The 57,671-nt window shown below is 43.9% G+C and carries 52 protein-coding genes and 4 pseudogenes (2 of these 56 cut by a window edge); 39 read left to right on the forward strand and 17 right to left on the reverse strand.

The features are described 5' to 3' along the window. The 4 genes in view from coxB to Q5H80_RS16115 are tightly spaced (at most 38 nt apart) and all read left to right on the forward strand, a layout consistent with a single transcriptional unit that may run on beyond the window. Positions 1-1,094: the 3' portion of a cytochrome c oxidase subunit II gene (coxB, locus tag Q5H80_RS16100; RefSeq protein ID WP_304570428.1), read on the forward strand. The gene continues 145 nt to the left of window position 1, outside the view; 1,094 of the gene's 1,239 nt are visible here — the last part of the coding sequence; the start codon falls outside the window, past its left edge; its stop codon occupies positions 1,092-1,094. Beyond that, the gene (ctaD, locus tag Q5H80_RS16105) at positions 1,091-2,752 is read left to right on the forward strand and encodes a cytochrome c oxidase subunit I (RefSeq protein WP_304570429.1); all 1,662 of its coding nucleotides are present in this window, start codon (positions 1,091-1,093) and stop codon (positions 2,750-2,752) included. The genes coxB and ctaD overlap by 4 nt, the downstream gene beginning before the upstream one ends. Before the next feature lie 11 nt (positions 2,753-2,763). Next, on the forward strand, positions 2,764-3,393 hold the full coding sequence (locus Q5H80_RS16110) for a cytochrome c oxidase assembly protein (RefSeq protein ID WP_304570430.1): 630 nt from the start codon (positions 2,764-2,766) through the stop codon (positions 3,391-3,393). 38 nt (positions 3,394-3,431) lie between these two features. Then, the gene (locus tag Q5H80_RS16115) at positions 3,432-4,316 is read left to right on the forward strand and encodes a cytochrome c oxidase subunit 3 (protein WP_304570431.1); all 885 of its coding nucleotides are present in this window, start codon (positions 3,432-3,434) and stop codon (positions 4,314-4,316) included. Between the two features lie 91 nt (positions 4,317-4,407). Here the strand turns inward: Q5H80_RS16115 and Q5H80_RS16120 are convergent, their stop codons facing one another. After that, the gene (locus Q5H80_RS16120; RefSeq protein WP_009845660.1) at positions 4,408-4,638 is read right to left on the reverse strand and encodes a DUF2909 family protein; all 231 of its coding nucleotides are present in this window, start codon (positions 4,636-4,638) and stop codon (positions 4,408-4,410) included. Here Q5H80_RS16120 and Q5H80_RS16125 point away from each other — a divergent pair. The 8 genes from Q5H80_RS16125 to Q5H80_RS16160 all read left to right on the forward strand — a co-directional run bounded on the left by Q5H80_RS16125 (position 4,577) and on the right by Q5H80_RS16160 (position 10,850). After that, positions 4,577-5,455 carry an SURF1 family protein gene (locus Q5H80_RS16125; RefSeq protein ID WP_304570433.1) on the forward strand — a complete coding sequence of 293 codons (879 nt, stop codon included), beginning with the start codon at positions 4,577-4,579 and terminating at the stop codon, positions 5,453-5,455. The genes Q5H80_RS16120 and Q5H80_RS16125 overlap by 62 nt on opposite strands. Further along, entirely contained in the window at positions 5,448-6,056 is a 609-nt protein-coding gene (locus Q5H80_RS16130) for a hypothetical protein (RefSeq protein ID WP_304570434.1), read from the forward strand. The genes Q5H80_RS16125 and Q5H80_RS16130 overlap by 8 nt, the downstream gene beginning before the upstream one ends. Before the next feature lie 116 nt (positions 6,057-6,172). Then, on the forward strand, positions 6,173-7,228 hold the full coding sequence (locus Q5H80_RS16135; protein WP_304570435.1) for a heme A synthase: 1,056 nt from the start codon (positions 6,173-6,175) through the stop codon (positions 7,226-7,228). Beyond that, complete coding sequence (cyoE, locus tag Q5H80_RS16140; RefSeq protein WP_304570436.1) at positions 7,218-8,192, forward strand: heme o synthase; 975 nt, start codon at positions 7,218-7,220, stop codon at positions 8,190-8,192. Before Q5H80_RS16135 ends, cyoE begins: the two co-directional genes overlap by 11 nt. Positions 8,193-8,352: 160 nt before the next feature. Continuing rightward, positions 8,353-8,706, forward strand: coding sequence for a hypothetical protein (locus Q5H80_RS16145; RefSeq protein ID WP_009845655.1), 354 nt, complete (start codon positions 8,353-8,355; stop codon positions 8,704-8,706). Positions 8,707-8,810: 104 nt separating this feature from the next. After that, the gene (locus tag Q5H80_RS16150; RefSeq protein WP_304570437.1) at positions 8,811-9,482 is read left to right on the forward strand and encodes a DUF3313 domain-containing protein; all 672 of its coding nucleotides are present in this window, start codon (positions 8,811-8,813) and stop codon (positions 9,480-9,482) included. A 12-nt stretch (positions 9,483-9,494) separates the two neighbouring features. Further along, a complete protein-coding gene (locus tag Q5H80_RS16155) occupies positions 9,495-9,713 on the forward strand; it encodes a DUF3820 family protein (protein WP_009845653.1) in 219 nt (72 codons plus the stop codon). 621 nt (positions 9,714-10,334) lie between these two features. Continuing rightward, positions 10,335-10,850 carry a hypothetical protein gene (locus Q5H80_RS16160; RefSeq protein WP_304570438.1) on the forward strand — a complete coding sequence of 172 codons (516 nt, stop codon included), beginning with the start codon at positions 10,335-10,337 and terminating at the stop codon, positions 10,848-10,850. A 297-nt stretch (positions 10,851-11,147) separates the two neighbouring features. On the opposite strand, the pseudogene Q5H80_RS16165 reads toward Q5H80_RS16160, so the two are convergent. Together Q5H80_RS16165 and Q5H80_RS16170 are read right to left on the reverse strand one after the other, a co-directional pair. Continuing rightward, positions 11,148-11,387: pseudogene (locus Q5H80_RS16165) on the reverse strand (IS110 family transposase); the annotation flags it as partial. A gap of 760 nt (positions 11,388-12,147) precedes the next feature. Continuing rightward, positions 12,148-12,447 (reverse strand): annotated as a pseudogene (locus Q5H80_RS16170) (transposase); the annotation flags it as partial. Between the two features lie 152 nt (positions 12,448-12,599). Here Q5H80_RS16170 and Q5H80_RS16175 point away from each other — a divergent pair. Next, entirely contained in the window at positions 12,600-12,869 is a 270-nt protein-coding gene (locus Q5H80_RS16175) for a DUF1778 domain-containing protein (RefSeq protein WP_304570439.1), read from the forward strand. Then, entirely contained in the window at positions 12,866-13,396 is a 531-nt protein-coding gene (locus Q5H80_RS16180) for a GNAT family N-acetyltransferase (RefSeq protein WP_304570440.1), read from the forward strand. Before Q5H80_RS16175 ends, Q5H80_RS16180 begins: the two co-directional genes overlap by 4 nt. A gap of 308 nt (positions 13,397-13,704) precedes the next feature. On the opposite strand, the pseudogene Q5H80_RS16185 reads toward Q5H80_RS16180, so the two are convergent. Together Q5H80_RS16185 and Q5H80_RS16190 are read right to left on the reverse strand one after the other, a co-directional pair. Further along, positions 13,705-14,007, reverse strand: a pseudogene (locus tag Q5H80_RS16185) (transposase); the annotation flags it as partial. Next, positions 14,005-14,269: pseudogene (locus Q5H80_RS16190) on the reverse strand (phage integrase N-terminal SAM-like domain-containing protein); the annotation flags it as partial. The pseudogenes Q5H80_RS16185 and Q5H80_RS16190, both read right to left, overlap by 3 nt. A gap of 364 nt (positions 14,270-14,633) precedes the next feature. On the opposite strand from Q5H80_RS16190, the gene Q5H80_RS16195 reads away from it, so the two are divergent. The 4 genes from Q5H80_RS16195 (at position 14,634) to aroG (ending at position 18,472) form a co-directional block, all read left to right on the forward strand. Next, positions 14,634-15,110 carry a hypothetical protein gene (locus tag Q5H80_RS16195; protein WP_304570441.1) on the forward strand — a complete coding sequence of 159 codons (477 nt, stop codon included), beginning with the start codon at positions 14,634-14,636 and terminating at the stop codon, positions 15,108-15,110. A 688-nt stretch (positions 15,111-15,798) separates the two neighbouring features. Continuing rightward, a complete protein-coding gene (locus Q5H80_RS16200; RefSeq protein ID WP_304570443.1) occupies positions 15,799-16,254 on the forward strand; it encodes a YhfG family protein in 456 nt (151 codons plus the stop codon). Then, positions 16,247-16,849, forward strand: a complete 603-nt coding sequence (locus tag Q5H80_RS16205) for a putative adenosine monophosphate-protein transferase Fic (RefSeq protein WP_304570444.1) — start codon at positions 16,247-16,249, stop codon at positions 16,847-16,849. Before Q5H80_RS16200 ends, Q5H80_RS16205 begins: the two co-directional genes overlap by 8 nt. A gap of 570 nt (positions 16,850-17,419) precedes the next feature. Continuing rightward, positions 17,420-18,472 carry a 3-deoxy-7-phosphoheptulonate synthase AroG gene (gene aroG, locus Q5H80_RS16210; protein ID WP_304570445.1) on the forward strand — a complete coding sequence of 351 codons (1,053 nt, stop codon included), beginning with the start codon at positions 17,420-17,422 and terminating at the stop codon, positions 18,470-18,472. A 125-nt stretch (positions 18,473-18,597) separates the two neighbouring features. Here the strand turns inward: aroG and Q5H80_RS16215 are convergent, their stop codons facing one another. Beyond that, positions 18,598-19,710 (reverse strand): mechanosensitive ion channel family protein, encoded by a 1,113-nt coding sequence (locus Q5H80_RS16215; RefSeq protein ID WP_304570446.1) that lies wholly within the window; start codon positions 19,708-19,710, stop codon positions 18,598-18,600. Between the two features lie 184 nt (positions 19,711-19,894). Between Q5H80_RS16215 and Q5H80_RS16220 the strand changes: the two genes are divergently transcribed. Together Q5H80_RS16220 and Q5H80_RS16225 are read left to right on the forward strand one after the other, a co-directional pair. Then, a complete protein-coding gene (locus Q5H80_RS16220) occupies positions 19,895-20,551 on the forward strand; it encodes a TrkA family potassium uptake protein (protein WP_304570447.1) in 657 nt (218 codons plus the stop codon). Between the two features lie 40 nt (positions 20,552-20,591). After that, complete coding sequence (locus tag Q5H80_RS16225) at positions 20,592-21,959, forward strand: TrkH family potassium uptake protein (RefSeq protein ID WP_304570448.1); 1,368 nt, start codon at positions 20,592-20,594, stop codon at positions 21,957-21,959. Positions 21,960-22,089: 130 nt separating this feature from the next. Here the strand turns inward: Q5H80_RS16225 and msrB are convergent, their stop codons facing one another. Then, positions 22,090-23,232, reverse strand: a complete 1,143-nt coding sequence (msrB, locus tag Q5H80_RS16230) for a peptide-methionine (R)-S-oxide reductase MsrB (RefSeq protein ID WP_304570449.1) — start codon at positions 23,230-23,232, stop codon at positions 22,090-22,092. 197 nt (positions 23,233-23,429) lie between these two features. Here msrB and Q5H80_RS16235 point away from each other — a divergent pair, with 197 nt between their 5' ends. Next, on the forward strand, positions 23,430-23,828 hold the full coding sequence (locus tag Q5H80_RS16235; protein ID WP_304570450.1) for an OsmC family protein: 399 nt from the start codon (positions 23,430-23,432) through the stop codon (positions 23,826-23,828). A 143-nt stretch (positions 23,829-23,971) separates the two neighbouring features. Here the strand turns inward: Q5H80_RS16235 and Q5H80_RS16240 are convergent, their stop codons facing one another. The 4 genes from Q5H80_RS16240 to phnW form a co-directional block, all read right to left on the reverse strand. Then, entirely contained in the window at positions 23,972-25,033 is a 1,062-nt protein-coding gene (locus tag Q5H80_RS16240) for an OmpA family protein (RefSeq protein ID WP_304570451.1), read from the reverse strand. Positions 25,034-25,384: 351 nt separating this feature from the next. Beyond that, a complete protein-coding gene (phnX, locus tag Q5H80_RS16245; RefSeq protein ID WP_304570452.1) occupies positions 25,385-26,203 on the reverse strand; it encodes a phosphonoacetaldehyde hydrolase in 819 nt (272 codons plus the stop codon). Between the two features lie 114 nt (positions 26,204-26,317). After that, positions 26,318-27,775, reverse strand: coding sequence for an aspartate aminotransferase family protein (locus Q5H80_RS16250; RefSeq protein ID WP_304570453.1), 1,458 nt, complete (start codon positions 27,773-27,775; stop codon positions 26,318-26,320). Then, entirely contained in the window at positions 27,775-28,878 is a 1,104-nt protein-coding gene (gene phnW / locus Q5H80_RS16255; RefSeq protein WP_304570454.1) for a 2-aminoethylphosphonate--pyruvate transaminase, read from the reverse strand. The genes Q5H80_RS16250 and phnW overlap by 1 nt, the downstream gene beginning before the upstream one ends. A 351-nt stretch (positions 28,879-29,229) precedes the next feature. Here phnW and Q5H80_RS16260 point away from each other — a divergent pair, with 351 nt between their 5' ends. The 12 genes from Q5H80_RS16260 to gntR all read left to right on the forward strand — a co-directional run bounded on the left by Q5H80_RS16260 (position 29,230) and on the right by gntR (position 43,139). Next, complete coding sequence (locus Q5H80_RS16260) at positions 29,230-30,240, forward strand: putative 2-aminoethylphosphonate ABC transporter substrate-binding protein (protein WP_304570455.1); 1,011 nt, start codon at positions 29,230-29,232, stop codon at positions 30,238-30,240. A gap of 152 nt (positions 30,241-30,392) precedes the next feature. Next, a complete protein-coding gene (locus Q5H80_RS16265; protein WP_304570456.1) occupies positions 30,393-31,814 on the forward strand; it encodes an FAD-dependent oxidoreductase in 1,422 nt (473 codons plus the stop codon). A 222-nt stretch (positions 31,815-32,036) separates the two neighbouring features. Continuing rightward, complete coding sequence (locus Q5H80_RS16270) at positions 32,037-33,146, forward strand: putative 2-aminoethylphosphonate ABC transporter ATP-binding protein (RefSeq protein WP_304570457.1); 1,110 nt, start codon at positions 32,037-32,039, stop codon at positions 33,144-33,146. 21 nt (positions 33,147-33,167) lie between these two features. Beyond that, the gene (locus tag Q5H80_RS16275) at positions 33,168-34,877 is read left to right on the forward strand and encodes a putative 2-aminoethylphosphonate ABC transporter permease subunit (protein ID WP_369809723.1); all 1,710 of its coding nucleotides are present in this window, start codon (positions 33,168-33,170) and stop codon (positions 34,875-34,877) included. A 68-nt stretch (positions 34,878-34,945) separates the two neighbouring features. Then, positions 34,946-35,650, forward strand: a complete 705-nt coding sequence (gene phnR, locus Q5H80_RS16280) for a phosphonate utilization transcriptional regulator PhnR (protein ID WP_304570459.1) — start codon at positions 34,946-34,948, stop codon at positions 35,648-35,650. A gap of 162 nt (positions 35,651-35,812) precedes the next feature. Next, positions 35,813-36,715 carry a multidrug transporter gene (locus Q5H80_RS16285; RefSeq protein WP_304570460.1) on the forward strand — a complete coding sequence of 301 codons (903 nt, stop codon included), beginning with the start codon at positions 35,813-35,815 and terminating at the stop codon, positions 36,713-36,715. 200 nt (positions 36,716-36,915) lie between these two features. Further along, positions 36,916-37,932 (forward strand): TRAP transporter substrate-binding protein, encoded by a 1,017-nt coding sequence (locus Q5H80_RS16290; protein ID WP_009845626.1) that lies wholly within the window; start codon positions 36,916-36,918, stop codon positions 37,930-37,932. 65 nt (positions 37,933-37,997) lie between these two features. Then, complete coding sequence (locus Q5H80_RS16295) at positions 37,998-38,555, forward strand: TRAP transporter small permease subunit (protein WP_304570462.1); 558 nt, start codon at positions 37,998-38,000, stop codon at positions 38,553-38,555. After that, a complete protein-coding gene (locus Q5H80_RS16300) occupies positions 38,548-39,870 on the forward strand; it encodes a TRAP transporter large permease subunit (RefSeq protein WP_012600364.1) in 1,323 nt (440 codons plus the stop codon). The genes Q5H80_RS16295 and Q5H80_RS16300 overlap by 8 nt, the downstream gene beginning before the upstream one ends. A gap of 118 nt (positions 39,871-39,988) precedes the next feature. Continuing rightward, entirely contained in the window at positions 39,989-40,486 is a 498-nt protein-coding gene (locus Q5H80_RS16305) for a gluconokinase (protein WP_304570463.1), read from the forward strand. A 3-nt stretch (positions 40,487-40,489) separates the two neighbouring features. Beyond that, positions 40,490-41,998, forward strand: coding sequence for an NADP-dependent phosphogluconate dehydrogenase (gene gndA, locus Q5H80_RS16310; RefSeq protein WP_304570464.1), 1,509 nt, complete (start codon positions 40,490-40,492; stop codon positions 41,996-41,998). Positions 41,999-42,137: 139 nt separating this feature from the next. Continuing rightward, the gene (gene gntR, locus Q5H80_RS16315; protein ID WP_304570465.1) at positions 42,138-43,139 is read left to right on the forward strand and encodes a gluconate operon transcriptional repressor GntR; all 1,002 of its coding nucleotides are present in this window, start codon (positions 42,138-42,140) and stop codon (positions 43,137-43,139) included. Positions 43,140-43,254: 115 nt separating this feature from the next. On the opposite strand, the gene Q5H80_RS16320 is transcribed toward gntR, so the two are convergent. The 3 genes from Q5H80_RS16320 to Q5H80_RS16330 all read right to left on the reverse strand — a co-directional run bounded on the left by Q5H80_RS16320 (position 43,255) and on the right by Q5H80_RS16330 (position 47,682). Continuing rightward, entirely contained in the window at positions 43,255-44,037 is a 783-nt protein-coding gene (locus Q5H80_RS16320; protein WP_304570466.1) for a siderophore-interacting protein, read from the reverse strand. 205 nt (positions 44,038-44,242) lie between these two features. After that, positions 44,243-45,721, reverse strand: a complete 1,479-nt coding sequence (locus Q5H80_RS16325; protein WP_304570467.1) for a peptide MFS transporter — start codon at positions 45,719-45,721, stop codon at positions 44,243-44,245. A 590-nt stretch (positions 45,722-46,311) separates the two neighbouring features. Continuing rightward, positions 46,312-47,682 carry an L-serine ammonia-lyase gene (locus Q5H80_RS16330; protein ID WP_304570468.1) on the reverse strand — a complete coding sequence of 457 codons (1,371 nt, stop codon included), beginning with the start codon at positions 47,680-47,682 and terminating at the stop codon, positions 46,312-46,314. 376 nt (positions 47,683-48,058) lie between these two features. On the opposite strand from Q5H80_RS16330, the gene Q5H80_RS16335 reads away from it, so the two are divergent. Further along, a complete protein-coding gene (locus Q5H80_RS16335) occupies positions 48,059-48,937 on the forward strand; it encodes a YdcF family protein (protein ID WP_304570469.1) in 879 nt (292 codons plus the stop codon). Positions 48,938-49,149: 212 nt separating this feature from the next. Here Q5H80_RS16335 and Q5H80_RS16340 read toward each other — a convergent pair whose 3' ends face one another. Next, positions 49,150-49,404, reverse strand: coding sequence for a DUF333 domain-containing protein (locus Q5H80_RS16340; protein WP_009845615.1), 255 nt, complete (start codon positions 49,402-49,404; stop codon positions 49,150-49,152). 370 nt (positions 49,405-49,774) lie between these two features. Here Q5H80_RS16340 and Q5H80_RS16345 point away from each other — a divergent pair, with 370 nt between their 5' ends. The 5 genes from Q5H80_RS16345 to Q5H80_RS16365 all read left to right on the forward strand — a co-directional run bounded on the left by Q5H80_RS16345 (position 49,775) and on the right by Q5H80_RS16365 (position 56,413). Next, on the forward strand, positions 49,775-50,293 hold the full coding sequence (locus Q5H80_RS16345; protein WP_304570470.1) for an NUDIX hydrolase: 519 nt from the start codon (positions 49,775-49,777) through the stop codon (positions 50,291-50,293). Between the two features lie 221 nt (positions 50,294-50,514). Continuing rightward, entirely contained in the window at positions 50,515-52,278 is a 1,764-nt protein-coding gene (locus Q5H80_RS16350; RefSeq protein ID WP_304570471.1) for an ABC transporter ATP-binding protein, read from the forward strand. Further along, a complete protein-coding gene (locus Q5H80_RS16355; protein WP_304570472.1) occupies positions 52,272-54,050 on the forward strand; it encodes an ABC transporter ATP-binding protein in 1,779 nt (592 codons plus the stop codon). The genes Q5H80_RS16350 and Q5H80_RS16355 overlap by 7 nt, the downstream gene beginning before the upstream one ends. Positions 54,051-54,169: 119 nt before the next feature. Then, complete coding sequence (locus tag Q5H80_RS16360; RefSeq protein ID WP_304570473.1) at positions 54,170-55,009, forward strand: tetratricopeptide repeat protein; 840 nt, start codon at positions 54,170-54,172, stop codon at positions 55,007-55,009. A 147-nt stretch (positions 55,010-55,156) separates the two neighbouring features. Next, positions 55,157-56,413 carry a peptidoglycan DD-metalloendopeptidase family protein gene (locus Q5H80_RS16365; protein WP_304570474.1) on the forward strand — a complete coding sequence of 419 codons (1,257 nt, stop codon included), beginning with the start codon at positions 55,157-55,159 and terminating at the stop codon, positions 56,411-56,413. A 100-nt stretch (positions 56,414-56,513) separates the two neighbouring features. Here Q5H80_RS16365 and Q5H80_RS16370 read toward each other — a convergent pair whose 3' ends face one another. Next, positions 56,514-56,834, reverse strand: a complete 321-nt coding sequence (locus tag Q5H80_RS16370) for a heavy metal-binding domain-containing protein (protein WP_004730185.1) — start codon at positions 56,832-56,834, stop codon at positions 56,514-56,516. A 72-nt stretch (positions 56,835-56,906) separates the two neighbouring features. Next, positions 56,907-57,671, reverse strand: the 3' portion of a protein-coding gene (locus Q5H80_RS16375; protein WP_304570476.1) for a LysR substrate-binding domain-containing protein. 150 nt of this gene lie beyond the right edge of the window; 765 of the gene's 915 nt are visible here — the last part of the coding sequence; its start codon lies beyond the right edge, outside the window; its stop codon occupies positions 56,907-56,909.

A 57,671-nucleotide genomic window follows, 5' to 3' on the forward strand; every position in this document is an offset into this window, starting at 1 on the left:
TGATCTTCTATATCTGCTGTGCGATTGCCTTTGTTGTTTTTGGAGTGATGTTCTATTCGATTCTGAGGCACAGGAAGTCGAAGGGTGCGGTTGCTGCCCATTTTCACGAAAGCACGAAAGTAGAAATTCTTTGGACCATCATTCCTATTATTATCCTTATCGCTATGGCGATACCCGCCACTAAAACCTTGATAGCGATGGAAGATACCTCTCAATCAGATCTGACCGTTAAAATCACAGGGTCACAATGGAAATGGCATTACAGCTATTTTGGTGAAGACGTTGAGTTTTTCAGCCTCCTAGCAACCAGTGACAAAGAGATTGAAGGCATCGAAGTGAAAGGTGCGCATTACCTGTTAGAGGTTGATAAGCCGCTTGTACTGCCTATCAATCGTAAAGTCCGCTTTTTGATGACTTCCGATGATGTTATTCACTCATGGTGGGTGCCAGCATTCGCCGTTAAAAAGGACACCATACCTGGATTCATTAACGAGGCGTGGACCAAAATTGATGAGCCCGGTGTTTATCGAGGCCAGTGTGCTGAGTTATGTGGTCGTGCTCATGGCTTTATGCCGATAGTGGTGCATGCGATGGAAGAAGCTGAGTATGACGCATGGCTGGCGGAGCAAAAAGAATTGGCGGTAGCCGCACAGCAAGCCGCGCAAGATGCATTAGATGCGTCACTTTCTTTGGAAGAGCTCAATACTATTGGCGAAGAGGTTTACAAAACTCGTTGTGCAGTTTGTCACCAAGCCAACGGAGAAGGTATTCCCGGAGCATTTCCTGCCATAAAAGGAAGCCCTATTGCGCTTGGCGATGTGGATGTTCATATCGACACTATTGTTTATGGTCGTGGTGGGACGGCGATGCAAGCATTCGATAATCAGTTAACTGAGAAAGAGATCGCAGCGGTAGTGACTTATCAACGAAACGCTTGGGGTAATGAGACTGGCGATATTGTTCAGGCTTCAGATGTGAACGCTTATAAAGCCAAGCAAGAAGGCGGGGAACAAGCTTCTGACGAACAAGGTTCAACGGATGGAACGCAAGGCTTAATGGATGAAGCACAAAACGATGCTAAGGAGCAGTTATGAGTTCACCAATCAATAAGCCGGTGAAATCGGCTCCAGCAGAAGACCAAGCACTGAGCCATTCTGCGGAAGGTACACTAGGCAATAATGATTTGCCTGTTGATGATCACGACTCACATGAGGCACCCAAAGGTTGGGCGCGTTGGTTGTACTCAACCAATCATAAAGACATTGGTACATTATATCTTTGGTTCAGTTTTGCGATGTTCTTAACGGGTGGTGCGATGGCGATGGTCATCCGTGCTGAGCTATTCCAACCGGGTTTGCAACTCGTTGAGCCAGATTTCTTTAATCAGATGACCACAGTCCATGGTTTAATCATGGTATTCGGTGCCGTGATGCCAGCATTTACGGGCTTGGCTAACTGGATGATCCCGATGATGATCGGAGCTCCAGATATGGCGCTGCCGAGAATGAACAACCTCAGTTTCTGGATTCTGCCTTTTGCATTTTTAATCTTGATCGGATCTTTGTTTACTGAGGGAGGCGGGCCGAGTTTTGGTTGGACATTTTATGCCCCACTCTCAACAACTTATGGCCCAGACAGCACCGCGCTATTCGTATTCTCAGTCCATATTATGGGGATCAGTTCGATCATGGGGGCGATCAACGTCATTGTGACCATAGTGAACATGCGTGCGCCGGGTATGACTTGGTTCAAGCTACCGATGTTCGTATGGACATGGTTAATTACCGCTTTCTTACTGATAGCCGTGATGCCCGTGCTCGCGGGTGCGGTTACCATGGTACTGACTGATAAATACTTTGGTACTAGCTTCTTTGATGCCGCTGGTGGTGGGGACCCGGTGATGTTCCAGCACATATTCTGGTTCTTTGGGCATCCCGAAGTGTACATCATGATCTTGCCGTCTTTTGGTATTGTCTCAGCCATAATTCCAACATTCAGTGGCAAGCGACTATTTGGTTATCACTCGATGGTGTACGCGACCTGTAGCATCGCATTGCTGTCGTTCTTGGTGTGGGCGCATCACATGTTTACCACAGGTATGCCGGTATTTGCCGAGCTGTTCTTCATGTATTGCACCATGCTGATTGCGGTACCTACCGGTGTGAAAGTCTTCAACTGGGTGGCGACCATGTGGCGGGGTGCTTTGACCTTTGAAACCCCAATGTTGTTTGCGATTGCCTTTATTGTTTTGTTTACGATTGGTGGGTTGTCTGGATTGATGCTCGCTATCGTTCCTGCGGATTTTCAATACCACGATACTTACTTTGTTGTGGCTCATTTCCACTATGTTCTGGTGACAGGCGCCGTGTTCTCCATTATGGCCGCCGCCTATTATTGGCTGCCGAAATGGACAGGGCATATGTACGATCACAAGCTCAGTTTGTGGCATTTCTGGACGTCGGTAATCTCAGTTAATGTACTGTTCTTCCCGATGCACTTTTTAGGCTTAGCGGGCATGCCGCGTCGTATTCCTGATTACGCCATACAGTTTGCTGATGTTAACCAAGTCGTGTCGATTGGTGGTTTTGCCTTTGGGTTGTCTCAGTTGATTTTCTTATGGCTGGCTATTAAGTGCGTAAGAGGCGGAGAGCCTGCACCAAGCAAGCCTTGGGACAGAGCTGAAGGGCTAGAATGGACAGTACCAAGCCCTGCGCCTCACCACACCTTTACTCATCCACCTAAAATCGATTAGAGGAATGAGCTATGAGTGATAAGCAAAGCGATTCCAATCAAGATAAAAAACAACCAAAGCGCCTATCTAATAAGCGATCTACTAAAAAGCTGACGGGCTACTTGGTGTTGAGTGTGGTTGCGATGTTTGGTTTTGGTTTCGCTTTGGTGCCGCTATACGATGTGATGTGTGAGGCTTTAGGCATTAATGGTAAAACCAACACGGTCTCTGCCGTTCAACCTCAGGGAATGCAGCCTGATTACTCTCGTACTGTTCGTGTTGAATTTATGTCGCACATTAAGCCAGATATGCCGTGGCAGTTTTCGCCTGAGGTTCGAGTGTTAGAGGTTCATCCTGGTGAGGTGGTACAAACTAACTACATTGCCAAGAACCTTTCTGGAGCTTCATTGGTTGGCCAAGCCGTACCATCGGTTTCTCCTGGTATGGGAGCGACTTACTTCAATAAGATGGAATGCTTTTGCTTTAATCAGCAGCCATTGGACGGGTACACGAGCGCAGCTATGGGGTTGATATTTTACATCGAGCCCGATATTCCAGAATCGATACATACGCTTACGCTCTCTTATACGTTATTTAATATCACGAGTGATGCTGGCTTGAACAAGAGTCAACCTAAAGCCGAGACACTCGCAAGTAACTAGGGATTTACAGAACCAGTATCAACATAAGGAGTTGAGCGATGAGTTCTAAAAAGGAAGTTTATTTCGTTCCACATCAAAGCCACTGGCCATTAGTAGGTGCCGTTGCGTTGTTTTTGGTCGCGGTTGGCGCTGGCTTGACGGTGCAAAACATGGGCACCGACGCCGCTGGTGGCGTGTTTGGCAAAGCAGTGCTGTTAGTCGGGTTTTGTGTGTTGCTTTACATGCTCGCAGGTTGGTTTAGCAATGTGATCACGGAATCATTAAGTGGTCTTTATTCTGAGCAAATATCTCGGTCTTTTAGACAAGGTATGAGTTGGTTCATCTTCTCTGAAATTATGTTCTTCGGCGCTTTCTTTGGTGCGCTTTTTTACGCTCGTATGATTTCTGTGCCTTGGATTGGTGGGGCGGGCAACAATGCAATGACCCATGAAGTATTGTGGCCGATGTTCCAGTCAATGTGGCCGTTAACCACGACCCCTGATGGTGTGACGACAGAAGCGATGTCTTGGCAAGGTATCCCGCTTAAGAACACAATTATCCTGCTGCTTTCTTCTGTGACGCTGCACATAGCACATATTAGTCTTGAACAAAATAAGCGTATGGCTTTGATTGTGTGGCTAGAGATAACCATTGTTCTGGCTGGCTTCTTCCTGTTCTTCCAAGTTGAAGAGTACCTTCACGCTTATCAGGAGATGGGGCTGACACTTCAATCTGGCATCTATGGCAATACCTTCTTCTTATTGACAGGATTTCATGGTTTGCATGTCTGTTTGGGAACGATTTTTTTGATTGTGTTACTGGCGAGAGTCGCGAAAGACCACTTCACTCCGAAAGACCATTTTGCGTTCCAAGCGGGCAGTTGGTATTGGCACTTTGTTGATGTGGTTTGGTTAGGTCTGTTCGTGTTTGTCTATGTACTTTGATGATATACGGGGCTGCTTTAAGTCGTGTTTTGAAGAATAAATAAGTTTGAGATAACGAATAAGTTTGAAAACGTTAATCAACTTGAAAGCCTTAGTAAGGTCTTGGATTTGGAGTGATGGTGCCAGAGGCTAGAGCAAGCAACAGCAATAGTACGACGATGGCAGACAGCATCACACGACGACCTAAAAAGTGACTCAGTCTTTTACCATTGTGTTTACCTGAGGCGATTTGGATTAGGCCTTTCATTAAATTGAAAGCGATGAAGAACAGCAAAGCGACTAACACAATTTTAAACAACAACACAAAGGTAGATGACGCCATAGTGATAACTCCAAACCGATTGATTGATGATGAAAACAAGTTCCGCAGTAAAGGTTTTTGGACAGCGGTTGTTTTAACTGTGGTTTCAGTCGGCACTTTAATCAAGTTAGGTTTGTGGCAGTTAGATCGAGGTAACGAGAAATTACGCTATGAACAGCAGCTATCAGAAAGAGCGCAGCAATCGTCTAGGTCATTGGATGCGGTTATCTCTGAATGGAAGGGCTCGCGTACACAAGCGCAAGGTGCATCTGAACAGCCGTCTTTAAATGGTTTAAGAGTTGACGTGGAGCTGGAAACACCCAGTGGATTAGTGGTTTTGTTAGACAACCAGATTAACCAAGGAACGGTGGGGTATGTGATTTACATGTTGGGCGAAGTTCCAACACAAGATGGAAGAAAACAACTGTTGATCGATCTTGGGTTCGTTGCAGCGAGCCGTGACAGAAGAGAACTCCCACGACTAGGAAGCATCACACTACCAACCAAAATGTCAGGGCGTTTGTACACACGTTCAGTGAATCCGTTAAGTCAGGAGCTTGGGTTAGAAAATACGACACCAAATAGAATCCAAAACTTAAACATAACAGCGTTATCAGAGTACACCGGGCAAGAAGTGCTGCCCTTTGTCTTCCAACCGCAAAGCTTAGAATCTTGGCCTTATGAGTTGTTATGGCGACCAACGGCGATGAAGTCTGAGAAGCACTTTGGTTACTCGTTTCAATGGTTTGTAATGGCAGCGGTGCTTTTGTTATTGACGTTGTTAATTGGTTATCGGTACCTAAAAGCATCACCTATCACGGAGAACAAAGATGGATAAGTCTCAAGTACAAGTGAACAGGGAAATTACCGAGGCAAACATGGCTGAGCTCAGAAGCCGTCGTACTAAAGGGCGCTTGGTATTAATTGGACTTGTTTTAATTTTCGCTTTGCCAGCCATTATCGCCAAAGCTGTGCTGGACCAGAATTGGTATACCTCAGGTGTCACTAACTCGGGTGAATTGGTAGAACCAAGAACCACGCTTGCGGATTTCGGCGTAATGGTGCCCATGGCAGGAGAGGGGTGGTTGGTGGGTTATATCGCTCCTACAGAGTGTGAAAGCTTGTGCGAACAACAACTCCATTATTTGAATCAAAGCTATTTGGCGCTAGGGAAAAACAAAGAGCGAGTGACTGCCGTTGTTTTTGTCTCAGAAGGTAATTCGTTATCGGGTTCGCTCGATAAGCCAGATTTATCTTTGTTAGCTGGTGGTGATCAGTTAAGTACTGAGTTTTCGCCTGCTTCGATTGTCATTATTGACCCACTAGGGCAGTTGGTCATGGAGTACAAAAGCGTTTCTGACCCGTCGCAGTTAGTTAGTCAATCTAAAGGCATGATTCATGATCTAAGAAAGCTACTCAAGCTGTCACGAGTTGGGTAGTTAATCAGCTTAAGTTGATAAGCTGGAGTTGATGAGCTTGAGTTGGTGAGCTGTAGAAGATGGCGTTAATGCTGAGTGTTGTTAGCGAAAAGGGAATAAATATAGGGAGATAAACGATGCAGAATAAAACCCCTGATTTACTCATACACATGATGAGATTAACCATCTTATTAACCCTTACCGTGATCGTGCTCGGTGCTTATACCCGTTTGTCCGATGCTGGCCTTGGCTGCCCTGATTGGCCAGGGTGTTACGGCAAGATAACCGTTCCTTCTGATGCCCAAGCAGTGAATCAAGCCAATCTACAATTTCCAGAACGTGCTCTCGAAGCAGACAAAGCGTGGATAGAGATGATCCATCGCTACTTTGCAGGAACATTAGGGCTGCTTATCTTTGTCGTTGTTGCTTGGTGTATTAAAAAGAATATAACAGCTGCTGGTCTACCATTACTTATCTCTGCAACCGTGATATTTCAGGCTTTGCTTGGAATGTGGACGGTGACTCTCAAGTTGATGCCCGTTGTGGTTATGGCGCATTTGATGGGGGGCTTCACGTTACTGTCACTGTTGTGTCTGCTCTACTGTCGTTTGTCTCAATTCCAAAGCCGTTTTGGTGAGGCTACGTATACTTCATCACTTAAGGCTTGGGCGCTGTTCGGGCTACTCATTGTGGTCGGGCAGATACTGCTTGGTGGTTGGACATCGTCGAACTATGCCGCGTTGGTGTGTACCCAATTACCTATCTGCGAAGGTAACTGGATGAGCTATCTCGACTTCAAAAATGCCTTCGATTTTGCTCAACACGGTCATGATAACTATGAGTTTGGAGTGTTGGAATATCCCGCAAGGCTTACCATTCATGTCATGCATAGGTTCGGGGCTATTGTGGCGACGTTAACGGTGCTGATGATCGTGTACCAGTTATGGAAATTTGGCCAAGTGCCTCACCAAAAGCTGAGCGTGATTGTCGCATTAGTCTTGTTTACTCAAATCAGCCTTGGGATCAGTAATGTATGGTTTCACCTGCCAATCTCAGTTGCGGTTTTACATAACCTAGTCGCGGCGATGTTGCTCATCAGCATGGTGGTGACCAATTTTGTCGTGTGGCAACGCAAACCAAGTCAGAGCTTGGTGAAGAACAGTGTATTACAAGGAGGTAATCATGGTCAGTAGAACGTCAACACAACATGGAGTGGTGGTTCAAGACGTAGCCTCAAGTCCTAAGATAGCAATCAGCAATGACATCGTTTTAATTAACGAAACGGCTGCAAAAAACAAAGCTGTTTGGAAGGTCTATTTAACACTGACCAAGCCGAAAGTGGTGGCTTTGATGCTGCTAACTGCATTGGTTGGAATGTGTTTGGCTGTGCCGAATGGATTGCCTTTGCAACAAACTCTGTTCGGAATGATTGGGATAGGGCTAATGGCAGGTTCAGCAGCTGCATTTAACCATTTGATCGATAAAAAGATCGACGGCCAGATGACTCGAACCAATCGACGCCCTTTACCGTCAGGTGAGCTGAGTAGTGTGCGTGTATTCAGCTTTGCCGCGGGTATCGGCTTACTTGGTTTCGTCACGCTTGTGGTGTGGGTCAATCAACTCACCGCTTGGTTAACCTTTGCAAGCTTGTTGGGTTACGCAGTGATTTATACCATGTATCTGAAGCGAGCGACGCCGCAAAACATCGTGATAGCAGGGATAGCTGGCGCAATGCCTCCGCTATTGGGCTGGACGGCAGTTACTAATGAGCTTCATTCAAACGCTTGGTTATTGGTGATGATCATATTTATTTGGACCCCTCCGCACTTCTGGGCGTTGGCAATTCATCGTCGTGACGAGTATGCCAAAGTGAACATCCCCATGCTGCCTGTGACCCACGGAATCGAATACACCAAGACTTCTATTTTGCTCTACACCTTGTTGCTTAGCATCGTGTGTATATTGCCTGTATTGGTCGGCATGAGCAGCTGGATATATCTGAGCGCTTCATTGGTACTCAACGGTGGGTTTGTTTATCACGCTTGGGTACTTAAGTATCGTGATGAGCCTAACATGGCGATGAAGACCTTCAAGTTCTCCATTTATCATCTTATGATTTTGTTTGTTGCTCTGTTGGCGGATCATTATCTGCTCTGATAGCTCTGATAGCTCTGATAGCTCTGATAGCTCTGTACAGATCAAACAAGGTTATTCCCATATCAAAACCAAACCTTTGGTTTCCACTAACCAAACCCTGACATGTCATGTATGAAAAGCCGGACAATTGATTGGCATGAATTATATAAAGGAACCGGTAATGGAATTCACTGAGCAAGATAGAGATGCTTTGTACCAAACGTGGATGTCACAAAAATCTCGAATGCGAATTACGCAGATGGAGTTTTCAAAAAAACTAGGCATGAACCAGTTGGATTTTTCGCGAGTGCTAAGAGGGGAGAAAGCATTAACCATGTCTTTCGTTAGTCACTTCTGTCGTTTGCTTCATTTGGAGCCAAGGAATGTGCTCCCTTCACTTAAAGAAGACAATGAATCCGGGCCTAAAGTGGTTTATCTGAAAAGTAGAATGAGTGTTGATGGTGAGATCCAAAATGCTTATATCGAAGGTAATCAGGTGATCGTAGAGTATGCACATACCGTTCAGAACCATTGATTTTAGATCGAGCTCTGAGTTTTACCTCTTTTTCTACAACTCTTTCACTTAGGGTATGGCATACTCAGTTAATTCTTTGATTCCTTGATTTAGTTGAGTGCGTTATGAAACCTTTAAAAGTCCTTTTGCTTGTTGCAACCAGCATGTTTTTGTTTGGTTGTGCAGGCGGCCCAATTAAAACCGCTACTAAATTCACCAGTTATGAAGATTTTCGGCCTGGCCCTGATGGAGGCGTTGATTTAGTTTGGGCAAGGATAGGGCTGCGTGACGAACAACGTTTGAAATCCAAGTTAGACGCTTATGACTCTGTGGTGATCGACCAAATCTTTGTGTTAACAGAAGAAGGCACATTAGATCAGGAAGACATTCAGGAGCTCACAGATCATATGGTGAGTCGTTTGGAAGCGAAAATATCGCCTCATAAAATGATTGTCGATGAACCAACAGGGAACACGCTACGTTTGAGTATTGCCTTAAGTAATGTTGAAACGCCCAACCCGATCTTAGCCGTGACAAGCAGTGTGCTGCCGTTTGGCCTTGCGATGTCGACTATATCTAAGGTGACGACAGGCGAGCACACCAACGTTGGGAGCGCCAGTGTTGAGCTATTGGTCAGTGATGCGCAAGACGGCACACCGTTGTTTGCAGCCATCGACCGCGAAGCGGGTAACAAAGACTTTTCTACTATGATTGATTCGCTAGATGATGCCAAAGATGCGATCAACTATTGGGTTGAACGTTTAGGTGATACTCTACAGAACATCGACGACGTCTAGAAAGAGCTTGTAATGCTAGAGAAAGAAAACCTGATTAAGCTAGCCAGAATGCAAATGCCTTTTGGCAAATACGCTGGCCGCACCTTGATTGACCTGCCTGAAGAATACTTGCTGTGGTTCGATAAAAAGGGCTTCCCACAAGGTGAGTTGGGCGACTTAATGCAGTTATGTTTAGCTCTCAAGATTGAGGGCTTAGATTCTGTGGTGCAACCGCTTAAATATGACTATTAGCCCTAGTCGCATCTCACAGTCATAAATCAACATCCCATCCAAATAAGTGACGAGTTGTTGTGGTTTTCTGAGGAACACTCAATACAGAGGCAAGAACTGAATCTTGCCTTTCTAATTTAACCCACCAGAGTCGCTGTAACTTTAATATCGCCCCTTAACACCTTTCCTCAAAGCTCCCGAATTTATTATTACTTTTAGACATTCACATGTTCATTAATGACGAGTTCAGAATCGACTAGCTTTACCTTCCCCTCAGTGACCTGTACACACAGACAGTTTATTGTGTATTGAATCAATCATGGCCTAAAGAAGAGTAGTTTTTATTTTTGAATGAGCACGAATCTAACGAGGGTAATGATGTTAAGTTGTTGAATAGTAGTGCATTGGTGAGTGACTAAGAATGATAATGTGCCCTACATCGGCGGCAATGTGTGCTTGCACGTTTTCACACTGAATGTTGAGACCCGATTTTATATTAAATGCATAGCATTCAGTTGGTTATAAGCAACCTTTTTGATATATTAATCGGATGAATTCGTGCTCGCACGAATTAAAATGTTGAGTTGCGGTCGCAACTTGAATGATTGCTACTATAAATTATTGATGTAATGGGAAATGTTAATGAGTAAGGAAGAGTTTGAAATTCGAATTGAGTGCGGTGGTACTATTAGTCAGTATGGTAAAGTAGTAGTAGAAGATGTAAATCAAATAGAAGATACACTTCTTTACAAGAAAGTGTCAGAAGTTGCTAAATCATGTGCGCATGATGGTAAGTGCAAGATAAGTACCATATCTGTAAATGATTCAGATTATTATAAAGACATTAAAACACCTTGTGGTTCATCAATTTCTAATAAAGCCAGAAAAAAAAAGGAACAGAAACTAGCAAAGTTAACTTTTAATGGTTCACTTTTGTTTTCTGGCATATTTTTATTATTTACTCTATATGTGATGTCAATAAGTTTTGATGATTCAATTACTCTGATTATTGTATTAGTAGCTTACCTTTCTTTTTCTTTTAACATAATAGGTGACTACCCGGGAGCTATTATGGCTAATTTAAAAAAGATACTAGCTTTAGTTGCCTTACTTCTAACATTATATAAATTAGGCTTTTTACAATATATTGTTGGTTAGTAAAACAACCATACAATAAGGATTAAGGTGTTGCGCAGCTAACACTAAATCCCGAGTGTTGAACAAGCCCGAAGCCACTTTATTAAGTAAATTGTACGATTGAACTTGAAGGGCACATCGCTTTGAGGCTTTTCTCAAGGCGAGCGAGGTCAAGATAAGGTTGCGATAGCAATCTTATCAACCAGTTAGCTGTTTTTCGTTTCTTTCGTCGTCACATCTCCTTTGATTTCGTCAATGCTATTATCCTTATTATCGATGCCTTTCGGCTACGTGGCTCCGCTCACTTCTACTCATGTCAAAATCGACAACCATAAATTGGGCATCGTGACCGAGTTTATTGAGTGTTCTTGCCCAATAATGTGCACCACCACACGCTTCAACGCCTATACGCATGAGTGGCATATTTGCTATTGTAGTCAGTAGTTTAGTTCGGGTTACTGACTTATGAAGTATGACCTTACCGTTTTGGTCTACGGCATGAAGACTAAAGTGGTTTTTAGCTAGGTCGATACCGCAGAAATAAGAATAATTAGACATGGTGCCTCCGGTACAATTAAGTACCACATAAGTGTGGCAGATCCTCGGTAGGGGGAATCCATGTCATTCGTTATGTGTAAAAGAGGATTATTATGTACTACCTTCCCAAGTTGTTGGCTGAGAAGCTTGCTTACTTTAGCAAGTTCTCAATATTAGGTATCTGGGCTATTTCATTCGTTTCGATGATCTTGTTTGCACTTATTGCATCTGCGATAGCTTCATTGAACGAGCTATTGGTCGCTCCGGCATTTAGCATTTACTTGCTATTTGTCTTGGGAATCGTTTCGGCTAAGTTTTTTTCAAGAAAGAAAATTACCTTAACCGCTCCTGTCGCAGTAAGAATAGCTGCATCAGATGTAGGAGACTCAGCCGCTAAAATCGGAAAAACTCTTTCAGAAATAGTTTTCTTACTGTGCTTTTACTTTTTTCTATTCGGGTGCGTATTTTTTGCGTTATCACCTTTGTTTTTTTTGGCATACACATAACGAATAAGGACTAAGGTGTTGCGTAGCCAACACTAAATCCCGAGTGTTGAACAAGCCCGAAGCCACTTTATTAAGTAAATTGTACGATTGCATTTGAAGGGCGCACCGCTTTGAGGCTTTTCTCAAGGCGAGCGAGGCAAAGATAAGGTTGCGATAGTAACCTTGTCAACCAGTTAGCTGTTCTTCGTTTCTTTCGTCGTCACATCTCCTCTGTTTTCGTTGATGCCATTCTCCTTATTATCCAATGCCTTTCGGCTAGATGGGTCGGTTCACTCCAACGCACCACGATAGAGATAGCGCGACAAATAGTTGAGCGGCGACTGACCGTAAGCAACCTGCCTACAATCGACCACCCATTGTTTGGGAATGCCACTCGGCAGCCACAAGGTTGGGTGTTGATTAATCGTCTCTAGTATTCTTGCCCGACATACTTTGGCCAAAGCAAACGCGTTAAAAAGGTAATGCTTGTTGCCTTTGTGCCACATTTGTCTTGATGTGTCGTATTGGCCTGCCGCCACAATAATGTGCAGATGTGGGTGTAAGTTTCGTTGCCTACTGTGGGTATGAAGTGCGCTTGGTAAGTTTGTCGTGGCGCACCTTATGTTAGGCGCTATATTCACAAAGCTTAAAGCTTAAATCCGTATTAGATCCGTACAAGTTGTACTTTGGTTGTTTAAATCTTATACTCAATTTAGTTACGGAATTACTCCGTACGATTGGAGGTTCTATGGCTACTGCAAGACTTGATATTCGCTTGGATGAAGAAATCAAAGCTAAGGCTGAGAAAGCTTCAGCTTTACTTGGTTTAAAAAGCTTAACTGAATACGTTGTTCGTCTAATGGACGAAGATTCAACTAAGGTAATTTCTGAGCATGAAAGTATCACTGTTGAAGCAAATGTATTTGATCAATTCATGATTGCTTGTGACGAGGCTAAGGCTCCGAATAAAGCACTACTTGAAGCTGCTGCATTTACTAAAAGTGGTGAGTTTAAGTGAGTTATTCCAAGACTTTCAAAGAATTGGATAAATCACAACACGATAGAGAATCATTTGACTGCGGTGAAAAAGAGTTAAATGATTTTATCCAAACTTTAGCCGCTAAACATATGCGAGCAGGTATCTGCCGCACTATGGTTTTACCTGCTTCTGTGTCACTGCCAAATCAAAAATATCCAATTTGTTCATTTTATAGTATTGCGCCAAGTTCAATTAGCCGTGATACGTTGCCACAGGCGATGGCTAAAAAATTACCACGCTATCCAATTCCTGTTTTCCTTTTAGCTCAACTGGCAGTTCATAAAGAATTTCATGGAAGTGGGTTAGGTAAAGTTAGCTTAATCAAAGCTCTTGAATATCTTTGGGAAATTAACTCTCACATGAGAGCTTATGCCATTGTTGTTGATTGTTTAACTGAACAAGCTGAGTCATTTTACGCAAAATATGGTTTCGAGGTTCTTTGTGAAATCAATGGTCGTGTAAGAATGTTCATTCCGATGAAAACAGTCGGTCAATTATTCACTTAGACGTAAGAGTGAATATAATGAATAATGAATAATGAATAATGAATAATGAATAATGAATAAGGATTGAGGTATTGCGCAGCCAACACTAAATCCCGAGTGTTGAACAAGTCCGAAGCCACTTTATTAAGTAAATTGTACGATTGCATTTGAAGAGCGCACCGCTTTGAGGCTTTTCTCAAGGCGAGCGAGGTCAACGTAAGGTTCCGATCGCAACCTTATCAACCAGTTAGCTATTTTTCATTTCTTTCGTCGTCACATCTCCTCTGATTTCGTTGATGCCATTCTCCTTATTATCTAATGCCTTTCGGCTACGTGGGTCGGCTCACTCCAACGCACGCCATCTCATGCTCACAGCAAGGGCATATTCGTATTGCTTTGGTCCTTATCGGTGCCGTTAGCGGCGGCATAATATAGAGCAAGTTCAATAACAGCAGTTGAATGCGGGCCCTTAAGGCGTGAGCTTGACCACGTAAACCCTCGTAGTCTCGTACTCGCTGTAACCCCTTGGGTAGCACGTGCTGCAAAATGAGCAGCAAGAACTCGATAGTCGGTAAGGTGCGTGTTCGCCATGCATTGGTTTGGCTCTCTTTATAGCGGAACGTGACCGTATCCCACGGTTTATTGAGCGTGTAGCGATAGAAGAACTGTAAGCCATTACGATCGAGTTTAATGGTGCTTCACGAGTGAGGACGTAAAGAACTGTTTGAGGTCGGCAGTGGTTAATGTGTCAGGGACGCGATCGTAATGATCGGTGATCCGACGAACCGCACGGGAGTCAGCATCAATCGTCGCAGGGTGTTTACCTTGCAGCTTTAGGTTGGTAAGGTGTTGTTAATAAAGGGAGTTGTAGCGTTTTAAGTCATCGGGTTTCATGGGGGTTCTCCTGTAAATAGCCATCAAGATGATGGTGCTACAAGAGTATGGCTTGCACTCGTTTTACTCTGCCGCGCAGCCGCTTCGTTCAACAAGTTACTTAAACGGACAAAAAACAGTTGGCTTTTGCTCGCTCCTCGCTATTTTATACCAATCACAGTAAGTAAGTGTTCAAAAATAGCGTAGAAAAAAAGCTTGAGAACAAGGCAGGATTTTTCGATAAGTAGTTATTCTACAATCAAAAATTCTAACGAAGTTATCGAGGTTTTTAACAAGCTAGGGTGACCAGTTATTTACTACGATTGGTATTAGCCAACAATTTTATTGCCGCTTAGCAAAGGGTTATGAGTACACAGGAGTTTCAGTGGCTGTATATCTAGATTCAATAAAAATTTCACCTAGAAGAGATCTGTTAAAAGTTATAGATGAATATTCAATGTCATCAGATAGTGTCAGTCTAACTGATGATATTCGCTTCAAACTAGTAGGAATGTTGCCATTGGATTCAGTGCCTGAAGATAGTTTCGCTGAAAACGATATAGCTCTAGTTGTGCGTGTGCCATTTCATAGAAGAGGGACGTTATTGTTTGGCTTCGGAGCAATCTTAGGTTGGCGCCCTCTAGTGACAATAGAGTTTGATGTTATTTCTTTGGCTAGCGGTGAGACAATCGAAACATTGGGTTCAACAAACAAGCTTAGTTGGAGTGGTTATATTAAAGGTCTCCTACGTTTGAATTCAATCATTCACATTAAACCAGAATTTGGGTTTTCTGACCTTGAGCCACTTATAGAGGAGTGTGTATTGAACCTTTTGAAGGAAATTCGAACGAAGTACTCATAACAATAAGGACTAAGGTGTTGCGTAGCCACCACTAAACCCTGAGTGTTGAATAAGCCCGAAGCCATTTTATTAAGTAAATTATACGATTGCATTTGAAGGGCACATCGCTTTGAGGCTTTTCTCAAGGCGAGCGAGGTCAACGTAAGGTTCCGATCGCAATCTTATCAACCAGTTAGCTATTTTTCATTTCTTTCGTCGTCACATCTCCTCTGATTTCGTTGATGCCATTCTCTCTATTATCAATGCCTTTTGGCCAGGTGCCTCCGCTCACTTCTACGCATGTCAAAATCGACAACGATAAATTGGGCATCGTGACTTAGTTTATTGACTGTTGTTGCCCAATAATGTGCACCTAATATGCGCTTTAGTGTTTATTTGTTTGATTGATATATTTACTATTTTAGTCAGTAGGTTAGAGCCCGTTACCGACTTATTAATATGACCTTACTATTTTGCTCTACGGCATGAGGGCAAAATGGCTTTTAACTAAGTCGATACCGTACAATTAAGAATAATCAGACATGGTGCCTCCGGAGCAGTTAAGTATCACATAAGTGTGGCAGCTCCTCGAAAAGGGGAGCCATGTCTTTCTCTTACGGCTTCTTTATTAATTTAGCTTTCAAATATGGTAATCATTCTCTTTGAGTAGTAGACTAATATTATTTCCGCATAAATGTGCGAGGTAAGCATGAAGTACGAATTATTAGTTCTAGCTGCAATGACAAGATTGGAGTCTCCAAATACTCAAGCTATCGTTGCCGCAACTGGTATCTCTGAGCGAAAAGTACAATCTGTGGTTAATTCATTAGTTGAAAACCTAGGCTTAAATATTGAAAGAAAGCGTCAAGGTAGAACCTTTCGTTTTTCTATTAATAGTTGGGGTGTTTTTGAGTCGGGGAAAGTGATTCAATCTCAACTTAATAACATTGATTTAGTTATGCCAACTAATTCAATACTCTGCTCTTTCGAAGATAAACATGCCTATTTCGAACAAGTTAAAATGGATAACTTTAAAGAAAGTATGCGTTTAGAGGGGCATGATGTTGCCAGTGATTTCGACTTATCACTCGACAGAGAGCAACAACGTCAAATTTTGTTAAACAAATACTCAAACGTAAATTCGTTAGAGGTGCTCAATGACTGATAAATATGGCACAACACAAGATCCTTATACTTACGAAAATAGTTCGGTTCTTGTTAATAAGCTCAATATCAGCAATGAAGCTGTGTTGGAGGCTGCTGAACGTGATTTAACAACGTTAGCTGCAATGTATGTAGAGTTTCAATTGCCTCCTTACGATTTCAGTTATCTGCGTTCAATTCATCACACTTTGTTCTCCGATCTATTTGAATGGGCTGGTGAATTAAGAACGATTGATATTTCAAAGGGGAATACACGTTTTTGTAATGTAGTTAGGATTGAAAAAGAAGCAAATAATCTGTTTACCATGTTAGAAAAAGATAAGTATTTAGTTGATCTTCCATACGATGAATTTATTACTAAATTAGCTGAGTATTATTGCGATATTAACGTTCTACATCCATTTCGAGAAGGTAATGGTCGTGCTCAACGTTTGTTGTTTGAACATATTGCAATCAACTGTGGTTACAATATTAATTTTTCTGGTATTACTTCTGAGCAGTGGGTAGCCGCAAATATCCACGGCTATCATTGTAACTACGTACCAATGAAAGAGCTGTTTTCTGTTTGTGTAATTAAAGTTGAAAAGCACAGTTAACGATTAAAGATAAAGGTGTTGCGCAGCCAACATTAAATCCGGAGTGTTGAAAGCCCTAAGCCATTTTCCGCTTCTTTCGTCGTCACATCTCCTCTTGTTTCGCCTGTACAATTCTCCATATACCGTTCCTGCGCAGAAATTGCCAAATTTGATCGGTTCTATTTATCGATGAGCAACATCCCAACCAAAGTTATGGTGCTGGTTCCCACTTTTTCTCTATACGACGAAAAGTCTTTAGCTCTCTATTTTTTGTGTATGCGTTTGTAAAGACTGTACGTGTGGTAAAGAGCTTTTATCTATCGTTGCGTGAGACATACTTTAGCCAGGATAGTTTGAAGAGCTGTGTTCTTGATGTGTCTGATAACTGCGCAATCGATAGCGTGTAAATAATGCTATACGGGGTGTTTTAAATATAAAACACAAAATAAATTGCGTTTTTTTTTAATTAGTGATTGAAACTGTGGTTTTTACTAGTTAAGTTACAGGGAACAAGAAGATAAATGCTGATGGAAAGTGACGTGAGATAACGTGCATTCAGCCTCAAGGATAGAAAATAGGAAGAAGTAAGCAATGTTCCAGACTGATGATGTAAGAATTAACAAAGTAAAAGAGTTATTACCACCTGTTGCTGTTTTAGAAAAGTTTCCTGCGACAGAAATTGCTTCTTCTACAACCTTTGAAAGCCGCAAAGCGATCCACAATATTTTAGAAGATAGCGATGATCGCTTACTTGTTATTGTTGGCCCATGTTCTATTCATGATACAGAAGCTGCGCTTGAGTACGGTAAACGTTTGAAAGTGCTACGCGACGAACTAGGCGATAACCTTGAAATCGTAATGCGTGTTTACTTTGAAAAACCACGTACCACCGTTGGTTGGAAAGGTTTAATTAACGACCCGTACATGAACGACACGTTCAAACTAAATGACGGTCTTCGTCTAGGACGTAAGTTACTACTTGACCTAACTGATATGGGAATGCCTACGGCGAGTGAATTCTTAGATATGATCACGCCGCAATACGTTGCAGATCTAATCAGCTGGGGCGCAATTGGCGCACGTACTACAGAATCTCAAGTTCACCGTGAACTGGCTTCAGGCCTATCTTGCCCAGTTGGCTTCAAGAATGGTACGGATGGCAACATCAAGATCGCAACAGATGCAATTCGCTCTGCAAGCGCTTCTCACCACTTCTTGTCGGTAACTAAATACGGCCACTCAGCGATCGTTGAAACCGCAGGCAACCCTGATTGTCATATCATCCTACGCGGTGGTAAAGAGCCAAACTATAGCGCAGAGCACGTTGGCAAGATTAAAGAAGAGCTAGAAGCTTCAGGTCTTCCACAGAAGGTGATGATTGATTTCAGCCACGCGAACAGTTCAAAGCAGTTCAAACGCCAAATGAACGTTTCTGATGACGTAAGTGAACAGATCTCTGGTGGTGATAAAGCAATCTTTGGTGTGATGATTGAATCTCACCTAGTTGAAGGTCGCCAAGACTTAGTTGACGGTAAAGCGGCGACATACGGTCAATCTGTTACTGACGCATGTATTGGTTGGGAAGATACTGAAACAGTACTTCGTCAACTTGCAGGTGCTGTTGAAGCACGTCGTAACAAATAGACTGATTATTACACATTACAGTCGGCGATTAAGCTGCTGAAAATTCAAAGCCCTTACTTAGCAATCGCGAGTAAGGGCTTTTTTGTGGATCTTAACTACTAGATAGAAGTCATTGGTATTACTTCTTAATGACCTTCTGGGTTGGAAATGACCATACCTTGAGCTTCGCCAAAATCTTGAGGATCGATCTTGAGTGTTTGTGTTGGGAAGGCGATATCAGCATTGTGTTTATGGATAATCGCCAACACCTGCAGCAGGACATCTTGCTTAACTTCGTGGTATCTTACCCAGTTGACCGTTTTGGTGAAGGTGTAGATAAAGAAATTAAGGGTTGATGGACCAAACTTATCAAAGTTCACGATCAGCGTTTGCTTTGCATCAATGTCAGGGTGTGTTTCGAGCATGGATCTAACTTCATCAACAATTAGAGCTAGCTTGTCTGCATCTTGATAACGAAGCCCGAAGGTTTCATTGATTCTGCGGTTCAACATTCTTGATGGGTTCTCCACCACAATGTTACTGAATACCGAATTTGGCACGTATAAAGGTCGCTTATCAAAGGTGCGAATGATGGTCATGCGCCAACCAATACGCTCGACGGTACCTTCGATCTGACGATCAGGAGATCGTATCCAATCACCGACTTTAAAAGGGCGATCGAAGTAAATCATCATGCCGCCAAAGAAATTCGACAGTAGATCTTTTGCTGCCAAACCGACGATTAAGCCACCCACACCACCAAAGGTGAGTAAGCCAGATAGGCTCAGACCAAATGCCTGCATGATGGTCAGGCCGCCCATCACCATAAAGAACAAGCGAGCGACTTTCGCGATAGCTTGCACTGTGGTTTCGTCTCTGGTTTTTTGTTCTAAGACGTACGCTTCAGTGTTGGTGATCATTCGTAAGGTAAACCAAACGAAGGTACAGATAATCAATATGTGCTTAAGCGTCTTTAACCAATTGATTTCATTGCCAAACTGGTTTTGAAGGATTAACCCCACAGAGACGGTAGCAGGCCAACACCAAAGTAACGTACTGACAGGTGTTTTTAGCGCTTCTAGCAGTAGGTCATCCCAGTGGAATGGGGTTTTCTGAACCAGAATTTCTAAGCGATTATGGATAATTCGCCAAGCGACCCAAGCGAGAAAGCTCGCAATAGTGATGAATAGGACGCTGTTTGCCCAATCACTATGGCTCTGGTTAATGTAGGTTTGTACTTGGGTTATGAATTCATTCATTGTGTGTACTGCCGCAGAAATAGTGGGTTAGAAATTAGCAGAAATCACTTTTGTTCTCTACCTTTATAAATCAAGCGATTAGCTGACAATTGTATCTATATATGGATATATAGTCGTTTTTTTGTATGAAGACAATTTCATTATTTGTTTTCGATGTTACGTAGCTTTGTAAGTGGAGTAATAAATGAGTGACAAACAATATGCAGTTATTGGCTTGGGACGTTTTGGTCTCTCTGTCTGTAAAGAGCTACAAAGTTCAGGCTCACAGGTACTCGCCGTAGATATTGATGAAGAGCGAGTGAAAGATGCGGCGGCTTTTGTTTCTCAAGCGATTGTTGCGAACTGTACAAGCGAAGAGACAGTTAAAGAGTTAAGGCTCGATGAATATGACATGGTGATGGTGTCGATTGGATCTGACGTTAATTCCAGTATTCTCACAACGTTGGTCGTTAAAGAGTCAGGCGCAAAAGCAGTCTGGGTGAAGGCGAACGATAAGTTCCACGGCAAGATCCTAGCTAAGATTGGCGCTGATCATATCATTATGCCCGAACGAGATATGGGGATTCGTGTCGCGCGTAAAATGTTGGATAGACGCGTTCTTGAGTTTATTGATCTTGGCAGTGGCTTAGCGATGACGGAAATCGTTATTGGATCTAAGTTCTTGGGTAAGCAACTTCGCGATCTTAAGCTGTGCAAAGAGGTTGGTGTGGAGGTACTTGGCTTCAAGCGTGGCCCGAACTTAACGAAAGCACCAGAACTGGATGTGAGTTTAGAAATTGGGGATGTGGTGATCATTGCTGGGCCGAAAGATACCTTAGCTAAAAAGCTGCGCAATTGGTAATAGGCAAATAGTAACTGGCAATCGGTAATAAGGTAACAGTATGAATTCGTTAAAACGAAAAGGTACTTTCTACACCCTTAAGATTGATAAGAAACCACGCAAAGGCTCTGAACCCAAGATTATTCTGACCAGTTTCTTAGGTGTTCTTATCCCCTCAGCAATCTTGCTGACGCTGCCTGTGTTCTCTGTGACAGGTCTAAGCTTTACGGATGCACTGTTTACTGCCACGTCGGCGATCAGTGTGACCGGTTTGGGTGTTGTCGATACGGGCGATCATTTCACTCTGGCGGGTAAAATCTTATTGATGTTCTTGATGCAAGTGGGTGGGTTAGGGCAGATGACCCTGTCTGCGGTACTACTCTATATGTTTGGCGTGAGATTAAGCCTCAAGCAACAAGCATTGGCGAAGGAAGCGCTGGGTCAAGATCGTAAGATTAATCTCCGTAAATTGGTAAAGAAGATCATCATCTTTGCATTAGTGGCTGAATTTATCGGTTTTGTATTGCTCTGTTTCCGCTGGGTGCCTGAGATGGGATGGTCAATGGGGAGCTTTTATGCGTTATTTCACGCGATATCAGCATTCAATAACGCAGGCTTTGCGCTGTTTTCAGACAGTATGATGAGTTTTGTTGACGATCCACTGGTGATCTTTACCTTAGCTGGCTTGTTTATTTTCGGCGGGCTAGGCTTCACAGTCGTCGGCGACTTATCGAGTAACTGGCGTAAAGGTTTCAGACATCTACATTTACATACCAAGATAATGCTAACTGCAACCCCTGCCTTGTTGTTGGTTGGTACGGTATTGTTTTGGTTGTTGGAGAAAAACAACTCCGCGACCATGGAAGGCCTTTCTATCCAAGGTCAGTGGTTAGCGGCATTTTTCCAATCGGCGAGTGCTCGTACCGCTGGTTTCAACAGTGTCGATTTGTCTCAATATACACAACCGGCATTATTGGTGATGATAGTACTGATGTTGATTGGTGCTGGTTCGACTTCCACTGGCGGTGGTATTAAGGTCTCGACTTTCGCGGTTGCATTTGTTGCAACTTGGACATTCTTGCGGCAGAAAAAGCACGTAGTGATGTTTAAACGCACCGTAACTTGGCAAGCAGTAACAAAGTCATTGGCTATTATTGTGGTCAGTGGCGCGCTATTAACTACCGCGATGTTTTTGTTAATGCTTACTGAAAAGGCTGCGTTTGATCGAGTCATGTTTGAGGTGATCTCAGCCTTTGCAACGGTTGGCTTAACAGCTGGTTTAACTGCAAACCTGACTGAGCCCGGTAAATACATCATGATTGTCGTTATGGTCATCGGGCGTATTGGTCCTTTGACTTTGGCGTACATGCTGGCTCGTCCAGAACCTTCCTTGTTGAAATACCCTGAAGATACAGTGTTGACGGGCTAATAATGTTAACGGGGTAATAATGCTAACAGGCTAGGATTTATAGTTCTTGTTAGTGTGTTAGAAAAACAAAGCCAGCGTTATGCTGGCTTTGTTGGTATAGGTGTAGCACTAATTTCTTAGTACTTAAGCTTTAGCCTTCGAACATTTCCATATATTCTTCGTAGCCTTCTTCAGCCAATTTATCTGCTGGGATAAAACGCATAGCGGCTGAGTTCATGCAGTAGCGTAAACCTGTTGGCTTTGGACCATCTTTAAAAACATGTCCTAGGTGAGAGTCGCCAAACTTACTGCGAACCTCTGTTCTCGGGTAAAGCAGTTTGTAGTCAGTGGTGGTTACCACATAAGCTTCGCTGATTGGTTGAGTAAAGCTCGGCCAACCTGTACCTGATTTGTATTTGTCTTTTGAAGAGAACAAAGGCTCACCCGTTACGATATCAACGTAAATGCCTTCCTGCTTGTTGTCCCAGTACTTGTTGTCAAACGGGCGCTCTGTTGCGTCGTCTTGTGTGACATCGTATTGCAGTGAAGTTAGAGATGCTTTGATCTCGGCATCAGACGGTTTCACGTAGGTTTTAGCGTTGGCTGTCGCATTCTTACTGTCGATGATTTTTCGGATCGTTTTCGGGTTTTCTTTTCTATCATCACCGAAGATTTTATCTAGGTATTGATCACGACCTGAAGCGTAGCGGTAGTAGTTATAACGAACCTTGCTCTTCTTGTAATAATCTTGATGGTATTCTTCTGCTGGCCAGAATTTTTCAAACTTAATCAGCTCTGTTTTTAGTGGCTTACCAAAGACCTGAGCTTTGTCTATTTCCATCATGAAGTTCTGAGCAACGTCTTTTTGCTCTTGGTTATGATAGAAAATAGCAGGTCGATATTGAGGACCTCTATCTACGAATGAGCCTTTATCATCGGTTGGGTCGATGTGTCTGAAGAACTGATCAAGAACCTGTTCATAGCTAACGATATCTGGGTTATAAGTGACGTTGATCACTTCGATGTGTCCAGACTTACCCGAGGAAACTTGTTTGTAGGTTGGATTTTCTAATTCACCACCGGAATAACCAGAGATAACGTCGGTGACGCCGGTCAGTTTTTCTAGGTCGGATTCGGTACACCAAAAACAACCACCAGCCAGTGTCGCGATTTCACTTTTACCTGAATCCATCGCTTTATCCATTGTATTGGCAGTGCCAGTCTGGCTTACAAATAGCGAAGTCAGTGGTAGTGCAACCACGAGTGATACCAATATTTTAGATAATTTATTCATAGATACCTCATCTTGACGTTTTTCTCATTCGATTTTGAATGTACGAATAGAGACAGGGTTTAGATGGAAAAAATTACACTATTCATGAAAAAAATATCTCAAACAGAAAATCTTGCTCATAAATGCTGCCAGTAGTAGGGTGTCCATTATTGATATAATAGATAATGATGGCGGTTTCCGTACATCTAAGGAACAGCATGCAAGCAGAAGTTAAATGGGTCGAAGGCTTTAAATTCCTAGGTCAATCTCAATCAGGTCACTCTGTCGTTATGGATGGTAGTGGCGGTGCTACCGCGCCAAGCCCTATGGAAATGGTGTTAATGGCTGCTGGTGGTTGTAGCTCTGTTGATGTGGTTGATGGCTTGAAATCTGCAGGTCAGAACATCACCGGCTGCAATGCAAAACTTGAAACGACACGTCGTGACGCGGCACCAAAAATTTTCACTGTAATTAATATTCATTTTGAAGTATCTGGTGATGATCTTGACCCCGAGCTTGTAGCTAAGGTCTGTGCGGATTCATTAGAAAAGTACTGTTCAGTATGTTTAATGCTGGGTGCTGGCGTAGAGATGACCCACAGTTGGGAAATCGTCTAGTCTCTGATTGTACAGTTTGGCGGTAGACTGACTTTTACGGCTTCTACTTATAGCTGACGGCATATGGGGAGAGCCAGATAAAGAAAAGGGCGGAGCACTTTCAAGTGCTCCGCCCTTATTATTTAGGCCAAGGTAGAATGCTATTATTCAGCCGTTTCTACGATAACTTCTTCCATTTGCGCTTTTTCTTGGTATTCGAAGCTTGGGATCGTTGCGTCAACACGACGGTTTTGCGCACGACCTTCAGCTGTAGCGTTTGATGCTACAGGGTTTTCTTCCCCTTCACCTGAAGCTGTAATGCGGTCCGCTTCAATGCCTTGCTCTTCAATGTATGCGGCTACAGCAGCAGCACGCTTCTTAGAGATCATCATGTTGTACTCTGCCGCACCTGTTGAATCCGTGTGACCAACAACATTAACTGATGATTGAGGGTGAGCTTGCAGAACTTCAACTAATGGCATTAATGCAGTTTTGCCTTCTGAAGATAATTCAGTGCTGTTTGTCTCAAACATACCTTGAGAGAAGCTTTCAGTTTTCGCTTTAGTAACCACAACTTCTTCTTCAACAACAACGACTTCTGGTTCGGCAATTGGCTCTGCAGGAGCCTGTGTAACAACGACTGCAGAAGCGGCGGCTGCTGAAGCCGTTGTGTTACCTGTACCAAAGTTGTAGCTAAGGCCAACGGTAACAAGGTTAGAGTTTAAGTCTTGAACATAGTTGTCATCGAAATCATCGAAGTATTGGTATTCAACACGCAGTGCCCAGTCTTCTGCGAATTGCTTTTCAGCACCGATACCAAGAGACAATACTACGTCATCTTCGTCATCGTGCATGATGTAAGCAGGGCCAGCTTTGAAGAAGATATCAAATTTTTGTTGGATAGCGAGTCGATACATAGGGCTCAGAGAGATAGCGACGATTGAATCACTATATTGCTTCAAAGTTCCTGTGCTATTAAAGCTTGTATCGTAGTCTCCTAGGTAGTCTGCACTCAGTTCAAGAGCAAACTTGTCAGAAAAGTTGTAGCCACCGTAAAGGCCACCCGCTACAGAATCATCTTCGCATTTAACGCCATCGACACAGGCACTATCTAGCCAACCCATGCCCACTTTTGCACCAACATAAGTGGTTGCAGCAATAGAAGGAGCTGCCGCTAAGCCCGAAGCTGCGACGACAGCACACATGATTTTAGAAAGTTTTTTCATAATCTTATCCTTGGATCAATTTTTATTGTTATCTGAACTGGCCTGGAAAGCGATAACTTACTGGCTAAGACACTGCGACCGTAAGTAAATCAAGGCGTTGATTCAGGTAGAACTTTTAAGGAACTACTAATATATTGTTAGTCTGATTGCGTATGATAGTCAATCGGATTGTTGGTATTCATAGTTTTCAAGGCGCTATTTATAGCTTTTTTGTTGATCAATTGTTGTCTTAAATGTTGGAAACGATGAAACCTCATATCATTTTAAGGTGATATGAGGTTTCATCTTTTTGTGTGCACGGATTATTTAGCTACATAGCCTGAGTTGTAGGATGGAGCGGGGGTGTCGCTGTTATGGGCGCTCACCGGCTAACAAACGTTTTTCAATGTCTGCAATGACACCCGGCAAATCTGCAATCGTATCGATTAGGTAGTGTGGTTTTGATTTGTTGAGCTTAACAGATGCTTTTTCGCGGGCAGCTTCGAGTGTTGCTTCATCCGCATCTAAGTATTCTTGGTAGGTTAAGCCGGCTTCGTTCCCTGATAATACAAGGCCTACCGTCCACATACCCGCATTGTGGCCCTCATCGATTCCCGGTGCTGCGTCGTCTACTTTTACACACGCAGCAACGCTAGTCACACCTAGGTCGATTACGTTTTTAAGTGCCATAAATGGAGCAGGGCGGCCACCTTGAGGTAAGTCGTCAGTTGCAACTACGTTGTCAGGAAGATAACCGTAATCTGCTGCAGCTGGAATTAGCACATCCATCACTTCACGTGGGTAACCAGAACAAGAGCCGATTTTTATGTTCTTTTCTTTTAGGTCATTTACCACTTCAATGGCGTTTAAAATTGGTGCTGCGTGGTCGGCTACTTTCGCTTTCTGAAGAGGCATGAATGCCGCGTAGATCGCATCAACGTCGTCACTTGTCATCGAGCGTCCGAATTGGGCATTCCAACGAGCGTCAACAGCAGGGATTCGACCCACGGCTTGAATGTGATCCCATTTGCCGATCCCCATAGGTTCACGAGCTTCTGCTAAGTCGATGTCAAAGTCGAAACCTTGTCTGAATGCTTCAACGAAAATACTCGTTGGAGCAAACGATCCAAAATCAACGATAGTGCCAGCCCAGTCAAAGATAACCGCTTGGATAGGTGATGTTGTGTTCATAATAGTGTCCTATTTCTGTGTCACTACCAGTTCAAAAGTACTGGGGGACGAATGATTGCTTTAGGTTATTGGTTGATTGAAATTATTTCTTCAAGACATGTTTTAAAAGGTGGTTTAAAGGTACTCAAAGTCTTTGCAGACTTTTGCTATTGCGTTTTCGAAGACAGACAGAGCGACTGCTAGTTCGCTGCGGCTGATGATCAATGGTGGGCTCAATTGAATCACGTTACCTTGTGACACCTTAAAGCTCAGACCATCGTTCAGACATTGGTAAAGTACTGCTTCTGCTTCATCGAACGCTCGGGTTTTGGTGATATGGTCGGTGACCAACTCCACGCCCCAAAGCAGGCCGATGCCGCGAACGTCACCAATAACTGGGTATTTCTCTTTCATTTGAAGCAATTGTTCGCGCACGAATGCGCTGTCTGCTTGCACTTTTTCAAGTAGGTTTTCTTGCTCAATCACTTCCATGGTGGCAAGTGCTGCCGCGCAACCAATAGGGCTCTTCTCATGGGTGTAATGACCCAGTGAAATTTGCGCTGCTGTGTTGTATTTGTCTTTGGTGACCATCGCCGCAATTGGAACTAAGCCGCCGCCAAAACCTTTACCGATACATAGGATGTCAGGTTCGATATCAAATGCTTGGTGAGTAAACCATTCGCCGCTACGACCCATACCGTTTGGAATATCATCAATGATCAACATGACGTTGTGCTTATCACAGATCTCACGGATGCGTTTCCAATAAGCCTTACTTGGCACTTGAACGTCCGTATTACGAACCGCTTCGGCAATGAAGGCACCGATGCCACCTTCTTTTTCAATGACGTACTCAAGGTAATCGGCATAGTGCACATCACATGCAGTTTCATGGTCATCGCTTGCGCTATTCCCACTTAACGGAAAACTATCACGAAGCGAAAAAGAGTCACGAAGCGGAAAAGCACCACGATAAGAAACCGCTGGTGGAATACGCTCTACGCCTGCCAGTAAAGGCCCCATGCCTTCACGAAAACAAGCTTCACCGCCGACAGAGATTGCATCCAGTGACGCGCCGTGGAATGAATCCCATAGCGATACTACTTTGAAGTTGTTGGTGACATGTCGAGCCAACTTGAGTGCCATACCAATCACAGAGGTGCCACCGGGAGCAAACAACACGCGATTCAAATCACCACCGCAGATCTGTGTCAGCTTTTCAGCGCACTGAATGGCTGTTTCATTGGTAAAGCGACGCGGTGAAAACGGCAATGACGCCATTTGTTGAGTCACTTTATTAATGATGTGTGGGTAGCCATAACCTAACTGATGAACATTGTTGCCGTGAAAGTCCATGTACTTCTTGCCAGTCGCATCTTGAATGTAGATGCCTTCTGCCGCTTTAAGTGTGTCTAGGCAAGGTGTTGACATTGCTTGATGAAGAAATACGTCAGAGTCACGTTTTAACATCGCTTGAGTCGCATCATCGTTTAGCGACTCGTTCCATTTCTCACGAGCTGGTGTGGTGTTCACATCGCCTTCGCTTCGAAAGTGTGTCGCCTTTAGAATTGGCTCTTGATTGGTCGTCGTCATTATTTAATGTCCCAGTACATTGCGTTTTTCACTGCGCCAATGAGGGCTTCAATGTCGGAAGGGTAAACTTCACCAATGTTACCGATTCGAAAGCAGTCTGCGTTTGAAACCTTGCCCGGATAAATCACAAACCCTTGTTCTTTCAAACGGTCATAGAATTCCTTGAATTGGTAATCACTATGAGTTGGAGAATAGAAAGAGGTGATGATAGGTGAATGAAGATCATCATTAAGCAGTGGTTCAAAGCCAAGAGAGCGCATACCTGTAACCAATGTGGTTTGGTTGGTTTGGTAGCGATTGTGACGAGCTTCGATACCACCTTCTTCCTCCAATTCAAGTAGAGCTTGGTAGAAAGCGCGCACCGTATGAGTCGGAGACGTGAAACGCCATTTACCATGGTTGCTTTCCATGCAGTGCCATTGGTCAAACAGGTCAAGGCTTAATGAGCGAGCTTGGCCTTTGCACTTCTCTAGCTCTGACTGCTTAGCAATAACAAAGCCGAACCCCGGTACACCTTGAATGCATTTGTTGGCTGAGCTGATCATGTAATCGATACCTAATTCAGCAATATCCATAGGGATACCACCAAAGCTCGACATCGCATCAAGAATGACGGTTTTGTTATGCTGCTTTGCCAATTTGGCGATGTCTTCAATCGGATTCAACATACCGGTGGTGGTTTCACAATGCACAATTGCAACATGAGTAATGTCTGAATCCATGGCCAATGTCGTTTCCATTTCGTTCAAGTCAGGCTGTGATGTTTCACCTGGGGAAACGACATGGCATGGAATGTTTAAATATTCTGCGATTTGAGCAATACGAGCACCATACGCACCGTTATCAACAACAAGAAGCTTGCCGCTTTTAGAGATAACGCTACCGATTGTTGCCTCAACGGAAGCGGTGCCGCTACCTTGCATTAATACGCTCGTATAACCCGTCTGCTCAGTCGCCAAAGTCACTAGCTTGCTACGAATCACTTCTACAACGTCTTTGTTGTATTCATCATCCCATGTACACCAGTCTTTTAGCATCGCTTGGCGAACGGTTTCGGAAGTAGATAGAGGACCCGGTGTCAGTAGTAAGTATTCGTTTCTCATGCTCAATTCTCGTGATTTCTTGTTTTGGACTATACCAATATTCACGGTTACTTTAACAACCAATTTAAACGGTCGTAAATAGCCCAAACATCATTTTCATAAAAGCTTCATATTCAAATGCGTCGCTTGTCTTGAGAAAGTTTTCGATCTTGAAACTGCCATTTTTTGTTCATTTAACCGTCACAAAAGTCGATTAGGTTAGTACTCGCCATCTGGTGCATACCAATGCAAAGGTATGTACTAACAACCTAAATGAATTTATGGATATAGGCGCCTCTTGATGGGGCTTCTAGCTTTAACAATTTTAACCTTGGCAACTTCTCACTTTAGAGTTGAGCCTGACTGGAGAAAATGATGAAAAACCGTTTTATGAAAGGATCACTTGCAGCATTAGTTACTCTATTAGCTGGTAATGCTTATGCAGCACAGGAAGTGACGGTTTACACCGCTTTTGAAACTGACATTTTAGCGAAATACAAAAACGCATTTGAAAGTGAAAACCCAGACATCAACATCCAATGGGTTCGTGATTCTACCGGGATCATGACGGCAAAATTATTAGCTGAGAAAAACAACCCTCGTGCAGAAGTGGTGTGGGGTCTTGCGGGTTCTTCTATGGCTTTGCTTAAAGAAGAGGGCATTCTCAAGCCTTACACTCCTCAAGGTGTAGAAGCGCTGCGTGCAAATCTTAACGACCCGCAATCCACTCAGGCTTGGTATGGCAATGACGCATTTTTCAATGCAGTTTGTTTTAACGAAATGGTTGCTAAGCAACTTAACTTACCTGCACCTAAATCTTGGGATGACCTAACGAAGCCTATCTACAAAGGTCACATTGCGATGCCAAATCCGGCGTCTTCTGGTACGGGCTACATGCAGGTTTCGGCTTGGTTACAAAACATGGGTGAAGACCAAGGTTGGAACTACATGCAGAAGCTAGATCAAAACATTGCTCATTACACGCACTCCGGTTCGAAGCCATGTGTTCAAGCGGGTATGGGTGAAGTGGCTATCGGTATTTCTATGGCGAGCCGCGGTGCGAAGCTGAAAACTCAAGGTGCGCCACTTTCTGTGATTACGCCTGAAGGTATCGGTTGGGAATCTGAAGCGGTAGGTCTTGTTAAGCCTTCGGATGCAGCGCAACGTGTTATCGATTGGTCTATCTCTAAAGCAGCGAATGAACTTTACATCGAAATGTACCCAGTTGTTGGCCACCAAGATGTAACAGGCAAAGCAGAGAACTTTCCGAACGTAGAGAAGAACATGGCGAAAATGGACTTCGCTCGCATGGGCAGCGAACGTGCAGATGTTCTGAAAACTTGGTCTGAGAAGTTTGACGCTAAATCAGAGCCAAAATCTTAATCTGCTGAGCTAGTTAGTTTATTGGCTACTTGGTTCATTAGGCATTTAGTCCATTAAATATGCAGCCCACTAGAAGTAAGAAATCAGCAAAGGAAGGCTTCGGTCTTCCTTTTTTAGTTTTACGCCTTTAGGTTTTAAGTAAGGTACAACAAATGACAAAGCATTACTCATATTGGTTCAAGCAAGCATTGGAACAGGAATTTGGCGGCATCAATGCGGGACTAGATTCGGCTAAGCCGCTTCAAAAAGACGTTAACTGTGATATCGCCATTGTCGGCGGTGGTTACACTGGTTTATGGACGGCGATTTTCATCAAACAACAACAGCCTCAAAAGCACGTTGTGGTGATTGAAAAAGGTTTGTGCGGCAGCGGTGCTTCTGGCGCGAACGGCGGGTGTATGCTGACGTGGTCGACAAAGTATCCAACGTTGAAAAAGCTCTATGGAAAAGAACAAGCGAAATGGCTGGTTAAGGAGTCTGAAAAGGTCATTTACGAGATCGAAGCTTTCTGTAACGAACACAACATCGACGCGCATCTGTATCGCAGCGGTACTTATTACACGGCGACTAATCAAGCTCAAAAGGGTGGAATGGATCCTGTTGTGAATGAATTGGTCAAGCAGGGCATAAATAGCTGGAAGAAGTGCGATCAGTCATTGCCTGATAAAGCCGGTTCAGACCGTCATATTGAAGGTTATTACTCGGAAGCCGCAGGCAGTGTGCAACCGGCTTTATTAGCGAGAGGCTTACGCCGAGTTGCGATCGAATTGGGTGTCGAAATTTACGAAAATACAGAAATGACTTCTCTTGATTACGGATCACCAGCTCGCGTCCAAACCAAGGGTGGGACGATAACTTCCGATAAAGTGATCTTAGCGCTCAATGCATGGATGCTCGATCACTTTAAAGAGTTCAAACGCAGCATTGTGGTTGTCTCGTCTGACATGGTAGTGACTAAGCCTATTCCAGAAAAACTCAAGCAGTTTGGTCCCGAAAAAGGAGTGGCGGTAGTGGACTCACGCATCTTTGTTCATTACTACCGTGACACTGAAGATGGACGACTCATGTTGGGCAAAGGCGGCAATAAATTCTCGTTTGCGAATCAGGTTGAAAGCATGTTTAACCAAACGACTAACTACCTACCGATTCTCAATCAATCTTTCCAGAAATTGTTCCCTAAACTGAAGCAGAATGAATTCGATTACAACTGGTCGGGCGGTTCAGATCGTTCGGTCACAGGATTGCCATTTTTTGGTAATCTAAAAGGCCAAAACAACATCTATTATGGGCTCGGTTACTCAGGTAATGGTGTGGCTCAAACTCGTATGGGCGGAAAGATTTTGTCTTCAATGGTGTTAGGAGATGATAACGAATGGACACGTAGTGGCTTAATTAGCGGTCCACGAGGCTATTTCCCACCAGAGCCATTTCGTTGGGTTGGCGCAATGATGGTTAGAGATGCTGTTCGAAGAAAAGAGAACGCGGAAGATTCTGGTAACACGCCATTGTGGCTCGATAAGCAATTGGCAAAGCTCGCGGGTGCGGCAGGCAAAGCCGACAAGGTTGAATCATAAATTGATTTAAGGTTCAAATTAGAGGTATACACTTAGGCTCTCAGTGACTTATGGGCTAGTCATTGAGGGCTTTCTTAATTCACTTTCAAAGCCGAACAAATAGCAATCTTTAATGCTTATTATTTCTGCAATATAACTGTCATTTATCTTCTATAAATTTGTCACTCAACTGCAATATTCAAAGTTTAAGTTTGGTATATACCATTTAAAGAGTGCTGTAGTATGAGCAACCAAACTTATTTGAATATTGAAAACGTTGTAAAGCAATTTGGCCAATTTACAGCGTTAAAAGACATCTCCCTTTCGATAGATAAAGGCGAGTTCGTCTGCTTCCTTGGCCCCTCTGGCTGTGGAAAAACCACCTTATTACGTGCGATTGCAGGTCTAGACTTGCCAACTTCAGGTTCTATTGAGCAGAACGGTAATAATACGACTTTCTTGCCACCAGAGAAGCGCGATTTTGGCATCGTGTTCCAATCTTACGCTTTGTTTCCAAATCTCACTGTGGAAGAAAACATTGCGATTGGTCTGAAAAACCAAGGCATGTCGACCAAAGAAGCTCTTGAGACGGTTGAGTCTTGGTTGGAGACGATTGGTTTACCAACGTCTGGCCAAAAGTATCCGAATCAGCTGTCTGGCGGACAACAGCAGCGTGTTGCGCTAGCTCGCGCATTGGCTCTTTCTCCAGGTTTACTACTCCTCGACGAACCGCTCTCTGCGCTTGACGCGAAGGTAAGAACACATCTGCGTGATGAGATCTGCCAATTGCAGCGTAAGTTGGGCATCACCACCATCATGGTGACTCATGATCAAGATGAAGCCTTAACCATGGCCGATCGCATTGTGGTCATGAATCATGGTGTTATCGAACAAGTGGGTGCTCCGCAAGAAATCTATCAAAACCCAGTCAGCCGCTTCGTCGCTGAATTCGTTGGTAGTATGAACTTCATTCAAGCTTCTGTTGCCGCGCAAGGCAAAATGCGTATTGCTGAGTCGATGTTACCGCTGCCAGCTTTAGATAACTTGACCCCAAAGCATGGCGATCGTTTTGATATCGCAGTGCGTCCAGAGCAAATCCAGTTTGTTGACCGTTTTAACGAGTCTTTGCCAGTCAGAATCGTATCGAGCGAGTTCCTAGGGGCTTTCTATCGAGTTGAGTGTGAATTACAACATGACTCAACGGCGAAAGAGATCATCGTTGATGTATCAGTTAAAGAGTTCAACCGATTGAAGCTGCGTCGCAGTGATATTCGTTATGTGGCCTTTGACCAAGAAGGCCTGAGAGCTTACCCATCGAAAAGCCTGCAAGTGATGAAAGACGAGGCGGCGTAAATAATCATGGAATCGACTCAAATGATGCAATCTAAGCTGCTAATTCAACGACGAGTACAGCCTTTTCTGGCTCGATTAAGCAAAGACAACGTAATTCTATTTGGGATGCTGGCCTTTTTGTCTGTGGTCATGACGCTGTTTATCCTGATGCCACTGTGGGCAATGTTGAAAAAGAGTGTTCAGAATGCAGACGGGGAATTTGTAGGTTTACAGAATTTCGCAACGTATTTTGTTTCGCAAAGCCTATGGCAATCGGTAGGCAATACGTTCACGCTTGGGTTGCTAGTGACAGTTGTCGTGGGCGTCTTAGCGTTTGGTTATGCCTATGCGTTGACTCGCTCATGCATGCCTTTTAAGGGGCTTTTTCAGGTGTTGGGTTCAGCACCGATTCTAGCTCCGTCGTTGCTTCCTGCGATCAGTCTGATCTTCTTATTTGGTAACCAAGGTATCGCCAAAGAAGTGTTAGGGGGAAACTCGGTATACGGTTTGATTGGTATCTCGCTTGGCTTAATATTTTGGACTTTCCCTCATGCCTTGATGATTCTGACCACCTCGTTAAGGACCTCAGATGCTCGTCTGTATGAGGCGGCACGCGCTCTCAATACTTCATCGCTTAAAACCTTCTTCATGGTGACCTTACCTGCAGCTAAATATGGCTTGATCAGCACTCTAATCGTTGTGTTTACGCTGGTGGTTTGTGACTTTGGTGTGCCAAAGGTGATTGGTGGCAGTTATAACGTGTTATCGACAGACATCTTTAAACAAGTGGTAGGGCAACAGAATTTCTCTATGGGTGCAGTGACCAGTATTTTGTTGCTGTTACCTGCGTTGCTTGCGTTTACAGTGGATCGCTGGGTTCAAAAGAAACAGAAGAGCCTGTTTGATACCCGCTCTGTGGCTTATCAACCAGAACCAAACACCCTGCGTGATGGTGTATGTTTCCTTTATTGCACTGTCATCTCTGCTGCTGTGGTTATCGTGCTCGGTATGGCGATATACGGTTCTATGGTCACGTTTTGGCCTTGGAATAAGGCGTTAACGTTAAACAACTACAACTTCGCAGAAATGAGTACCTACGGTTGGACTCCATTCTTTAACTCATTAACGCTAGGTGCATGGACCGCCATAATCGGTACAGTGCTGATTTTCCTAGGTGCGTACTGCATTGAAAAAGGCAGAGCATTCGCTCCTGTTCGCCAAGCGATGCAAATGCTCAGTGTTGTTCCTATGGCCGTTCCGGGAATGGTTCTTGGCTTAGGCTATATATTCTACTTTAATGATTTGAGTAATCCTCTCAACTTCTTGTATGGCACGATGGCGTTCTTGGTGATTAACACCGTGGTTCACTACTACACGGTAGGGCACATGACTGCGTTAACGGCATTAAAACAGCTACCTGACGAAATTGAAGCAACCGCTGCCTCGGTTAACCTACCGCAATACAAGTTGTTTTTTAAGGTGACGGTGCCTGTTTGTCTGCCTGCGATTTTAGATATTGCGACATACTTGTTTATTAATGCACTTACCACGACATCTGCGGTAGTATTCTTGTATTCTACCGATACGATACCTGCGTCAGTTTCAGTTCTGAATATGGACGATGCGGGACAAACCGGTGCAGCAGCAGCCATGGCCGTCATGATCATGATATCGGCGGCAAGTGCGAAGTTGATTCATATGCTAATCAACAAGTTATTTGAGAAGCGCACCCAAGCTTGGCGCAAACGCTAGCGAACCATTTTATATTGCAGTTGGCCAAGGAATGGCTGACGACAAGAACAAGAATAAAAGGAAATGAAGTGCAGTACGTAAAAATCAAAGACGTCATCGTAGAGCAGATAGAGTCGGGCATGTTAACGCCACGACAGAAGCTGCCTGCGGAGCGCAAACTGGCTGAATCGTTTGATACAACACGAGTAACGTTGCGTGAAGCGCTGTCTTCACTTGAAGCTGAAGGGCGTATTTATCGAGAAGACCGCCGTGGTTGGTTTATCTCTCCAGCGCCACTGCGCTACGACCCAACTCAAACGCTGAACTTCACTAATATGGCTTTGTCGCAGAATCGTAAGCCGAAAACAGAGTTGGTGGCGGCGAAAAGTATGTTAGCGACCAAGGAAGCGACTAAACTTCTTGAGCTGCAACCTTTCTCGGATGTTTATCGAGTCGACAGAGTTCGTTACCTTGAAGATAGACCGGTTGTGTATGTGACCAACTATATTCGACCAGGGTTGTTCCCTAACTTGCTTGATTATGACTTGTCTAAATCGTTGACGGACATCTACCGTGAGCACTTTGGCGTGGTGTATCAGAAGATCCGTTACCGCGTGAGCACAACGTCTTTGCTTGGCGAAACAGCGCAAGCTCTGCGTGCGACTTCTGGCTCCCCCGCAATGGTGGTTGAGCGTGTTAACTACAACCAAAACGGCGATTTGATTGACTGTGATATTGAGTATTGGCGTCACGACGCGATCAGTATTGAGTCGATCGCGCAGCTAGAGCGCTAGTCTGTCAATTTGAACGTTAATTATACCTAGAATACACATCGTACGGGCACCGACAATTTTGTAGGGTGCTTAAATGAAACGATCAAAGGTCTCTTATCTGGAGGCCTTTTTTATCACCGGTTGTCAGCCGTTGCGCTTATTCATCAATAAATTAGGAATGAAATGGAATTCTCTGCCATCGTCATCGTGATTATTTCGGCTTTGCTTCATGCGGGTTGGAACGTTCTAGGTAAATCGAATCAAGGATCGGGTTCATCTTTCTTCTTAGCCTCTGGTTTTGCCGCCGCGGCGATATTGACGCCTTACTTGATCTGGTATGTTCACAATGTAGGGCTATCAAATATCTCACTTCCATTCTGGCAACTGGTTTTCTTGAGTGGGATCTGCCAAATCATCTATTTGATTGGGTTGGGCGCTGCCTATAAACAAGCTGATATCGGTGTGATTTACCCTATGGCACGAGCACTGCCTGTGTTGATGGTGGGTTTAGGCACTGTGTTGATTGGCTATGAGTTGTCACTGAATCAATGGATGGGGTTCACTTTAATAACCTTAGGCTGCATGTTTGTACCACTTAAGCAGTTTTCAGACCTTAGGTTAAAAGCCTATCTCAACCTTGGCGTGCTGTGGGCGTTAATCGCCGCTATTGGTACCACGGGCTATTCCATCATTGATAAAGAGGCGCTTCTATTATTAGAGCCTCTAAGCACACCAACCATTACTAACAAACACACCGCGATTTTCTACCTAGGCATCCAGTTTTGGGCGATTGTGATTCCGCTGAGTGTTTGGTTATTCGTAACCAACCAAAGAATCGAGTTTACTAATGCTTGGATACTGCGAAAGAAAGCCACACTGGCTGGCATCATGATGGCTTCGACTTATGGTTTGGTGTTATTTGCGATGACCATGACAGAGAACGTCAGCTTGGTTGTGGCACTTAGGCAAGTAAGTATCATCTTCGGCGTAGTGATGGGGATCTACTTTTTAAAGGAAAAGTGGCACGTTACACGTGGTGTAGGCGTCGTTTTTATCATTGCAGGTTTGATTATCTCACTGACTTAAAAAGAAATTAAATCCTACATCCAACCTATAATGTGACTTTTTAGTCGCATTTTTCTTATTGATAGCAAACGTTTTACTAATGTTAAAGATGTGATCTTTCTCATAGACAAGGCTGTAAAGTTACCGGTAACATCCACCCCAACGTTACCGGTAACATATAATTACAAACCGGACTCTGTGAAACTCATAAGGATACCCAAATGAAAGCTCTGACTAAAACGCTGATTGCTGCCTCCCTCACTGGTCTATTTGCTACTTCAGCAATGGCTGCAGACTTTAAACTTAAGATTCAATCTTCTGACCCATCTGGTGATTTGAACTTCAAAGTTCAGCAGAAGTGGGCTGAGCGTGTAGAGACGATGTCTAACGGACGTATAGATATCGACCTTCTGCCTGTAGGCGCTGTGGTTAAACATACTGAAACGCTGGGCGCGATTAAGATGGGCATCCTTGATGGTCACATCACAGCAACCGGTTACTTCTCTGGTAAAGATCCAGCATTTGGTCTTATCGGTAACATGGTTGGCGCATGGTCAGACACAACCCAACTGCTTCAGTACATGAACTACGGTGGCGGTAACGAGCTAATGACCGAACTGTACAAGCCTTACGGTGTTCAGTTTGTTGGTGCTTCTACGACGGGTGTTGAATCTTTTATTTCTAAAAAGCCAATCGATGGTGTTGCGGATCTTAAAGGCCTGAAATTACGTGCGCCTGAAGGCCTAGTTCAACAAGTATTTGCAGCCGCGGGTGCGACTCCAGTAAACCTACCGGGTTCTGAAGTATTTACTGGTCTAAGCAAAGGCGTAATTGATGCCGCAGACTACACGGTATTTTCTACCAACCAAAAAGCGGGCATGAACGACATTGCAACACATCCAGTTCAACCGGGTTTCCATTCACTACCGCTTATCGATATCTCTATTTCTCAGAAAAAATGGGACAAGATGCCAGCTGATCTACAAACAATGCTGCAAACATCAGTGCGTGACTTCTCTTACGACATGACAACTCAGCTGAAAATGGCTGACCAAGCTGCGCTTAAAGAAGCTCAAGCGAACCCTGAAATTACTATCCACGACTGGTCACAAGAAGAACGTAAGAAGTTCCGTGAAATCGCGAAAGGCCAATGGAAAGTATTTGCAGAGCGTTCTGATAACGCAGGAAAAGTTTACACTTCAGTAACAGTGTTCCTAGAAGAAAACGGCTTACTGTAATTTAAACTTAGCTAACTGACGGGGGAGGGCATTGCTCTCCCGTATTCTCCCAGGAAATTTGGCTCATGACCGATAAAATCCCCCACGCCCCAGCGGAAAACGACGAGCAACCAAGAAATGCGCTTGATCGTTTTGTTATAAAGTTCAGTAATCTCGTTAGCTGGTTGTTTATTTTTACTGTATTGATTTCATTTTATGAAGTTGTGATGCGTTACGTATTCGATGCCCCGACCACATGGGTACACGAGACGGCTTCGTTCATCGGTGGTTCTTTATTCATTATTGGTGGTATCTACGCGTTTGCCGCGAATAAGCATGTACGTGTGGTTCTTATCTACGATTCAGTGTCTAACCAAGCACGCAAATATCTTAATCTTGTTCACCACATTGTTGGTTTGGCCTTTGCTGGCATGCTCGCTTACGCGGCTTACTTCACTGCAGAAGAAGCGTGGTTTGCACCATGGGGTGAATTCCGCCTTGAAACATCAGGCTCAGTGTTAAACGCGCCTTATCCTGCGCTGCTGAAAGGCCTGATCTTTGTCGTTTTGTGTGTTCTTGTTGTCCAGTTTGTATTGCACCTAATCCAAGAGTTGATAGGTCTAAGGAAGAATGACGATGTTTGATTTATCTTCTATTGGTATCGCGTGGGGCAGCTTGCTCATGTTAGTTATGATGATTGGCTTGCTACTGACTGGTATGCAGCTAGCGTTCGTAACAGGCTTTGTCGCGATATTTTTTACTCTATGTTGGTTTGGTCCAGATGCATTGCCTTTGATCGCAAGCCGTACCTACAGCTTTGCTTCTGGTTATGTATTCCTCGCCGTCCCAATGTTCGTATTGATGGCGGCTTTATTAGACCGTTCGGGTATCGCGCGTGACCTGTTTGATGCAATGAAATCTGTCGGACGTAAGGTTCGTGGTGGTGTTGCCGTTCAAACGCTATTAGTTGCGGTTCTATTGGCTTCGATGTCGGGCGTTATCGGTGGTGAAACGGTACTATTAGGTATTCTCGCACTGCCACAAATGCTTCGTTTAGGTTACGACCGTAAGCTTGCTATCGGTACAACCTGTGCGGGTGGCGCACTTGGAACCATGCTTCCGCCAAGTATCGTACTGATCATCTACGGTATGACAGCCAGCGTATCAATCGGCGACCTGTTCAAAGCTTCTTTCCTACCTGCGTTTATCCTTGCGGGCTGTTACATCGGTTATGTATTGATTCGCTGTAAGCTAAATCCGTCTCTTGCGCCTATTCCGAGTGATGATGAGACAGAAGAAGACATCGCTAATCAACCTAGCTACTTCAAGGCCCTGTTTTTCCCGCTGCTTTCAGTAGCAACAGTTCTAGGAAGTATCTACACAGGTATCGCTTCAGTAACCGAAGCTTCTGCTCTAGGTGTGGTTGGTATCATGATCAGTGCCCTAATCCGTGGTGAGCTGAACTACAACATGTTGAAAGAGAGTGCCATCGCAACAATGCGTACCTGCGGCATGATCATGTGGATTGGTATTGGTGCAAGTGCATTGGTTGGTATCTACAACTTGATGGGCGGTATTGATTTTGTTGAAGAAACCATCCTTGCACTCAGTGGCGGTAACGCGACAGTAACGCTGTTAATCATGATGGCTATCTTGTTGGTATTAGGCATGTTCCTTGACTGGGTAGGTGTAGCACTTCTAACAATGCCTATCTTCGTTCCAATCATCACTGGCCTTGGTTTTGACCCAGTATGGTTCGGCGTTGTGTTCTGCCTAAACATGCAGGTGTCATTCTTGTCACCGCCGTTTGGTCCTGCGGCGTTCTACTTGAAATCAGTAGCACCAAAAGACATCAGCTTAGGTGAGATTTTCTCTTCACTCCTGCCGTTCATTGCACTTCAAGTATTGGTTCTGGCACTGGTTATTATCTTCCCTCAGCTCGCGCTTTGGTGGCAATAACTGCGAAGGTTCCTAAGCGAGTTTAACGTTCGGGAACCTATTAATAGCAACACAAGTTTAACTATTAGATTCGATTGTCAGCCCCTGTTTTGGTTGGGGCTTAGGGAAGGCTTGCCTTATGAAAAGCAAAAAAATACTCGTGATGGGCGTATCTGGATGCGGAAAAAGCTTGATTGGTAGCCGTATCGCGCAGGCTTTAGAACTCCAATTCTTTGATGGCGATGACTTCCATCCGCAAAACAATGTAGAAAAAATGCGCCAAGGTATCCCGCTGACTGACGAAGACCGTCAAGGATGGCTAGAAACACTCAACAAACAATACCTTGAGCAGCCAAGTGCTGTGATTGCTTGCTCGGCATTGAAACCTCAATACCGCGACATTCTACGAAAAAATAATGAAGGCTTAGTTATTGTGTACCTTCAGGGTAGCTTTGACACTATTTGGAACCGCCATAAAGCGCGTGAGAACCATTACTTCAATGGTCAAGAGATGTTGAAAAGCCAATTCGCAACCTTGGTTGAACCTGAACTAGATGAAGCGTTATTTGTCGATATCTCCCAAGATGTTGAGCAAGTCGTAGAAAGTGCACTTAAACAAATTAAGCAGATAGGCTAAACCATGACTCAGTTAAAAAACGACATCGCGATGATTGGTTTAGGAGTGATGGGTAAAAGCTTAGCACTTAACCTACTGGATAACGGTTTTAATGTCGCAGGCTTTGACCTCAGCACCGACAACATTGAGCGCGCTAGCGCTGAAGCAAAGAAACTTAATGAGACCTTTGAAGGCAAAGGTTCGTTTACCAGTGGCGCGAATCTTAAAGAGGTTTTACAAGGATTAGCAAAACCACGAGTCATTGCACTGTCGGTTCCGGCAGGAAAACCGGTTGATATCGTGGTGAGTAATTTGTTAGAAGCTGGTCTAGAGCGCGACGATATTGTTATCGATACAGGCAACAGCCTTTGGACAGATACCGAAGCACGCGAAGTGAACTACAAAGGCAAGCTGAGATTTTTTAGCACCGCCGTTTCTGGTGGTGAAGAAGGGGCGCGTATTGGCCCTGCGCTCATGGCGAGTGGCGACCAATCCGCTTGGCAATATGTGAAACCGATGTGGGAAGCGATTGCCGCAAAAGTGGATGCGAACGGTTTGCCTGTTGCTCAGTTTGAAGCGGGTGAAGCGTGCGCGGCGTATGTTGGTCCCTCTGGTACAGGGCACTATGTAAAAATGGTACACAATGGTATTGAGTACGCCGATATGCAGCTCATCTGCGAAGTGTACCATTTCATGCGTGATGTGCTGCAAATGCCAGCTCAAGAGATTGGTCAAGTCTTTGAACAGTGGAACAAGGGTGTGCTGAACAGCTATCTGATGGAGATCAGCGCTGATATTCTTCAACAAGATGATGTGGTGACAGGTAAGCCATTCGTTGAGGTGGTACTCGATAAGGCGGGGCAGAAAGGCACAGGCTTGTGGACCGCGGTGAACAGCTTACAAGAAGGTTGTCCTACACCAACCATCGCTCAAGCGGTATATGCGCGTGCGATTAGCGGACAAAAAGCACAGCGTGTTCAAGGTAGCAAACTGCTAAAGGGTAATGTTGCAGATGCAAGCCAGTTAGATAAGGATGAAGCTATCTCTGAACTGCATGATGCTCTGTATTGCGCCAAACTGTCTGTTTACGCGCAAGGCTTCGATTTACTTAAGACAGCGTCAGACAAAGAAGGTTGGAATCTCGATTTCACTCAAATAGCTAAGATCTGGCGAGCGGGTTGTATTATTCGTGCAGCATTCTTACAAGGTATTACATCGGCTTATCAACAAAATGGTGAGCTGGCGAACCTGTTGTTTGACGAGGCTTTCATCAAACAAGTGGAAGAGCGCGAGCTTGCTTGGCGCATCGCGGTAGCGAATTCAGCTTTGTATGGTGTGCCGATGCCAGGAATCAGTTCTGCATTAAGCTACTTTGACTCATTGCGTTGTGAAGTGCTACCAGCGAATTTACTGCAAGCACAACGTGACTATTTTGGTTCCCATACTTATTCGCGCGTGGATAGAGATGAAGCTGAAAAGTTTCATGTCACTTGGAGTCAGTCCCCAAGAACTGAAGTAAAAGTGAACACTTAAACAATCAATAACGCCCTCAACAAGAGGGCGTTTTTAATTATGATGCAGTATCAATATTTTACTAAATTAGGCTTCAAATTCCACGTCAGTCGGATACACTGTTACCAGTAACATAACTCAAAAATAATAATTACTAATTATGTCGAATAAGAAAAAACGTCCTACATTACAAGATGTTGCTAACTTAGTTGGTGTCACAAAAATGACCGTCAGTCGATGTTTGAGAGATTCTTCTCAAGTATCAGAAGCTCTGCGAGATAAGATCAGCGCTGCAGTCGATGAGCTGGGTTATATCCCAAACCGTGCGCCAGACATCCTTTCCAATGCAAAAAGCAATGCGATTGGTGTCTTGGTGCCCTCGTTAACTAACCAAGTTTTTGCTGAAGTTATCCGCGGTATTGAACAAATCACCGCACCTGCGGGTTACCAAACCATGATTGCTCACTATGGCTATAGTGTAGAACTGGAAGAGCAGAGTATCGCTTCGCTGCTTTCTTACAACGTTGACGCGATTATCCTTTCTGAAAACGTGCACACCGATAGAGCGCGTAAAATGCTGCAAACTGCTTCTATTCCTGTGATTGAAATTATGGATTCGGTGTCTCCCCGTATTGAACAAGCGGTTGGCTTTGATAACTTCGAAGCGGCAAGAGCGATGACCAAAACCATGCTCGACCGAGGGCGCACCAATATCGCTTACTTAGCGGCACGTATGGATGAGCGAACTCGCTTGAAAATGGCGGGCTATGAGCATGCGATGCAGGAAGCCAACAAACCGCCTGTAACACTGCAAACAGAAGATGCTTCCTCGTTTACTCTTGGTGCAAAACTGATTGGTGAGCTACTTGAGAAACACCCACAAGTTAATGGTATTCTCTGTACCAACGATGACTTAGCGATTGGTGCTTTTTACGAGTGTGTACGACGTGGTATTCAAGTACCAGGGCAGATGGCGATTGCAGGTTTCCACGGACACGACATTACAGTGGCGATGACGCCGCGTTTAGCGACTGTCGTAACACCTAGGGAGCAGATCGGTAAAGTCGCTGCACAGCAAGTTGTAGCGCGTCTACAAGGTAATAAAGAATGGGTGGCGAAGCTAGATCTTGGTTACAAGATTGAAGTGGGGGAGAGTATTTAATCTTACACATAGGCTTTAATCTTCATCGGATTCAAACTAAAACGCCCTTAACGAGATGAACTTTGCTAAGGGCGTTTTCTATTTATCTAGCAAGAAGATGTATGTAGTAACAGGCTTAACCCGCTAAAGCTTGAGCATCTTGTTGCTTCAATACTTTGTGACCATCTTCAGTGACGCCACGTTTCCAATAACTACTGATGTAGATGTTCTCTTTCGCGACTTCTTTCTCGTTTCGGAAGTACTGTCTCAGCTCACGCATGCTTTCAAACTCACACGCGGTCCATACTGAAACCTGACCCTCTAACCACTCTGTGTTGCGAACGGTTTGTGAAAGTGACTCTGAGGTTTCATCTTCAATTAGCCAAGTGATTTTGATGCCTTGAGGGGCTTCAAGTACTTGTTTGTCTTCCGCTGAATTGATCTGAATAACAGCGTGACCTGTTGCGTGTTCTGGAAGTGTTTTTACTTTTGCAGAGAGCGCAGGTAGGGACGTCATATCTGCCACTAAGAAGAACCAATCCGACTCTAGATTTAGCCCTTGAATTAACCCAGGACCAGCCACTGAGATCGTGTCACCCACTTTTGCGGTCATTGCCCATCTTGCGGCAAAGCCACATTGCAGATCTGTGGTGGTGTGGCGAACGAAATCAACCTCAATAAACGGCTCTACAGGGTTGTACTGACGAATGGTGTAGGTGCGCATGGTTGGGCGTTCACCTTCGTTCAGTTGGCTTAAATCAGTGGTGCCGAGTGGAGAGAATAAAAGCTTGATGTAGCCGCCGGCACATTCGGTTGGATACTTACTTAATCCTTCACCGCTAAGCGTTATACGCTGCATGTTCGGTGTAATGGTTGAGGTTTGAGTAACAGTTAATGTGATAGGGCTAGGCTTGCTCATATAAGGCTCTCTTAGATTTTGATTTCCACATCATAGTCCTGAATCAGAGTGCACTCAATACTAATAGTTATCATTTACTTTGATTTACACAGCGCAACGTAACTTGAATCACCTATCTATTTACAACAGGCATCCATACCGACAAAAAAAGCCCTTTAGAAAACTAAAGGGCTTGAAGTGTTGGAGCTATTTAACGTGAGCAGAATTAGCTGTTTGCTTCCTCTAGTTCGATCGTCTCATCAGCGGCTTTCGCTGCGTCTAGCATCTTACGAATAATGAACGATGCTGCCATTGCGATACCCACCATTACAACCGCTAGAACAGTCAGCATTTGGAAGTAATCACCGTAAACCGTTTGAACGATCTCTTGTGTGATCTCTTGGCCTTTCTCAAGTGCAATAGACGTTGAGAATACGGCACCAACAATGCCTGACATTGCGATTGCTACAGAGAATAAGCTTACTGAGAAGTTCTCGATGTGCTTGGGTGCAACAGACAGAATGAAGGCTACAACCATAGAACCAACAATAACTTCACCAAATGCTAGGAAGAAGTGGATTGCTAAGAAAACTTCAGGGCGAATCAGAATATCTTCACCTACGGTCGTTACTGCCATCGTTAAGATACCGAAAGCGATCGCCGTCAGAATGAAAGAGAAACCTACTTTGGTTGCGGTAGAGAAGTGAATGTTTTTCTTTTCTAGCTTAGAGAAGATACCCGTAATAATAGGGCCTGCAACCATACACCAAAGTGGGTTCATTGCCATTGAAGCTTCCGGGGCTACAGGGATGAAGCCGAGTAGATCGCCACGCATTGTGTTGATCGCTACCATTGTCATCGACGTCATCATTTGGCCGTAGTACACGAAGAAGCATGTCGTCAGGAATGTGATGATTAAGATAGTACCCATTTTCAGCATGTCTGATTTCTTCGATTTCATCATCAAAGAGACAAAGTAGACGATTGCTGCCGCGCCGATCGCGTAAACGATGTTCTGGCCAATATCCATGTTAGAAAACATGAAGAATACCAAGCCAATCATTGCAGCAGAAAGACCAAGGAAGGCTGCCCAGTTTTTCGTACTTACTGGTTGTTGATCGATTTCTGCACTTGCTTCAACAAGACCTTTGCGAACAAAGATCATCATCAGAAGCGCCGCACCCGCTAGAACAGCAGAAAGAAGGAAACCACCGTGGAAACCAACAACAAGCACTAGCATTGGGAATAAGTATTGACCTAGCAGAGCGCCAATATTGTTTACTGAGTAGTTGATTGGGTAGCAATTCTCAAAATCTTCTTGAGTTTTGAACGTGCGTTTGTAAAGACTTGGGTAAGAAGGGGACATCAAACCACGTGCATAACTTGCTAACGCAATACCACACAATGCCATAGGCACATTGGTTGCTGCAGCGCCTAGTACCAGTAAAACGTAACCACTCGCGAATCCCAGAAAAGCGATGGTTAAAGAACGATAAGCACCTAAGAATTTGTCGGCGATAAAGCCACCTGCGATAGCAAATAGCGGTCCGATTGCAGAGAAAGCACCAACAACCATCATGGTGTCGGCTTCATTGTAGTTCAGATCTTCAAGGAAGAAACGAGTCAAGATCACCATGACGCCATAGAACGAAAGTCCGAACATCATTTGGCAGAACATCATTGATTTGTTTAATCTATTCCACATTATTTTATTCTCACATTTGTATTAATATGTAGTGTAATTACCCAATTATAATATCATTAGCAGTAATACATAAACTGAAACATCTATCCCAAACAGAACTTTACTCGATATATCTTTTCTTATGAGTGCATTCATATTTCTCATGAATGAAATTTGCAACGTTAGATTTTGCTAGTGGATGTATAGCGGTTTGAAATTTAGCCGCCATCATTTGCGGCTAAGTAATGAACTAATAAAGGGAAAGTTAGAGATAGACATTCTGTAAGTTATTTTGGGTGAGTATTACTTTCAATTGGCTGCTGGGCTTGAGCCAATAAAAAAGCCAGCTTAGTGGCTGGCTTTGTTGAGATATTGAAACCTAAGTTTACAAGAATACCGTCTCTATAGAGGCTTTCTCCACTCGTGTTTTATACCAATCGTAGTAAATAACTGGTCATCCTAGCTTGTTAAAACGCTCAATAACTGCGTTAGAAATTTTGATTGTAGAATAACTACTTATCGAAACTTCTTATCGAGAAGAGCCGCCTTGTTCTTGAGCCTTTTTCCTGCGCTATTTATGATCACTTACTTACTGTGATTGGTATTCGCGGTTATTCACAAGGAGGAGCCATGTGGATCACGGCTAGGCCGCCTAGAGAAGTTTCACGGTACTTCTTGTTCATGTCTTTACCTGTTTGATACATGGTTGCGATAACCTTGTCTAACGAGATAAGACACTTACTGGTGCGTTTCAGCGCCATACGTGATGCGTTGATAGCTTTCATTGCGCCCATTGCATTGCGCTCGATACATGGCACCTGAACAAGACCACCGATCGGATCACATGTCATGCCTAGTGAGTGCTCCATAGCGATTTCAGCTGCAATACAGATTTGCTCGTTGCTACCACCGCGTAGGGCGGTTAGGCCTGCTGCAGCCATTGATGAAGATACGCCAACTTCGCCCTGACAACCCACTTCTGCACCAGAAATCGAAGCGTTGGTTTTGTACAAGATGCCAATAGCGCCAGAGACAGCTAAAAAGTCTTTCAACTGCTTGGTGTCTAGCTCTTTGATGAAGCGGTGGTAGTACATTAGTACCGCAGGGATAACGCCAGCCGCACCGTTAGTTGGCGATGTTACGACTTGTCCACCCGCTGCGTTTTCTTCACTCACAGCAAAGGCAAATAGGTTAATCCAATCCATGATCTCCATTGGATCGTTTTCAATCGAAGCATTGGCCTCAAGCTTTTTCAAAAGAGCAGGAGCTCGACGCGTCACTTCTAGACCGCCATCAAGGATGCCTTCGGTGTCGAAGCCTCGCTGCATGCACAGAGACATCACCTTCCAGATTTGGTCGGCTTTCTGGTCAATCACATCCATACCTTGGAAAGACACTTCATTACGCAGGATTAAGCCTCCAAGGCTAAGTCCTTGTTGCTCTGACAATTCAAGTAGCTGGTCAGCGGAAGTAAAAGGGAACTCAACTTGCGTTTCTGCTTCTTGCTTGCCATTTTGTAGCTCATCAGCGGTTGCGATAAAGCCACCACCAATTGAGTAATATGTTTCCATCTCTAAAAGGCTACCGCTTGCGTCAAAGGCAGATATGGTCATGCCATTTTCATGCAGCGGAAGGTTGGTTTTATGGAACAGCAAGTCGCTTTCTACGTCGAAGTGAATTTCATGGTTACCGCTAACCAGTAGAGACTTATCTTCAATTGCTTTACGCATTGCTTGGTTAGCACTGGTAATTTTAATGGTGTCGGGGCGGTTACCGAGTAAACCTAATAAGGTCGCTCTGTCTGTATGGTGACCAATACCCGTTAATGATAACGAGCCGTATAAATCGATTTGAATACGCTTTACTTGTGTAAGCTGAGCATCAATTTTTTGGGTAAAGTTAAACCCAGCGATCATTGGTCCATTTGTGTGGGAGCTGGACGGCCCAACCCCAATTTTGTAGATATCAAAAATTGACAGCATAGTAACTTCCTGTGAAGACGGTTCGATGAACGAACTCTGTGTAAAATTTGTATTTCGTTAGTTCCACTTCTTTGAGTGAACCTGTTCTTTGGGTGAAGCAGTTCTTTGGCTGAAACAGTTCTTCGATTGAGCTGGTTCTTTGCTTGAAACGTTTCTTTTATTGAAACTCGAGTTAAGCAAGCATAGAGCGATGAAATACAAGAGCGTGCTATGTTTGCTTTAAAGCGACACGTCTATTCTTGTATGATCCGAGATGTTGTTCTCAATAGTGAGCATTATTGAGAACAACATGTAAGAATTTCAAAATACTTTTGTTAATAAGTATTGTATACATAATTCACTCCATCTCATCCCTAAAACGAGACTTGAACATAAAATGAGCATTATTCACCTCCTTATTGTGCTAGGTAAGCGACTTAATGAGAATAAATTGACTAATGAAGGAATTAGTCGAGTTGATGCTTTAGTTGAGTATCTGGCGGGGCCTTTGGCTGAAGAGTCGAACCAGCAAACGGCTGTGGCGTTCTGTGGTGGGGTGACACAAGGGCAAACCCTTTCTGAAGCCGATGTGATGCTCGAGTATTTTCGAAAGCTTGAAAATCAACGTGAGCATCCGTTTCCCATAGGAGAGGTTTTACTTGAGCAGCATTCGACAAATACGGTTGAGAACATTCAAAACTTAGCGTCAGAAATGATTGAAAGTGGGCTGTTCACACGCGGGCAGAGTGTGAAGGTGACGTTCGTTTCTAATGACTACCACTTACAACGTATCTTCGAGATTCAATCGTTGATGGACGAGCAAGGTTTGCTTAAGGTTTTGGTCGAGAAGTGCTCTGCACTTGGGGTGGAACTACAAATAGATCGTCAGTTAGAGGCTCATGTCGCGGTGCCATACCCTCATCAAACAGAGCAAGGGCAATTGTTTCTGTTAATGGATGCCCTGACGACCTACCGAGTCTATCTTGAAGGCGTAAGCGCAGGGGCGTTTCAACGAGATTTAGATATCGTTAGGGAAGAGCCACAAAGACTCTCCGTTGAAGCGTTGTTTAAAGCAAAAGAATTGGTAGGGCGTTCCTCTCATTTTGATATCGTAGAAAGCTTGCTTCCAGTGTTGGAGACCTGCATCCAAAATACCCCAGTAGGAATCGACATAGAAAAAGTTAGGGAGTACCTAGCATTGCTCGATACTAACCTGACTTTATTGAATCGTTATTTAGATCCTGAATCAGATCACACACATCGCTGGTGGAGATAGCGAAAAACACCAATATTAGTAATACAGGTAGGTAGCCAAAAGGTGCTTTGTGTATATAGGTGATGTGTGTATAAAGTTGATGCGTATAGTAAGGTAAACCGACCGCTCGATAGCGAACAGTTTACCTAATGTCATGTGATTTGATTGGGTGGCATTCGTGAAGGGTTAACGTCGTGTATAGGTGTGACGTTAACCCTTCACGATGTCGCAGCTTAGCTTTCTTCTTTTTGCTCATGGTTGTTGCGGTAGTATTCCCACTGCTCAATACGTTCACCGTCATCAAATACACAATAAGTAGTGCGTTGATTGTTTTCAGTTACGGTGTCTAATTCACCATCTTGTTGAACACAATAAACCGCTGCTGGGTTAGCCACTGAAACACGTTGGCCTTCGCTATATTCTGCATAGTCGTTTGCACAACCGCCCAACACAACGGCAAATACAGCCATCAAACCAATTTTCTTCATGTTTATCTCCTACGTGATAACTCTATAATCGAATGCGTTAAGTTCTACAGAACCAGATTAGAAGCTCTATGAAACTAGTATATTTTAGATTTCAGAAAAGGTTGTTTTAATTTGGTCAAGATATTGAAATAGGTTGATATTTCGCTATTTTCAACTGCTTTTTGAGTGTTTGGTCATGCTGGAATAGCTGGTGCTCTAACAGGAACGGTCTCTGTCAATAAAGTGCTACTTGATGGTTATTTCGACTAGATAGCAGTGGGCGAACAGCGATCAAAAGCAGAGGTTATGTGTTCTTTCAGTGGACGGAGAACGTCGAATCTATTGATGATTATGATATGATGCCGCCAAATTCAGTAGAGCAGTCAGTATCATGAGACACCTAAAAACCACTATTCACCCTGATATCGATCACCTAGACAATAAGACGGTATATAAGCGCAATGCTGCACGTGCGATTGTGTTAGATGGCGAAGACATTTTGATGCTTTATACAGAGCGTTATCACGACTACACCATTCCTGGTGGTGGTTTGGATGATGGTGAAGATGTGATCGCAGGTATGGTTCGTGAGCTTGAAGAAGAGACGGGTGCGAAGAACATTCACAGTATTAAACCGTTCGGTATTTTTGAAGAGTTTCGTCCTTGGTATAAAGATGATGCAGATATAATGCACATGATTTCTTACTGTTACTCATGCAAGATTGATCGTGAGCTTGGCGAAACAGCTTACGAAGACTACGAAGTGAAAAACGGGATGAAACCGGTGTGGATGAATATCCAAAAAGCTATCGCTCACAACGAAAAGACCATGGCCGAAAGCCCTAAAAAGGGCATGAGCATTGAGCGGGAAACCTTTTTGCTACACCTCATCGCAAAAGAAATGCTTTAGCGTACCTTAATATTAATTTTGTTCAGCTATCAATTTGCCGCCACGTTGGCGGCAAATTTGTTTCTTACCGTTCTAAAATAGAGTAACCGTGACCAGTAGATAATGGTGATTCACTTAGTTTTTGATGTATCTTTATCTTAGCGATGACATATTGAGCTTGATTGCCTATTCAGTCGTTTAATCACCAAAATTCGGTGAGCCTGCCCTAAACAAAGAAGACTATGAATAAAAGACAGTTTGTTGCCCACTATCTACGCATGAATCGTACCTCGTACTTATGGGCGATTGTGTTCATTTTTCTCGTTAACTGGTTACAAGTAGAAATCCCTCGTTATATCCAATTGGCGATAGATTTGATTGATGACGCTTCTTCAACGGGTCATCAGCAACTTCAAAGCTATGTCTGGATTGTGGTCGGGATGTCGGTTGCCATGGTTGTGGTGAGGATTCTGTCTCGTATCTATGCGCTTAATCCGGGACGAATTACAGAGGCCGCGCTCAAAAGCACCCTTCTACAAAAGCTGAATCGCTTGCCGAACAGCTTCCATGAACGCTTTGCTTCTGGTCGCTTGATCTCAATCATCAACAATGACCTTGGTGGCATTCGACTGCTGTTTGGTGTCGGCTTCTTGCAGTTCTTCAATGCGTTGCTTGCCTTGTCGCTGACACCTCTTTACATGTGGCGCATATCACCAGAACTGACACTGTATTCGATTATTCCTATTTCAATCGCTTTTGTGATTTTTCGAGTGGGCTTCCAGCGTATGAAAACGCTGCATTTAGAGCACATGAAACGTCTGCAAAACCTGTCTGCTCAGCTAATGAGTTACTTGTCCGGGATTGATTTGATTAAGAGCCAGCAGATGTCACCTTGGGTGAAAGCTGAAACCGAAAAGCTTAATCAGTTATTACTTGAATGCCGCCTTAAAATTACACGTATTCAAGTCTTCTTTATGCCAGTACTCGATTACGCCAATGACTTGATGAAAATCATCATTCTAGGGCTTGGTGGCTACATGTTAATGAGACAAGAGCTAACCCTCGGTGAGATTACCGCCTTTCTGACTTACTCCGTTTTGTTGGCAATGCCATTGATGCAATTAGGCAGAATCGCGACCATTTATCAGCGTGGCATGGTCGGCATTCAAAGTGCACAAACCATTCTTAATGCCAAAGTTCCAGACCTTGATGAAGATAAGCTCACTGAGTTAGATGTTGAATCTCTGAAGGGAAAAACGTTTTCTATTCGCAACCTCAGCTTCAGCTATTCGGGTGAAGAGCGTCTGATTCTCGATGACATCAGCTTTGACATTCCAGCAGGTAAGAAAGTGGGTGTGCTAGGCGGAATCGGAGCGGGTAAAACGACATTAGTGAATTGCTTGAACCATCACTTGGATGTACCAGAAGATTCAGTTTTTCTAGGCGAAAGAGATGTCACTAGTTTCTCACGCAGTGATTTGCGCCGTTACGTGAAAACCGTGACTCAAGACCCTTACCTGTTTTCTGCAACCGTCGAAGACAATATCCGCTTTGGTAGCTTAGATACTGATTTGGCAAAGAGTCAGGTTGATGAGGTGTTAGAACTGAGTCAGTTAGCCAATGACGTGACACGTTTTGAGCATGGCGACCAAACCTTAGTTGGAGAGAAAGGGATCATGTTGTCGGGTGGTCAGAAACAGCGCTTGAGTATTGCGCGATCTTTATTGCAACCCACCGATTTGATCATCATGGATAACGTTCTATCAGCGGTTGACTATGAAACAGAACGTAAGATTTTAGAGGGCTTGTTTAAGCGCTTGGAAAATCAATCGGTACTTGTGGTTTCACACCGTGTTAATGCCCTTGAATATATGGATGAAATTATCGTGTTGAACGAAGGTAAGGTGATTGCGAAGGGCGACCACGCAACGTTATTGAAAACGTGCGATTACTATTACGATACATGGCAGTTACAGCAGAATGAAACGGAGGCAGCAGCATGTTAAAAGGTGTTGATCTTAAGTACCTCAAGCACTTTTTTAAGTTTGCTAAGAAATACAAACGCTCTGCGATTCTGGGCATTGCTATGCTCCCGCTCTCTGTCATTACAAGCCTATTGTTTCCTTGGCTGATCATTCAAGTGATCGATGTTCATTTAAGTCATGGAGATATGGATGGACTGCTCGAATATGTCTTCTATCTAGTTGCTGTGCTAGTGGTTAGTTATGTGGTGGATACCACTTATTCGTATAACCTACGTAAAACGGGGCAGTACACGATAACCGACATGCGTTCAGTGTTGTTTGCTCGCGTACTTAAACTGCCGCGTAGTTATTTTGATAACACACCGATTGGCGTAACGCTTTCACGACTAACCAGCGACTTGGAAACCATCGGCGAGACGTTTGTTCAATCGGTTGTTGGTCTAGTGAAGGATAGTATTAACACCATTGCTCTGTTGGTAATGATGTTCTTCATTGATTGGCAATTAACGATGATTGTTTTGATTATAATGCCGCCAGTGATGTATTTAACGGTGTATGTGAGAAACCGACTTCGTGAACTGTACAAGGTGACTCGTTCTTCGCTCGCTCGTGGTATTGGCTTTTTACAAGAAGTCTTATTTGGTATGAAAACCGTTCAGATGTACCGAGCGGAAGATCAAGTAGAACAGCGTTACCAAGGCTATACCGATGAGTTTTTAAGAGCGCAGAAGAAGATAAATAAATACGATGCGATTTTGTTCTCGTTTATCTCTGGCATCACTTCTATCACCATCGCAATTATGATCTGGTATGGCTCTGAGCAAGTGATAGAAGGGGCACTCACGTTGGGTGTGCTAATTGCGTTCATCAACACCTTAGAGAAAGTGTTTGTTCCGATCCGTGACTTTACTTCGCAGATTGCTTCGATTCAGAGTTCATTTGCAGCGTTTGACCATATTGAAGAGCTGTTTGTTGAGCCGACTGAAGAAGAAGGGCGCAACCTGCTGCCATCTAACAAGGTTGAAATACAGCTCGAACAGTTTGTGAGCCTGGAGTTTAAGAATGTGAGCTTCCGTTACAAAGACGACTCTCCATATGTTCTAAAGAATGTTTCGTTTGTATTGGAGAAAGGGCATCAAATCGCGCTTGTAGGTTCGACGGGGTCGGGTAAGTCGACGATTCTGCGTCTGATCTCTAAAACCTACCAAGACTATGAAGGCAGCATTTTGTTGAATGGAATAGAGCTGTCACAGATTTCAAGCGAAGACTCTGCTCATTTGTTCTCAATGATGATGCAAGATGTGCACTTGTTTGAAGAGACAATCCAATTCAATATCGCGCTGGGCAAAACGCATCTATCTAGAACTGAGGTTGAACAAGCAGCACGCTATGTGTACGCCGATAAGTTTATTGAACAATTGCCACAAAGCTATGACTTCCATTTAGAAAAGAACGGATCCAACCTATCTGTGGGGCAAACGCAGCTTATTTCGTTCGCTAGAGCGGTTGCTCAAAGTGGACAACTGATGATGCTTGATGAAGCAACTAGCTCGGTGGATTCAATCACCGAAGACCTGATTCAAAAAGCAATGCAGCGTCTGTTTAAGGAAAAAACCGTGATTGCGATTGCACACCGTTTGAGTACAGTTCGTCACTCGGACACCATTCTGGTGCTGGAAAAGGGTGAAATTGTTGAGCAAGGTAATCATCGACAGCTGGTGGCTCACAATGGAATTTACGCAGGATTGTTGGAAGAGTCGGTGGTTGGAGGAATCGATTGTAGAAGTGAGTGACTATCGAGCTATAAATAACTATTAACTAATACGAATAAGCCAAACTTGTCGACTTCCTAGCTTGTATGACTATTACAAGATACAGTTAGCTTAAAGATGAAATATATAAGGAATGTATAATGCTTCGAATCTTATTGATTGCAGTTATCTCGGTGTTCAGCACGGTTAGTCTTGCAAGCGAAGAAGTTGAGTACTCAGAATTGGACTACTTAGATCGACCGTTGATGGAACGCTATATCTTGGATGAATTGAAGCAGCTAAGAATGGACCAACAAGATCTTGAAAGACGTTTGACTATTCAGATGACCGACCGTGAGCTCGCTGTGGCGGACAAATCGCTGAATTACGCCAATGTGACCGTAACCTATTTCTTCTACATTATTGCGGGTGTCGCTTCACTTATCGCATTAGTTGGGTGGCAATCGCTTAAAGAACTCAAGCACACCACCAAAGAAATGGCTGACCAGCGATTGAATTCTATCGCTCAAGAGTACGAGAAGAAGTTTAACGTTCTTGAAAGGGATCTAAAGCGTAAGACTCGAATCATCTCAGAGAACAACCGAGAAATCGAAATCATCAATGAAATACACAACTTATGGTTGAGAGCGCAAAATGCTCAAACCGCCGAGCAAAAAATTGAAATTTATGATGAGATCTTAAAAGTCCGCCCTGGTGATTTAGAGGCGCTCACTTATAAAGCTGATGCGGCGATGGACATGCAGGAATACCACTGGGCAATGAGTTTATGTAATCGCGTATTGGAAGTGGATGATCAAAATGCCCATGCCTTGTACCAACGAGCTTGTTCGTATGCAAGGTTAGGAGCTGAAGGTCAGGCAATAGACGACTTAGAGCGCTCTATCGAAGCCAGTGGCTCAATGCGAGAGTTGCTAGCTGAAGAGCCTGATTTTGAGATGCTGAGAGGTTTAGATCGCTTTGAGACGCTTTGTGAAGAGTAATTATTTAATGGCATGGTGAGCTTCGTACGCTCACTATGCTTTTAATCGTTTTTACGGAACGGTTTCTTACACTTCGCTTATTTTATTGAATGAATTGTTATGTTATAACAATCGAAAAGTTCATTATAATAACCGTTAAGTATTTTTATGAAGTTCCTCCGCACTGGCCTGATTATTACTGCTATCAGCGCATTTTCACTTGCTTTATATCTTTCTATTTCGCCTAAACCACCAGAAGACATCGTTATCAAAATTACACCTTACCAAGGTGCTGTGTCGGCTGATGAGAAGCCATTGAGTTCAAACGTTGAGTCAAGTTCTCTGGTAAGAGTCCATTATTTTGTCAAAGTTGGGGATACACTCAGCAATGTATTCACCTCTTGGAAACTACCTTACCGAACGGCTCAAAAGATACTTGAGGCCGATCTAGAATCACTGAAACTGGATACGATCAAACCCGGCGATCATCTAGAGCTGTTGTTGGATAGTGACTCTAAGCAGCTAGTCGAATTGATTTACCATGAGAGCTTGGTTGAGCAGGCTGTCTACACAGAAAATGATGACGGTAGTTTTAGTTATCAGTTCATCGAGACTCCTGGGGAATGGAAAGAAAAATTGTACGCAGGTGCGGTGCAGGGGAGTTTTTCCACGTCAGCTTACAAGGCCGGTTTAACCAGTGCTCAGATAGCCAATATCACTCGAACGCTGAAAGATAAAATTAACTTCTCCAAAGATCTCAGAGCTGGCGACAGCTTTAATGTTTTGGTTAAAGAGCAATACACGGAAGATCACTTAACGGGTAAGACTGAAGTGCAAGGGGTTTCTATCAAGCTACGAAATAGGGAAGTGGCGGCTTTTCTTGCTGCGGATGGGCGTTTCTATGACCGAGAGGGGAATAGCCTTGAGCAAGCTTTCAATCGATACCCAATAGACAAACAATTCCGAAGAATTACTTCATCATTCAACCCATTCCGAAAGCACCCTGTGACTGGACGTGTATCGCCGCATAATGGTACTGATTTCGCAACACCTGTGGGTTCACCCGTTTATTCAACGGGAGACGGTAGGGTTGTGGCACTTCGTGACCATCCATACGCAGGGAGATACATAGTGATTGAACATAACAGTGTTTACAAAACTCGCTATCTGCATTTGAGTCGATTCTTGGTTAAGAAAGGGCAACAGGTTAAGCGAGGTCAGGAAATTGCGTTGTCGGGTGCAACTGGCCGTTTAACAGGGCCTCACTTACATTTTGAAGTGTTGGTACGTGGAAGGGCGGTCGACGCGATGAAGGCTGACCTGCCTTTGGCAAGCTCTATATTACCGAAAGACAAGGGGGCGTTTCTTGCTCGAATTGCCTCTTTTGATGACATCATCTCTGAGCAAGAAGGCAGAACGAGTTAAATTAACTTCAGCCACGGCTTATCGCTATTCCAACCTTCTGGTGATGAAAAAACCGAAGGTTGGAATAAGCATTTATTGAATCACATAATTTCAGATTCGATTAAGCGACGACAACCGCTGTGCCGCTGGCTGATACCATCAGCATGCCATTACCTGTTCCTAAGACTTCATAATCGATATCGACACCAACCACTGCGTTTGCACCCGCTTCAATCGCTTTCTGCTCTAGCTCTTTGAATGCGTAGTTACGTGCTTTCTCCAGTTCCTTTTCATAGGTGCCAGAACGTCCACCGACGAAGTCTCGAATACCTGAAAACATATCCTTGAATACGTTAACCCCGAGAATGGCTTCTCCAGCAATAACCCCTTTGTAATCGACAATGCGTTTGCCTTCGACAGATTGTGTAGTGGTAATAATCATAGTGGCCTCTGTAAGTTAGATGATTGGTTACTAGGTGAGTTGTTACTAGTTGATTTGTTACTTGGTGATTAGTTACTCGCTGAGTTTTGTATCTGAGCGCGTGAATTCATGCCTTAACCATGTTCTCAGTTTTAGCACACTTTCTTGTTTTAATTTGTTTTTTGGACAAACGAAATAGAAATCTTGATGGGGGTTAGCCACTGGCTCACTAATTTCGACCAGCATGCCATGGCTGATGTCATCTTTCACAAACAAGCGGTGAGTGACTAATACACCAAGCGAACGAATGGCAGCTTGCACGGCTTGAATCGAGACATCGAATGTCAAGTTACTGTGGAACGTCGGCATGGGTATTTGGTAATGATCGCACCACACCTGCCAGTCATGCTGTCTTCTTGGGTTGAATACACCAATGGTTGGGTTTTGTTTCACCAGTTGTTCAACGCTTAATCCCATTTGGTTTTTCAATAGTGCAGGGCTGCACACCAATACCAGATCATCGTTACCGAGCTTTTCGCTGTAATATTGGTCCCACTCGCTCGGTTTGCCGTGCACAAGCGCGATGTCGACACCTTCTTGCTCTATGTCGAAAGTGCCCGTTAACGTGGATATGCGAATATCAAGAGAGGGAGCAAAGCTTTGGAATTCCGAGACTCGCGGGATCCACCAGTGCATGGCGAGTGAGTTCACCATGTTGAGGGTGATGCGGTGGTCGTTAGGCGTTTTGGCGAGTTCTTCTGTGGCTTCTATTACTTGTTCCAGTGCTGGTGCGACTTTTCGATAATATCGCTTACCTGCTGCATTGAGTACAACACGACGGCCCACACGTTGGAATAG

Origin of the sequence: Vibrio sp. SNU_ST1, assembly GCF_030563405.1 — a bacterium.
Lineage (GTDB): Bacteria > Pseudomonadota > Gammaproteobacteria > Enterobacterales > Vibrionaceae > Vibrio.

Coding starts and splice junctions, on each gene's coding strand:
- Q5H80_RS16325 (WP_304570467.1), bottom strand. CDS start 45,721: ATGTGGAATAGATTAAACAAATCAATGATGTTCTGCCAAATGATGTTC.
- gntR (WP_304570465.1), top strand. CDS start 42,138: ATGTCGAATAAGAAAAAACGTCCTACATTACAAGATGTTGCTAACTTA.
- Q5H80_RS16360 (WP_304570473.1), top strand. CDS start 54,170: ATGCTTCGAATCTTATTGATTGCAGTTATCTCGGTGTTCAGCACGGTT.
- Q5H80_RS16265 (WP_304570456.1), top strand. CDS start 30,393: ATGACAAAGCATTACTCATATTGGTTCAAGCAAGCATTGGAACAGGAA.
- Q5H80_RS16130 (WP_304570434.1), top strand. CDS start 5,448: ATGGATAAGTCTCAAGTACAAGTGAACAGGGAAATTACCGAGGCAAAC.
- Q5H80_RS16145 (WP_009845655.1), top strand. CDS start 8,353: ATGGAATTCACTGAGCAAGATAGAGATGCTTTGTACCAAACGTGGATG.
- Q5H80_RS16155 (WP_009845653.1), top strand. CDS start 9,495: ATGCTAGAGAAAGAAAACCTGATTAAGCTAGCCAGAATGCAAATGCCT.
- Q5H80_RS16355 (WP_304570472.1), top strand. CDS start 52,272: ATGTTAAAAGGTGTTGATCTTAAGTACCTCAAGCACTTTTTTAAGTTT.
- Q5H80_RS16150 (WP_304570437.1), top strand. CDS start 8,811: ATGAAACCTTTAAAAGTCCTTTTGCTTGTTGCAACCAGCATGTTTTTG.
- Q5H80_RS16240 (WP_304570451.1), bottom strand. CDS start 25,033: ATGAAAAAACTTTCTAAAATCATGTGTGCTGTCGTCGCAGCTTCGGGC.
- Q5H80_RS16370 (WP_004730185.1), bottom strand. CDS start 56,834: ATGATTATTACCACTACACAATCTGTCGAAGGCAAACGCATTGTCGAT.
- Q5H80_RS16345 (WP_304570470.1), top strand. CDS start 49,775: ATGAGACACCTAAAAACCACTATTCACCCTGATATCGATCACCTAGAC.
- Q5H80_RS16215 (WP_304570446.1), bottom strand. CDS start 19,710: ATGAATGAATTCATAACCCAAGTACAAACCTACATTAACCAGAGCCAT.
- Q5H80_RS16295 (WP_304570462.1), top strand. CDS start 37,998: ATGACCGATAAAATCCCCCACGCCCCAGCGGAAAACGACGAGCAACCA.
- Q5H80_RS16205 (WP_304570444.1), top strand. CDS start 16,247: ATGACTGATAAATATGGCACAACACAAGATCCTTATACTTACGAAAAT.
- Q5H80_RS16220 (WP_304570447.1), top strand. CDS start 19,895: ATGAGTGACAAACAATATGCAGTTATTGGCTTGGGACGTTTTGGTCTC.
- Q5H80_RS16110 (WP_304570430.1), top strand. CDS start 2,764: ATGAGTGATAAGCAAAGCGATTCCAATCAAGATAAAAAACAACCAAAG.
- gndA (WP_304570464.1), top strand. CDS start 40,490: ATGACTCAGTTAAAAAACGACATCGCGATGATTGGTTTAGGAGTGATG.
- Q5H80_RS16285 (WP_304570460.1), top strand. CDS start 35,813: ATGGAATTCTCTGCCATCGTCATCGTGATTATTTCGGCTTTGCTTCAT.
- Q5H80_RS16350 (WP_304570471.1), top strand. CDS start 50,515: ATGAATAAAAGACAGTTTGTTGCCCACTATCTACGCATGAATCGTACC.
- Q5H80_RS16135 (WP_304570435.1), top strand. CDS start 6,173: ATGCAGAATAAAACCCCTGATTTACTCATACACATGATGAGATTAACC.
- Q5H80_RS16340 (WP_009845615.1), bottom strand. CDS start 49,404: ATGAAGAAAATTGGTTTGATGGCTGTATTTGCCGTTGTGTTGGGCGGT.
- Q5H80_RS16335 (WP_304570469.1), top strand. CDS start 48,059: ATGAGCATTATTCACCTCCTTATTGTGCTAGGTAAGCGACTTAATGAG.
- Q5H80_RS16305 (WP_304570463.1), top strand. CDS start 39,989: ATGAAAAGCAAAAAAATACTCGTGATGGGCGTATCTGGATGCGGAAAA.
- Q5H80_RS16175 (WP_304570439.1), top strand. CDS start 12,600: ATGGCTACTGCAAGACTTGATATTCGCTTGGATGAAGAAATCAAAGCT.
- Q5H80_RS16120 (WP_009845660.1), bottom strand. CDS start 4,638: ATGGCGTCATCTACCTTTGTGTTGTTGTTTAAAATTGTGTTAGTCGCT.
- Q5H80_RS16300 (WP_012600364.1), top strand. CDS start 38,548: ATGTTTGATTTATCTTCTATTGGTATCGCGTGGGGCAGCTTGCTCATG.
- Q5H80_RS16270 (WP_304570457.1), top strand. CDS start 32,037: ATGAGCAACCAAACTTATTTGAATATTGAAAACGTTGTAAAGCAATTT.
- Q5H80_RS16250 (WP_304570453.1), bottom strand. CDS start 27,775: ATGACGACGACCAATCAAGAGCCAATTCTAAAGGCGACACACTTTCGA.
- Q5H80_RS16365 (WP_304570474.1), top strand. CDS start 55,157: ATGAAGTTCCTCCGCACTGGCCTGATTATTACTGCTATCAGCGCATTT.
- Q5H80_RS16225 (WP_304570448.1), top strand. CDS start 20,592: ATGAATTCGTTAAAACGAAAAGGTACTTTCTACACCCTTAAGATTGAT.
- aroG (WP_304570445.1), top strand. CDS start 17,420: ATGTTCCAGACTGATGATGTAAGAATTAACAAAGTAAAAGAGTTATTA.
- Q5H80_RS16275 (WP_369809723.1), top strand. CDS start 33,168: ATGATGCAATCTAAGCTGCTAATTCAACGACGAGTACAGCCTTTTCTG.
- Q5H80_RS16330 (WP_304570468.1), bottom strand. CDS start 47,682: ATGCTGTCAATTTTTGATATCTACAAAATTGGGGTTGGGCCGTCCAGC.
- Q5H80_RS16125 (WP_304570433.1), top strand. CDS start 4,577: ATGAAGAACAGCAAAGCGACTAACACAATTTTAAACAACAACACAAAG.
- ctaD (WP_304570429.1), top strand. CDS start 1,091: ATGAGTTCACCAATCAATAAGCCGGTGAAATCGGCTCCAGCAGAAGAC.
- phnX (WP_304570452.1), bottom strand. CDS start 26,203: ATGAACACAACATCACCTATCCAAGCGGTTATCTTTGACTGGGCTGGC.
- Q5H80_RS16320 (WP_304570466.1), bottom strand. CDS start 44,037: ATGAGCAAGCCTAGCCCTATCACATTAACTGTTACTCAAACCTCAACC.
- Q5H80_RS16235 (WP_304570450.1), top strand. CDS start 23,430: ATGCAAGCAGAAGTTAAATGGGTCGAAGGCTTTAAATTCCTAGGTCAA.
- msrB (WP_304570449.1), bottom strand. CDS start 23,232: ATGAATAAATTATCTAAAATATTGGTATCACTCGTGGTTGCACTACCA.
- Q5H80_RS16290 (WP_009845626.1), top strand. CDS start 36,916: ATGAAAGCTCTGACTAAAACGCTGATTGCTGCCTCCCTCACTGGTCTA.
- Q5H80_RS16260 (WP_304570455.1), top strand. CDS start 29,230: ATGATGAAAAACCGTTTTATGAAAGGATCACTTGCAGCATTAGTTACT.
- phnW (WP_304570454.1), bottom strand. CDS start 28,878: ATGAGAAACGAATACTTACTACTGACACCGGGTCCTCTATCTACTTCC.
- Q5H80_RS16115 (WP_304570431.1), top strand. CDS start 3,432: ATGAGTTCTAAAAAGGAAGTTTATTTCGTTCCACATCAAAGCCACTGG.
- cyoE (WP_304570436.1), top strand. CDS start 7,218: ATGGTCAGTAGAACGTCAACACAACATGGAGTGGTGGTTCAAGACGTA.
- Q5H80_RS16160 (WP_304570438.1), top strand. CDS start 10,335: ATGAGTAAGGAAGAGTTTGAAATTCGAATTGAGTGCGGTGGTACTATT.
- Q5H80_RS16200 (WP_304570443.1), top strand. CDS start 15,799: ATGAAGTACGAATTATTAGTTCTAGCTGCAATGACAAGATTGGAGTCT.